Here is a 49459-nt window from a genome sequence, read left to right on the forward strand (position 1 = left end):
AATTCCAAAAGTGTCATCCTGTCTTTGGCCATTGTCGTGGTTACCTCCTGAAAGTCTTTGTTGTTATTTGCTTTCAAGAAACCACACAATGGCCTGCTTTTTCAACTCCAGGAATTTACACCACGTACGGGGATTCTACTGCGGGATGCGCGGACAGGACGTTAGATGCCAAGGGATTCCTTTGTCGCAGAAGTGATCGACAGCTCTCGCTGGGGGAGGGTTATCTCCAAAAAAAGAGGGAGCCCCGCAAGGCTCCCTCTTATAGACGGTGCTTGTAAAGCTAGTCGCCGTTTTCACCGCCGACCAGCGCGGGCCGTTCCTCCGGCGCCGGTAATTCCAACACGGGGTGCTCGACGCTGAAGGCCAGTTCGTCGCCTTCACCGGCGGAATCCACCACCACCGTATCGCCGCCGCCGTACTGGCCGCGCAGTAGGTCCTCGGACAGCCGGTCTTCCAGCAGGTTCTGAATGACGCGCCGCAACGGGCGGGCGCCGTAGACCTCGTCGTAACCCTTGCGACCCAGCACATCCTTGGCGGCCTCGGTAACCTCGATCTTGATGTTCTTTTCCTTGAGCTGTTTGGTCACTGATGCCAGTTGCAGGTCCACGATCTGTCGTATCTGTTCCCGTGTCAGCGGGTGGAAGACCACGGTGGAGTCGATGCGGTTCAGGAACTCCGGCCGGAAACTCTTCTTGACCTCGCCGAGTAGTTTGTCCTTCATCCGCTCGTAATTGACCTCGACGGCCTTGCTTTCATCGGAGGTGGTGGAGAAACCGATGCCCCCGGAGCCTTTACGGATGAGGTCGGCGCCGATATTTGAGGTCATGATGATTATGCTGTTGCGGAAATCGACGCGCCGGCCCTTGGCGTCGGTCAGGTGGCCGTCGTCGAAGATTTGGAGCAAGATATTGAACACGTCGGAATGCGCCTTCTCGATCTCGTCGAGCAGGATCAGGCAGTAACCCTTGCGCCGCACCGCCTCGGTCAGTTGTCCGCCTTCCTCGTAGCCGACATAGCCGGGAGGAGCGCCGACCAGGCGCGACACGGCGAACTTTTCCATGAACTCGCTCATGTCGATACGGACCATGTTGTCCTCGGAACCGAACATGAACTGGGCCAGGACCCGCGCCAGTTCGGTCTTGCCGACGCCGGTGGGACCCAGGAAGACAAAGTTGCCGATCGGCCGCCGCGGGTCTTTCAAGCCCGCCCGGGCGCGCCTGACCGCCTTGGCGATGGTGGTGATGGCTTCTTCCTGGCCGATGATGCGCTTATGGAGCACTTCCTCCATATTGAGCAGGCGCTCGGTCTCGTCGCCGGTCAGTTGCAGCAGCGGCACGCCGGTCCACATGCTGACCACGTCGGCGATGTCTTCCTTGGTGACCTTGGGTTTATCCTGGCCCTGCTCCTGCTGCCATTCTTCTTCCATCTTGCGCCGTTTTTCGGCGATCTGGTATTCACGCTCGCGGAGTTCCGCGGCGAAGTCATATTGCTGGGTGGCCAGCGCCGCTTCCTTGTCGCGGCGGTAGGAATCCTCGGCCTTCTTGAGGTCTTTGAGCGGCATCGGCTTGGTGCGATGGCGAATCCTTACACGAGAAGCCGCCTCGTCGATGATGTCGATGGCCTTGTCCGGCATGAAGCGGTCAGAGATATAGCGCGCAGCCATGTCCGCCGCCACCTGCAAGGCGTCATCGGTGATCTCCAGCCGGTGGTGTTCCTCGTAGCGACTCCTGATGCCGCGCAGTATCTCGATAGTATCCTCAAGTGAGGGTTCTTCCACCAGTACCGGCTGGAAGCGCCGCTCCAGGGCGGCGTCGCGCTCGACGTACTTGCGGTAATCGTCGAGGGTGGTGGCGCCGATCATCTGGATCTCGCCGCGGGCCAGGGACGGCTTCAATATATTGGCGGCATCGACGGCCCCTTCAGCGGCGCCGGCGCCGACCATGGTATGGAATTCGTCGATGAAGATGACGATATTGCCGACGCTCCGGAGCTCTTCGAGGATCTTCTTGAGGCGTTCCTCGAACTCGCCGCGGTACTTGGTGCCGGCCACCAGGGAAGCGATGTCCAGCGACACCAGCCGCTTGCCCTCCAGAGTTTCCGGCACATCGGAGGCTATGATACGATGCGCCAGCCCTTCGACGATGGCGGTCTTGCCGACGCCGGGTTCGCCGATGAGCGCGGGGTTGTTCTTGGTGCGCCGTGACAGGATCTGGATAACTCTTTCGATCTCTTTGGAGCGCCCCACCACCGGGTCCAGCTTGCCGGCCCTAGCGGCGGCGGTCAGATCCACCGATACGGCATCGAGGTTGGGTGTCTTGCCGGGAGTCTTGCCGGCTTTGAGCGGTCCGCCGCGGCTGACGGCGCCCTGCGCCAGGATGCGGGTGATCTCCGCCCGGGTCTTCTCGATGGTAATGCCGAAGCTGTCCAGTACGCCCGCCGCCACGCCTTCGCCTTCGCGCAGCAGACCCAGCAGCAGGTGTTCGGTGCCGATATAGTTGTGCCCCAGGTTGCGGGCCTCGTCGATAGCCAGTTCAATGACCTTCTTGGCGCGTGACGTCAGTCCGGTTTCGCCGGCGGAAGGCTTCTCGCCGCGGCCGATGACGAATTCCACTGCGGAGCGCAGCTTGGCCAGGTTGACGTCCAAGCCCACCAGCACGCGGGCGGCCACGCCGTCTTCCTCGCGTACCATGCCCAGCAGAATATGCTCGGTGCCGATGTAATTATGGTTTAAATTCTGAGCCTCTTCCTGCGCGTAGGTCAGGACGCGCCGGGCGCGCTCAGAAAATTTATCGAAACGACTAGCCATGATAAATTTCCTCTCCCTTGGGATACTATTCCATTATAGGTCAAAAACGGAAGGGCGTAAAGGTTCCCAGCTTTGATCACGCTTGGGTAGCGGATGATTCCACTTATTCACCTCTGCTATTTTACAACGGCTGTTGAGAGGGAAAGTTACTATTCCTAAGAGGGCGCTGCAGGCGTTACTCCCCGGTTTAACCTCGTTCTTCAGCCCGTTGTCCGGTCAGCGCCGCCACCAGCGCCTGCTGGATATCGCGCACGGGAATAAGTTGAAAATCGTTAGATGGCGATTTAGCCCGCGCCGCCGCCGGTACCACCGCTTTGGTGAAACCCAGCCGCGCCGCCTCGGCCAGGCGCCGTTCGATCTGCGGCACGTTCCTGATCTCACCGGACAACCCCACCTCCCCGATAGCCACCAGGTGCGGGTCCACGCCGATGCTCTTGTAGCTTGAGGCGATGGCGATTGCCGCCGCCAGGTCCGCCGCCGGTTCGGCCACGTTGAGGCCGCCGGTGGCGCTGGCGATGACGTCCTGTGCCCCCAGCTTGAGGTAGGCGCGGCGCGAGAGTACCGCCGTGATGATGATCAGTCTTCCGAAATCCAGGCCGTTGGCCGTCCGCCGCGGCTGGCCGAAGCTGGTGGCGTTGGTCAGCGCCTGGATCTCGACAAGGAGCGGTCTTGAGCCCTCCAGCACCGGTACCACCGCGGAGCCGATGCAGTTTTGGCGGTCCCGGGACAGGAAGACCTCGGATGGATTGGCCACTTCGGCCAGGCCGTGTTCCTTCATTTCAAATATGCCGACCTCGTTGACCGAGCCGTAGCGGTTCTTAACCGATCTCAGGATGCGATAGCTGGAGAAAGGCTCGCCTTCCAGGTAGAGCACCGTATCGACGATATGTTCCAGCAGTCTCGGCCCGGCAATGGCCCCGTCCTTGGTGACATGCCCGGCGATGAACACCGGCGTCTGTGTCGCTTTGGCCCAGGTGACCAGTCTGGCGGCGCACTCCCGCACCTGGGTGACGCCGCCGGGGGCCATGTCCAGGTCTGGCGTATAGACTGTCTGGATGGAGTCGATGATCACCAGCGACGGGCAGAGCTTGTCCATTTCCGTGGTGATGGCGTCCAGGTCGGTCTCGGTCAGGACGAACAGTCCGTCACCGTTTATCCCCAGCCGTTTAGCCCGCATCTTGATCTGAAATCTAGTCTCTTCGCCGGTGACGTACAGCACCGGTGCCTTGGAAGCCTGCGCCATCTGCGCCGCCACCTGGAGCAGCAGGGTGGACTTGCCTATGCCCGGTTCACCGCCGATGAGCGACAGCGACCCCGGCACCAGCCCCCCGCCCAGCACCCGGTTGACCTCTCCCATGGAGAGCGAAATGCGTTCATGACCGGTGATCTCCACCTTGGCCAGTGCCTGTGGCGCGTTGGTCAAAGCCCTTCGCCGCGCTGCTGGTTTGACCGCCGTCACTGCCTGCTCGAAGAGGGTGTTCCACTCGCCGCAGCCGGAACACTTGCCTTGCCACTTGGCGCTCTCCTGGCCGCATCCGGAACAGACGAAGACGATACGTTGTTTAGGCATGGGAAGACCCTACCTTGTCGAGGAAAGGTATGCAAGAAAAGTAATTCACGGCGTAACGTCCTTTGATTTATGACTCTTATTCTCGATGTCCATTTCGGTACTCTCTTATGACTCCACACTTCATGCTTTTACTGTTGGCATCGAGATCGTTTCGCCGTAGGCTCACGATGACGGTGTTTTTTTGGTTTATTTAACCTTCAGGCGGACAGCGTCGGCGACGAAGGGGGGGACCAGACCTTCGACGTCGCCGCCGAGACGGGCAACCTCTTTTAAGATGCTCGACGACAGGAACTGGTAGTCCGGGGAAGCCAGCAGGCAGACCAACTCTATCTCCGGGGCCAGACGGCGGTTGATCATGGCCATGTCGAACTCGAGCTCGAAGTCGTTGTTGACTCGCAGACCACGGACGACGGTGGCCACTCCTTCCTGGCGGGCGAACTCCACCATCAAGCCGGTGAAGGACTTGACCTCCACGCTGGGCAGATCGGCGACGGCCTGGCGGGCGAGATCGACCCGTTCCGCGGTGGTGAATAGGAGTTTCTTGTCCGGAGTGTCGTAAACGCCGACGATGATCTTGTCGAAAAGGCGGGCCGAACGCCGGATGATATCCAGGTGGCCAGCTGTGACGGGGTCGAACGAACCGGGGTATAAGGCTATTTTCATGATGCCGGTGCCTCCTTATGGTAGATGCTGATGACGGAATCTCCGTGGCGCCGTTCCTTGTGCATTTTGAGGTCGGCGTAGACCTCGTCGAGAGTGACACGTGGAGAATGGGTGATGACCAGCCAGGTACCCGCGCCGACGAGGGGTGTTCGGGCGAGCTTATCCAGAAATTTGCCGATGTCCTCACGACGGTAAGGTGGATCCATCAGGATGATGTCATAGGTGCGGTCAAGGAAGCCGAGGGCCCGCTCGACCGGGGCGCAGCGGACGGCGGCGCGATCTTCCAGGCCGCAATTTTTAAGGTTTTCCCGAATGACCTCGCAGCAGGCGCGCTCCTGCTCCACGAAGTCTACATGCCCGGCGCCCTGTGAGAGGGCTTCGATGCCGAGCGAGCCGGAGCCTGAGAAAAGGTCCAGAACGAGATCCCAATCCTCCGTGAGATTGGCCAGCATCGAAAAAATAGCGCCGCGGACCAGCTCTGTGGCCGGACGGGTAGCGCGCCGGTCCGGCACCTTGATAGGGCGGCCTTTGCACTCACCGGCGATGATCCTCATATATCCCATATGCCCATTTTGCATGATGGGCCGAGCCGCGTCAATGATGGTGGAGTTAGCAGTCATTTTTCAGTACCCAGCCAACGGCTTTCAAATTTCAATTCATGCCTCCGGAGAGGGGCGGGAGGTGGCGATGGAAATTGATGTATTTTGGTACCGCAGACCGCGGCTGGGGCTGCTGTTTACCGAAGGTAAGTTTTTCGTTATAATGGAGAATACCAATTCGGCGAGAGGTTAAAAAAACAGAAATGGCTTTCAAAATTACCGAAGAGTGCATTAGTTGCGGCGCATGTGAACCCGAGTGTCCCAATGCCGCCATCAGCGAGGGCGAGACGATCTATGTCATCGACCCGACCAAGTGCACCGAATGTGTCGGTTCCTTTTCCACAAAACAATGCGCTGAAATCTGCCCGGTTGACAGCTGCGTCCCCGATGAGGCTTACCCGGAGACTCATGACGCGCTGTTGGAGAAATGGCGCGGCTTGCATCCCGGCGAAGAACCCAAGGTAAAATAATCCCCGGACACCGTTGATAATTCAGGGCGGCTCCGCGTGCGGGGCCGCCCATTACTAGATACTCCCTTCAACGATTGTGCTATAATCATCGTCTGCATGGGGCTGTAGCTCAGTTGGGAGAGCATTGCGTTCGCATCGCAAGGGTCAGGGGTTCGAATCCCCTCAGCTCCACCATTGCAGACAGCTACCGAACCAGCGTTAGCTCGGGCTATTATGGCAAAGGGCGCGTTGTATTCGGTTTTGGTTATCCTCCCGCCCTCAACATGAAGCTTTTTCAGAACCGTCTCGCATAGCAGTCGCTTCTGGTCGAAATTGCCGTGTTCGTACAGGAAATCAAACTGAGTGGCCAGTTGCAGGGCTACTTCAAAGTCGGCCTTGACCAGATGCTGGCGCTGTCTGAGGCTACCAACGTTGGTTTTTAGTTTCGACCTTTCCGCCTCAATCTGTGATCGGTGTTCTTTGAAATCCGCGATCGAAATATCCTCTTCCATGTAAAGCTTTTGCAGATTCTTCTCCACCCGCTCCAGCTTAGCCAATCTGGCTTCCGAAGCCTTCAGATGACCATTGCCTTCCAGTTCCTCGTTAAAGAAACTGACCATCTGCTCCCTCAGCACCTTTCGGGTGCTTTCGGTGATGGTGAGGCTTTTAAAGAGCGCCGGGATTTGGCACTCAATGTCCTTGCTGTTGTAGAAGACCTGACTGCCGTTAATTTTACGGCGGCTGCGGTAATAGCTTAATTTCTTTTTATTGTTAGTTTCCGCCCAGCAAGGGCTGTCGGCATCGACTGAGTGAAGCATACCGCGCAGCAGATATTGATGGCGCTTGGTACGCTGTTTATTCTTGTCATGCTGCCTCATGACCTGCTGTACTCGAGTAAAAGTATCTGCATCCACCAGCGGTTCGTGGTTGCCTTTGATAGGGATATCGCCGGGTTTCAGCCATGTCTCACCGAGGTAGAAACGATGATGGAATACCTTGCTCCAAGCCTGTTTGCAGATGCGATTACCATTCAGGCTTCGGTGTCCCAGGGAATAGGCGTGATCGGCCCATCCTTCGAGTGTCCACTTGCCGGTGGCGAACTCATTAAATGCATGGGTAACGAAAGGGCCATTGTCGGGGTCGACCTCAATCCAAGCAGAGGTGGCGTCATGCTTGTTGAGATAGCCGAAGGGTGCCTTCTTGGGCCAACCGCCGGTCTCGACTCTTCTTTGCATACCCTTTGTGACTTCGACTGCCAGGTTCTTGGAGTACCAAGAGCTGATGACCTGCATCATGCGCCGGGAGATGTAACCGGCCGGCGTTGAGGCATCGCCGGGCTCACTGACGCTCTCCAAAACGATACCCAGTTCCTCAAGCTCTTTCTCATAAGTTACGAAGTCGAAGTCGTTGCGGGCAAACCGGTCAAGCTTGTGTACCAGGATGACATCAAACTCCTTCGCTCTAGCGGCAGTTATCATCTGCTGGAAATCCGGCCGCTTGTCGGTGCGAGCGCTTTCACCGGCATCGACGAATTCCTTCACTACCTCCCAGCCTTTACCTTGGGCATGATAGCGGCAGCGCTCCTGCTGAAAAGGAATCGACAGGTCCCTCTCTGCCTGCTCTTCAGTAGACACCCGGGCATAGATGGCTACTTTCTTAAATTCCGAACTCATCGTAAGTTCCTCCTAAGTTCCAGCTGCATTCATCGGCAATCGGGCAGCTTTTTGCCGACGGACATGAGTGCTCTTCACTAACATGTATAGGGTCGATGCCTTCTGCTTGGGAAGAGATTAGGCCAAACTCATCACCAGGTACAGCCAACAATATCACCCGGTATGGCCCCTGTGTGGCTGAGAGAAGCGGCCGCACCAGTACGAGCGGTGACTCTTCAGTACGGGCACTCCTCCAGAGCAGAGACTTGCCGCCCCTTACCGCGGCGCATACCAGTGACCCTGCGCGGGGACGGCTATTTCGTGACGGCACCGTCTGCAGCGAGCATAAAGACTTTATGCCTCTGGCTTGCGGTGTTTTAGCCACCACGGTTGCTGTGAAATCTTTGATTTCCGGACTGGCGCCGTTTTCACTCTCCGGAAGATATTCGTAGAGGGCACCGACCAGCGGCACATCTGAGAAATGCTGACCGAAGGCAATCATCAGGCATTGATGGGAAAGTTCGAGTTCTTCACCGAGCGCGACCAGATCGAAACCAGCGACACTGGCTCTATCTAAAAAGAATCGCGGCGGAATAAGCGCCGCCGCAGCGAAGCGGTCGGCATATTGGCTGAGTCGCGGCTCGCTCATTACGACGTAATCCGAGTCCAGCTCACCGATGTTTTGTTGGATGATCTCAAAAAGCTCGTGGAAGATGGTGTATTTCTGAGTGGCCGGCTTGTCACTCGCCGAATAATGGATGTACCACGATCCGTTGGCTTTCATGCTGGTGCCGCCGCTCTTCAGGTAGCCTACCGACTCGATATTGATGCCGAAAGACCGTATCAGCTCAACGGTTTCAATCAGAGTTGGTGTGCGCTCAAGCTCGGCATAATCTCTGAAGACAGCACCCAGGCGCACCGGGTCGGTGGCGTGTCGGCCTTTTTCATACTCGAGGATATGGCCGCAGAGATTGCTCAGGCTGGGTGGTACGGGCATCGCGCTCCCTATGTGTAGTTAGTTTAGACAGACAGTATCTTTTTTCCCGTCAGAGTTTCGTAGGTGATAACAACACCTTTTTTCCCCTCGACGTCAAGGCTTTCACCCCTGATCCGGGTGCCAAGCTTGTAATCGGGGTCAGCCAGGACATACTGGAAAGCCGCGTCGATTCGCTCCTCGGCGGTAGCGGTCACCTCCGGCTCGTCCATGTAGCCGGCCTCAAGCAGAAGCTCCCTGACCGTGACATTGTAAGCCCGGGCCAGCTTTTTGAGGATATCCGGCCGCGGTGGCGGGCGGTCTCCCTTCTCCAGCTGGGCAATATAAGCGTTGGAGACGCCGCATTCTTTCTCGACATCGCGCAGGGACATGCGCCTTCGGTTGCGTAAACCCTTCAGGAATTGGCCGAAATTAGATTCTTCCATATTTCACCTCCTTCCCTGTTTTTACAGTACTGTAACACAATTGCTAATGTATAGCAAGCACTTACGTGAAATATCAAGGTTTTAGTGCTTGACACACCCGAAAAACCTGGCTTATAATAAGCCCATGCAAGCCGTCGAGGCCCCCTTGGAAGATCTCTTCAAGCATAACCCTGAAATTTTAAAGGTATGCCGGGAGATTGGCTGGGGCAAAATCGAGATAGCAGTTAGAGACGGCAAACCGGTAATGGTGACGATGAAGAAAGACATCAAGCTAAACTAACAGAATAACAAGCCGAATCGAAAACGATAGGCGCTTAGGGCTGGAAATGGCCCGAAGCGCCTTTATTTTTTCCCAAAACAAGCGTCTTCAAGGGGGAAAACGAAATGGTGGTAATAACAGTCAGAATCAACAAGGCGGCTATGCTGCGGGCCATCGCCAGGCGAAACATGACGCAAAACATGTTTGCCGCTCAGGTCGGGGTCTGCAGCGGTTACCTCTCTCAGATCATATGCGGGGCCAGAAATCCGTCGCCACAGATGCGGGGGAAGATTCAGGACGCTCTCGCTCCCCTAACCTTCGACGACATATTCATCCTTGAGGAAAGCGACGATGGCGACTAAGACGGTTGAGCAGCAGGAAAGCCAGTGCTGCGAGTTACCGGCACCAGTCGAAGAAACTCTGCTGATCCGGCAGAGGCTGCGTAATCTTTGCGAGCTGGCCATTGCTATCGGGCAGCAAGAAGGCTTGCTGACCAACCACAACGATAACGAAGCAACAGATTCAGAAGGAGGAGGTTCATCATGCCGACCGAGGGAGTGATAGTAGTCATCAGGCTGGGAATCGAACAGGAAAGAGAAAGCGGCACCCCGGGCAGAGATAAGGTCCGGCTGGAAGATGGTGTCACCGAAAAAGAACTTATCGAGTTATGGGATCGGGCCAAGATGAAAGTCTGGCATCATGACATCCGAAACTACCAGGTTAAGCGTTGGTTCGAGAAAAACTGCCATATCGAAGCAGATCTCGATGACTTCAACTCACCTTTGCCGCCAGGCAAATTTTCCGCCGATGGGCTGCAACGTTTTCTCAGGGCAGTAGAGCGTGAATTAGCTTACTAAGACCGAGATTTTCAGAAACGAGGCATTGTTCTATGGCTGTTAGCAGAATGTTTCAAATAGACGGCAAGCGGATGAAGACGTGGAACGTCGTGCATGGGTGCCGTTTTAACTGTTCTTATTGCTCCGTCAAGACGCTGGTGGAAACTCGGCTCCGTAACACCCCCAGGTATGCCATTGGCATGACTCCGGGGTTTTCTGAGCGGGAAATGCGCAAGCCTTTCCATCCCGGCGAGTGGGTTTTTGTCGGTTACATGGGCGATATAGCCTGCCAGCCGGAAGCCAATATCCTTCGGGTCATCGAGCGGATCAGGACCCGGCCACAGGTTAATTTCTATATGCAATCCAAAAACCCTCGGGTGTTTGTAAATCTGATTGAAAAATATGGCCGACAGGTATTTCCGAAGAACTGCTGGCTGGGCACAACCTTAGAGACCACTTACCGGGTCCCTTACAGCAAGGCCCCGGCGCCGATTCAGCGTTTCGAGGCCATGGCAGAACTAACACTGAAATATGGCCGCAGAACAATCGTATCAATCGAACCGGTGATGGACTTCAGCCCGACGGTGTTTGCTTTCTGGCTGGCAACGATTGAGCCGGATTACATCTTCATCGGCGCCGATAATTACGGACACCGACTACCTGAGCCGCCGCGTGCCAAACTTCGGGAGTTTATCGAGCTGCTGCGGCATGACCACCCAAACGTGATTCTAAAGCCCGGGCTGGAGAGGTTGTTATGAATTACGACGAAGCCCGCCGCCGGTACAATGCCGGAGAACATGTCCCGTCATGTTTTCTATCCAAAGACGGCCGGCTCCGATCCAAGCACTGTTTTCCAAACGGCAATCCGTTCATGGGGCCGCCTATCCGGCAGGACACGCCTTATCTTTACCCGGAAGATCCAGCGCCGAAGCAAAACCCTGCCACCCCCGCACCCTCGACTTCCGATGAGATTGCCGCCCTGCGCCGGCAGATAGGCTACCTTCAGCGGCAGATTGACAAGTTGAGCGCCCAACAGAAACGTGAACAGGTAGGTGTCCAGTTATGAGCCTGCCTCAGATCACTGAAACTATAGGGGGCTATGACTACGATTGGACACAGGAGCAGGTACGGATTGAGTGCCGACGCCTGAAATTCTCCGGAGATGACCTGAAAGGGGAAGTGACGGTTTCTTCCACGTCCCCGGCCGTCAGCGCCAATCATATTCACCGCTCGACCTTCAACTTCTCGTCCGATATCGCCCGTACCAGGATGGTCAAAACGCTTTCCGAAAAGACATCCGGGCTGGATCTCAACTGGAACGGGTTACTGGAGCAGGTTTGTTATTACACGCTGGAACGTCAACGGCGCGGTGAATCCGCGGTGGAGATTGACTCATCCCAGACCGATATTGAGCCGCCCAAGTATCTGCTCAAACCATTCCTGATTAAAAATTATCCTTCCATATTTTTTGGCGACCCGTCATCCGGCAAATCATTAGTGGCGCAGCTTATAGCGGCAACGGTAACACTGCCTTGGTACCTCAACCCTATGGGATGGGATGAGCCAGCACAACCTCTAAACGTGCTATACCTCGACTGGGAGACGGACCGCAACACCATCGCTTGGACCTCCCGCTGTATCGAGAGAGGCATGGAAACCGGTCCGTTCTACTATCATTACCGACGCTGTCAGAGACCGTTACACGAGGACAAAGAGCAGATCGTCGAGTGGTGCGTCGAAACCAAAGCCGATATAACCATCATTGATTCCTTGGGCATGGCCGTCGGTGGAGATCTCAACGCCACGGAGCCGGCCCTGAACTTCTGGAATGCTTGGCGCAAACTTAAAACTACTAGCCTCATACTGGCTCACGTCAGAAAGGATCAGGGCGACGGCGCCAAACGTACTGTCTACGGCAATCAATACTACACTGCTGAAGCCCGCTGCGTATGGGAGGTCAAGAAATCCCAAGATGCTGGTGAGGACTGCCTTGAAATGGCTCTTTATAACCGCAAGCCTCCGCCATTCGCTAAAATACACAACCCACTCGGCCTGCACTTCCAGTTTGACGACATCGACGACAACGGTATCGCACACTCACTGATCGCCACTAATCAGAAGCCGGAAAACGTTGGTGATTTTATGAAATCTCAATCTACACAAACACAAATAATGAGCCTTCTAAAAGAAGGTGCTGTCACTCAAGAGGAAATCATCGAAACACTGGGCATCACCAAAAACAATGCATGGGTCACCCTTAAGAGACTTAAAGACAAAAACAAAATTATGAAACTTGGCGATGGACGCTGGGGACTTACTTATAGTGGTTAAACTTACTTACAAACTTACAACTTACAGTGTTCCCCCTAAAGGGGGGGAACTGTAAGTAAGTTGAGCAACTTACAGGGAAACTTACAGGTTTTGAACGTAAAACTTATAGAACTTACAAAACAACTTACAGGTGTAAGTAATGGCAAAACTTACAGGGGTTGTCAGGAGTTATTAGACACAAGAAAAAAGGGGGTTGAATTGATGAAAGTCGCCTTATACGCCCGAGTCAGCACCCGGGATAAAGACCAGAACCCGGAAGTGCAGCTGAGTGCCATGAGGGAATACTGCCAGCGCCAGGGGTGGGAAATTATCGGGGAGTATGTCGATAAGGCATCCGCTGCTGATTTTAACCGCCGTGATGCCTGGGCGCGGTTGATGAAACACGCAGCCTCCCGCCGATTCAATGCTTTGATAGCCTGGAAACTAGACCGACCATTCCGGGACACCATTATGGCGTTGACTGTTGTCAAAATGTTGCGGGGTTACGGACTGGATATCCATTTTATGACCCAACCCGAACTTTCTGTTGCTGGTCCGGCCGGGGATCTGATGATGACCATCTATGCAGGGTTTGCCCAGTTCGAAAGAGACCAGATCAGGGAGAGAGTCAACGCCGGATTAGCCCTTGCGCGTAAAGAGGGCAAGGTATTCGGTCGCAGACCCGCCGAAGTGGACGTTGCTAAAGTTTGTAACGCCTACCACAAGGCAGGTGAAGGGCGTGGGCGGTGGGCAAGAACTGCTGAAATTATCCGGGAGGAAACCGGGCTGAAAATGAGCCGCGGTTTCGCGCATAAAAGACTCAGCCGGGCTGCTGAGATCGAGGGGGTGACGGTTGATGAATATGTTACAAAACACATCTTTGGCAACATTCAATTTCTGGGCCCTGGTCGCGATTAAAAATAATCCATTTTGCAGGGGGTGTTTTGTAACAAAATGTTTAGATCGTCTGGGAGCCATTAAAATGACCCTCCGCTTTCAGATTTTGAAGTGCCCCCGGTGTGGCGGGAGTTTCGCTAATGACCCGGTAGTGGAGTTTTCCAGCTGCATCAATTGCGGGCACGATATCACTCCAGGCAATGAGGGAAAGATCATACGAGGTAAATGGCCGGAGGTGCTACACGACGGCCGGGCACTTGGCTTGGAAGCTACATGCCGCAAATGGCGCCTAGGAAAGACCGCCCGCAAGAGACTTAAAAAAGAGTTGAGAGAAGCATTGAAACAATAAGGGCCTGTGGTTGCCCAGAGTGTGGAGTGCTTTGTTATTATGGAGGCGATATTGAAGGCTACAGAATACACTGCTTTCAATATATGAAATGCCAAGACGATAACAAAATTCGCAAGAAAGCGGTTCAGGCAAGTCCAGTTAAAATATCATAGATATTTTAACTTAGCTTTTTAAAAAAAGAGCTTAGAGTTGTAGGAATCAATCTTGGGATATTACCTGAGTCATCATTCCCTGTTTTTAGGGTTAACAAAAAATACAGAGGACTTTTACTTTTTTCTATCTTGGATCTGATTTCTTGAAGCTTTGTTGTAAGCATCAAATGTAAATCAGACACGCTGATATGATTCTTCTTTGTTCGCTCTAAACCTGCAATCCATACAACACTAATTTGGGACGTAATTATGGCTTGTTCGTGTTCCACTTTGGCTCTGATATCTTTTGTTATCCAAACATATTGTTTGCCACCAAGGTAAGGTATCAAATATTGGTCTTGCAATCCTTGTTCCCCGACAAATTCATCATGCCAACTTATGATAGGATGTCCCACTGATTTGAGAATCGTCGCTATCTGACGGGGCAAACATTCATCAAGTAGAAATTGGACGTTGTTTTGTTGCTTTCTGGATTTGGTCTTCCCAGTCAATGGCCTCTTTAATCCTTTTCGATGAAATCACGTACATGTAAGCAAGAGAATCCACACTATCACCAGCCTCATGAAATGACCACAATACTTGTGTGGGAATACGAGTTCCGCTTATACAAGGTTCGCCAAACTGGATTTGAGGGTCTAATAATATATCTTGCTTTGGCTCCCATTTTCCTGCCAATCCACCTAAATCAAATGTAAGCCCATGCGTAGGTTTCATATATTCTGTAAAGAAATCCATGGCTGATTGTAAATATCTAGAAGCAGCTACTGGTGTGTCACCAATCTTGATAAAAATATTGGGTACAGCACTCCAAAACTCAGCCATTGCAAACGGGTATTGCCATCCAAATTGTTTCTTAAGGATTTTATCGGTTTGGACAATTTCCCGATGTTTAATTCCATGCGCTCGTAATGTCGCTATCACTCGCATCGTTATTAGGTCATAAAAATTTATAAATGAGTGCTTGGCATCATATCCACCAAGATAACCACCCGATAAACCTTGTTTAATCCACCAATGTAGATGGCGCGTATTTAAATGAAGCTTAGAACATTCGCGCATGCGTTTGGGAAACGTACCGTAGATGTACGTAGTCGCTTCAGAAACGGAATAGGCACCAGCAGGTATGATTTGGTTCATATTATTGCCCTCCTTTGTGATAGTGTGACATACCATCCGAAGGGACTGTAAAATCGAGCCAACAGTTTTATTTCAACGCCAACTTACAAAACAAATTTGGTCTCTATCCATCAGAATAATAGCAGAGGTTGCACTATCTGACAATTGTTGGTGTCCCCGAGGGAGAAAACGGATTTGGTTATCCCAGGAATGACGATTGGCAACGGGGTCCTTTTTGCCTGGTTTCCAATCCCGCTATTATTCTTCGGCATCGGACATCGCGCTCATGCGGTACTTAATATCGTAGTTGATGATAAAGTCAAGTTCTTCTTCGGTAAAACCGTAACGCTTCGCGAGGACACGGTCTATTTCATCAATGATGTGCTTTGACCCACTTGGATTAAATATCGTCTGTTCCCTGCTTCCAGTTGTTGCGTAATCTTGAACTCGCCCTTTGGCATTCTTCTGTAAATCAAGAACCAGTTGTTTACCCAAACATGAAAGCTCTCTAATTAAAGGCTCCTCTGCCTCGAAATAAAAGGGGAAACTGAAAATCATATAGTCTTTACAGTTATACATATCGAAGTGCAAGGTGTAATACCACCACCAGAGATTCGAACTCAATACAGCTAACACCGCTCTGACATCGGTTTCTTCGGACAAACAAGTAACTTTATTGCATTTACTCTCCGACTCAAATGGAACGTCCATGAAGATCTTGTAATAACGACCGCCCGCTGTCCGGTAGCAAAGTTTTTGACCTGTGGTATGTTTGTTGGGAGAAACAAGCTCTCGAAGAATATGTTCACTCAAGATTTTATTCATGATACTTGATTCGATTGACGACCTTATCTTGGGTTCAGCGAATGGGAATAGTCTCGGAAAACCGATGGTGGATACGTAGCAAAGATTCTTAAACAAAAAATCTCGATATTCCGGGTTCCATCTCAAATATGTCGTGGTGTAGACGAGATTTTGCTTTGCACCCTTGGTAACTTTGCTGATAATTATAGTTAGGTTCATGTCTACGCCAACGAATAATTTACTGGGTCTAACGGCGTATATTGAAATCCATGCGGTGCTAACCGATTGATACAAGGCTTTTACGAATCCTTCCATTCGTGGTGTAGATGTTGAACTTATTGGAACAATGATTCCGTTAAAACCTTTCTCTCTCGCCAGCTTCAGTGTGCGTTCATAGATAAAAGCATAAAGGTTGCCGGTATTTGACGTTGTCAACGAATCAAGACGAACATTATACTTAAATTTACCTTGACTGTACTCGACGTATGGCGGGTTTCCGATTATCACATCGAAACCGCCATTCTTCACCATTATCCGGTAGAACTCCACAAACCAATGGAACGGCTGATGGCTCTCACGCCAGCTATCGAATTCAGTCTTCCTATTTAGATTTACGCCGTAGTCGGTCGCCAAGTAACGGTTAAGCTCATCCCGAAGGTTAGCCAACCGCGCCTGTAGTTCGCCTTTGGCATCCGAATAATGGTTCGGCTGCATGCCATATTCGGTTTGCTGTTCGCGGAACCGAGTGAATGCCTTGTCGGCCAACTCAGCGCTTTCGTTGATGCGCGTGAGCGCGGCCAGATCGTCGGGCGATAACATGCGGAAACTGGCGCCTGCCATGGTCATGGCTTTCTTAACAGCTTCCAGCGACGTAAAACCCACCAATGTGTTGCCGGCACGGATATTGAAATCAATGTCCGGCAGTGGCTCTACATCTTCGAAGCGCTCCACCTGGGCGACTAATTTTAGGAACAACCGAAGCTTGCAGATTTCGACAGCCTCGGCCATGATATCCACGCCATACAGGTTCTTGAGAACGATGGACTTCAAGATGAAATAGCTACGGGAAGGGTGTCTAGAGCGATCATTAGCCTGATCAAGCACCTTGCGGAAGTCGGAGTACTTCTCAGGGTGGTGTATCACGCCGGACGAGTCCAGCTCCCCGACGAAGACCTCCATACGGTCGAGACAAGCCTCGTAAAGGGGCTCTAGGATATTCAGGGCTGCGAACAAGAAAGCCCCTGAACCGCAGGTGGGGTCGAGAACCGATATCTGCTCGATGCCCTGATAAAATGCGGCCAACAATTCGGTCCCTTCGAACTCCGCGATAGCATCTTGAGCGAATTGGCGCAGGTCGAGGTTATAGGTAATGAAATCGTTGATAGAATGAATTTCACCGGCTGCAAGTTTGGCACGCACCTCAAGGCAGCGCGTACGGCGCGCCACATGCTCGCGCCAGGTTTCAGTTGGAAGGGCGAACTCATCGTTCGCAGGACGATTCCAACCACTTCTTTTGGACATGTCGCCAATCCCGGCTTCGATATCTGCCGGGAGAGGTAGATCAACGCCCTTCTTCACGGCGTTGTAGATGTAGTGGTCAGGATCATCCTTGAGCAAACGCCACAAAGAGGAACCAGGCTGGAAAGCGACGGCGCATTTCTTCGCTGCTATATCGAACAGAAATGGCACGATGGTGCTTTTACTGATGTATTCGGTTATGTCCTCCTTGGTGTAATAGGCTCCCATGTCTTTTTGGTTGATGTACTTCTCGAAGATGTAGCCCAACACGTCGGGATTTATCTCGTTACCAGGACGGTTGATCCGAATATCCAAATGCCATTCCCAATCGTCGAAGAAATCGAAAAGCCGCTCGAAAGCCTCGTCCGGGATCTGGATATCGGGATTTGCGGCCTCGAGTTGGTGGGTGTCGAAAAGGCCGCCGTTGAGATATGGAACTTTCCCCAGCAACATTTTTAGTTCCATGGTGCGTTCGCTTTCGCGTTGCCCCAAACCCTCATGAAAAAGACGGCACAGGAAGGCGCGGTAGAATGAATGAAACTTGTCACTGCCCTGTGTGCCACGCACTATCTCCAGACGGTGGCGCAGGTACCCCATATCACCGTCCAGAAAACCTTTCTTCTGGATGAAGTAAATAAACATCAGGCGGTTCAACATCAAGGATGCGTACCACTGACAGTCGGCCACTGCTTCTATTCCTTGGATGAACGAGAGGAAAGCCTTATGCTCGTCCTTGAAACGCTCATAGAAGCGTTTAGTCACGCGATCAACGTCGAATGCCTGGCGGGTTTTGCTGAGTACGTCAACGATGGTCAGTTTCTCTTCTTCCTCGATGCTGATCATGAGCGTCTGCAGCTTTTGGATTAAGGAGTCGCCCGTTTGCCCACATGTGTAGGTATGTTCTCGGCGGGCACTAGGCTTGCCTTTCTCGCGCCGGACCCATTGCCAGGTTTGCGTTGTCCTATCCCGGTCAACAAAAATAACGATATGCTCATGGGCGCTCTTGGCCACCTTCCGGTCGATCTTGCCGCGGGTAACGTAGTTAGGTATCCTTCCATCAATTCCCGGCTGGCATTCATAAGCCACCATACCGTGCTTCTCAGCAACGGCGCTCAAAACATAGCTATGACCGTCCTGTTCTACAATGAGAGGCGTGGCGCGGTGGTGGTTCCAGCCGAGCTCCTCAATGAAGAGAGCCGGGAGATTGCACGTTTTCAGCTTTTGGCGCAGAGATGCAACGGCTTCAGTCATTGGTTAACCTTTCTCGGAAAATAACCCCATCGAGCAGATGATACGAGGCTCAGCCTCGACTTCTTCTTCGATTACGATGCTCAAGCGGTCTTCTGCGCGCAGGGCAATAACCAGTTCGGCCAGAGTATCGTCACCAATGCCGGACTTGAGCTGACGATTGAGCGTGTCGATGGCGGCTTGACGCAATGGATAGCGGTAAACATCATCGATAACCTTGTGCAACTCGTCGCGGTCGAACAGTGTTCCTTGAACTTGAGCGGCGTAGCGTTTAAGGCGTTCGTAGGTGCGGAAGCGGGCACCCGAGGGACGTCCCAGCTGCCCACCTACCAGTTTTTCGTCGGCGCACACCTGTTTAACAGCTTCCTCAACCAGGTGATGATGGTACCCTCGGCGGGGTATGGCCGGTGTTTTCGGCTCGCAGCAAGCCGCATCGAGAATTCGCAACTGGGACTGCGTGACGCTCTTGCCCTCTTTATCCACCCAGGCCAGAGAATCGTTGCCCTCCGCCGTTCGAACATATACCAGTACACCCTGCGGCAGTCCGGCTTTACTCTCATGCCCGCGGGTGGAATAGACGACGTCAGACAGATCAGAGATGGTTTTCAGAAGTGATGGGTCGGTATCGACGGCGTTCTTCCATATCTGATAGGCGTAGGAGGACAGGTCTACCTCTGTATCAGTTTCACCGTCAAAAATACCGGCTCTCTCGTTATATAGATCCATGATAGGTTGTTTCCCGTCATCATCCTCAAAGAAAGATTCGTCGGTACCCACCACCTCGGCGTTTTCTTGCAGACGTTGCTTCACCCGGGCGCGGAGTTTGATGATGCGTTCTATGCCATCGGCAGGCAGGAAGGAGTAACATAAAATCCTTTCTGCTTTCTGTCCGATGCGATCCACGCGCCCGGCGCGCTGTACCAGCCGGATAATGGCCCAGGGCAAGTCGAAATTGACCACGATATGCGCGTCCTGCAGGTTCTGGCCTTCGCTCAGGACATCAGTAGCTACCAATACGCGGATTTGCTGATCGGGAGGAAAGACGGCTGTCTTCTCGTTGCTCTCGGGGCTGAACCGCCAGGCATCCATGGTTGGATCTGCTGAATCCCCGGTCACGCCCTGGATTCCTTTGACCCCCAATTTTGCCATTTGCTCGGACAGGTAATTTACGGTATCTGCGAACTGGCTGAAAATCAAAACCTTGTTGTCCGGATGCTGCTCGTTGACCAACTTAATCAGTGCTTCTAGTTTTGAGTCTTTGCTGACATCCCAAATTCCGCAGAGTTTTAACACAGCGATGAGCGCCCTGGCATCGGCTTCAAGGTGAATGGCAAGGTCTTTTTTGAATATTGTGGATCGCAGCCATTTGAAGCGGTTCTTGCCTTGTCCCGCATAATATTGATAAGTTTTTGCCGCCTGGTTCAAAAAGTCCGCTTCGGTAGGAATGTGGTTGATATCCAGATTCGAGGTATAGACTTCGTTTTCATCATTATCAAACATCACAGCCGTAGATTCGTCGGGATCGGCGTCGGACGTCCGCGTGTCCAGCAGTTCCGCGGCTTGCGCACCAAGAGGGATATCAAGACCGTTCCTGATTGCGAAGAGCACCACATAATTTCGCAGGATATGGCGATGGATGGACTGTAGGAACGCCGGACCGCCACTCTCCAGCCTTTTAAATAGGTTCACGCGGCAGAAGCCCATCAATCGTTTACCGCCGCGGGATAGATCTAGCAATATCTTGTTTTCGGCGGAGGTAGGTGGCGGGACGGGTTTTGGCACTACATACTCCCCCAAGCCGTAGCGGGGTAGGTTCAAGACGTTAATGATGTCGACGATCTTGCTCTGGTACAGACGCGCGTACTGGTCATGCGGGTCATCATCTCTTATTTTGAATTTGGCGGTTTTGGGTACCCTCATCGGAAAATATGATTTCGAACCATCCTCGAAAAGCAGATACTTTCTTCCAGTCTCATCCGGCTCCGCGTAATTGTCCTGAACGAAACTCCTGGTGCGACGCACCATATAAAGGCGCATAATGTCGCGCCAGTCATCCGCCCAAACGCTATGCTCGAAAGCCGCCAGGGATCGCAAAGCACACTGGTGCTGGCGGATAAACTCGGTGTCACCTATCTCTTTTATCGCTCTCTCAGGTCTAATGCCAATATCTTTATCTTCAGCTAAAAACAGTCGCAACTGCGCGGAAAGATCCAGATAAGTCTTGTTATAGGGCGTGGCCGTAAGTAAGATGCACTTGCTTTCGTTTTCCTGCACGTATTCCGAAATGGCACGATAGCGGCGGCCTTCTTGATTACGTAGGTTATGGCTCTCGTCGATAATCACCACACGGTGCCTTCGCAATGTGGGCAGTATCTGTATCACACGGCTCAACGAAACGACTTTCCCTATGATTCGATACCGATCGACATAGTCCTGCCACATCTTTACGAGGTTCTTGGGGCAAATAATCAGTGTCTCCAGCGACTGGTCGTCCTGGAAAATGCGCGCCAGTGCGGTTGCTACCAGTGTCTTCCCCAATCCGACGACGTCTCCTATAAGAACGCCGCCCCGTTTGTTGAGATGATGGGCGGCAATTTTTACAGCGGCCGTCTGGAACTCAAACAACCGGTCGCCGAAATCGGCCGGAATCTTATACTCGGAAAGACCTGCGCGTGCCTCCCGGGAAAGATGGTAAGCCATTTTAAGATAGATGTGATAGGGGGGAGGCTGCTTTTCACGAGCCCAACTGGTATCGATAATCTCGGCGAGCTCTGCAGAGATATCGAGACACCACCGGTCATTCCAGCGTTCGTTAAACCACTTTCCGAGCTTCTCGCATGCGTCCTGGTCGAGCACATCTACGTTCAATTCACCCTGTGTCGCCAGACCAGCGAAAGTGAGGTTGCTGCTGCCAACAAAACCGGCGCATGGGTTGTTCGGATCGGTCCTGTGAAGCAGGTAGAGTTTGGCGTGAAGCGACTGCTTCAAGTAAAGCTTGACGAAGACCTTGTTAGCCTTCAACTGGGCGCTGAGACGGCGTAATCCTGCTTCATCATCGTTCGTCGGAGCCCCTATCAACAATTGGTCATGGAATTCTTGAGCCACCTGTTTTTTTAGCCTGAGTATCTCCTGCTGATCGGGCGTTCCACGCTGCGATAAGCCCATCAGCGAACGAAGCTGTTCTCGGGGCAAGGGTTGCATACCGATAAGCAGGCGGCAGCATGCCTCTTCACCGCCACACCACGGCTCGATGTATTGATCTATGTGTTTCCAACCGCGCAGATTGAAGTAACCGACGCAAAAATCTGCACGTTCGGAGACTTCAAGAGAATCGCGAAGAGCGCGGAGAAGTACTAACTCAATATTGTCGAAAATCCTTGGCATATAGCACTCTCTCCACGTAGGAATAATTTTGGAAATCCGCCACAGAAGCTAGACGTTTTTCGTTAGGGCATATTACCATCAGAATGGATTTGTATCAATGTAATCCACCAGCATTTGGGCGGTATTGAATAAGATAGGTCATAGTGTCTGTGTTCCCATGGCTTATTGGTTCGTTATATTAAAAGCACATTAATGTAACATTAGAGCCCTAATGTTACATTTGGCAATCGTGAGCAAACGTGCCGAATACGGGTGCCCGGAGGGAGCATCCCCGTTCCTGGACCAAAATTTTTTTAAATTTTGAAACAGTTGGCCTAAACCACTTAACTAATTACAGTGTATCGTGTTTGGTAGCTGATTCAGTTTTATCACCGTGCGAAGTGATCCAAAACGGAATGCCTTTACGCCGTGTGTTTACGCCCTTATAATCAACTGGATAATAAAAGGGCTGGGTTTTTGCCTACTATTTCCATGGTTATACCGTCCAATACCCCCGCACTCACTAACAGGGGGTGGCAAACACCATATAGAAACCATAAGAACAACTCGTAAAAGGAGCTCGCTGTGATAGATTCCGCAAAGAATGGGTTTGATCCAATGTGGGATATTCCGATTACAGGCGGGCTCCGTTGCGTATCAGAGCTCCGTAAACATCTCTCTATCCAAGAAAAGGAATACCTTACTTTCGATAGTCGACTATCGAATGATTGCCGAAGTTATTTTCTTTACATCGCTCTAGATGAGGTTACGAAAGCATCCACACATCTAATGCGTCTCCGGGAATTACTAGATCATGAGACTAAACCACCCCAGAAGAAATTGGTTTCTCGACTGGTGACTACTAGTGTCTTTGAAGAACAGCATATGCGTATCAGACGTCTACTTGAGCTATTAATAAATTTGGTTCTATTCTCTTCAACAAACGATCAAGCATATTATCGTCACTTATTATTACTTGAAGATTTGGCACACAACTCAGGGATGGACAAAGACCTTTATGATTTTTGGGGACAATCTAGTCTCCGTATCCAAGACTATACAAAATCCCAAATCCAATGGATTCATGATGCGGAATCTAAGGTTGACTTGGTTTCTTGTTGGTATTTGAAAAACCAACGTCCGATTTTGCGTTCAACGGTTAAACAATTGGCTGCAGAAAATATTTTGAGTTCGTTTCGATCTCGTTTTAAACAAGCCCTTCTTTCTTTGACTAATACTGAACGAATTACCTGCGGTTATTCTTACTATTGGATATTTGGAACTTCAAGCGAAAACATACATTTCAGATCCAGCCGTTTGGATAATAACTTATCACTTGATGAATGGAGAATGCATATTCAAAGAATAGGACTTCTAATCTATTTGATAATTGACCGATGTTATCAAATTATGGGTAAACCAGTCGCATCTCAATGCGAAGAGATTTCGAAAAGCTTAGAGAATGAGGCTAGGTCATCTTCGATCATTAGAGATAAGACCGTGGGAGTATATGAATTAGGAGATTTAGTTTTTGCATATGGAGAACGTTCTAAGATTATAGAAATTAAAAATTCTCCCTATGGGTATCGGACATATAAAGTAAATTATCTCGACGATAAACAAAATAAGGTGAAAGAAGATTGGTGTCCTGCACCGTATATACAACCATATCAACCCATGAAAATAATCTTTAAAAAGTAACTTCTTGATGGTTATACGGCAGTAAAGAAACGGCCCCCTCAACTAACTGATAGCTACGCCCTATCGTCCAACACCCTTCTCCGCAGGCAGGTGCGATAATAATTGATGAATTCCTAGCGATACCACGTTTACCGACTTGTGACGCTAATCTCCCTTAGTTTTGGCTCGCAGTGTCTCAGAAAGTAGAAGCCCCGGGTGTCAGCGGCAGGTTAAAACAGCGTATAGGATGTGCCGATAATGGTAGGACCAGAAACACGGAAGCTGATCATGCTCTTATTGGTCAGAGGATTGGCCGAGTTCTGGATATAGACTGGTGAGCCATCCGGAGCGGTGTAGGTTTGAGAAGGCGTGTTGATATCGACCCTGTAAGCGGTGCCATTAATTCTCCACTCCTGGACTTTCCACTGCGCCAGACCATATCCGGTACCAAGCCCTGAGACCGTGGCTATTTCGCCGGCGGTATATAGCCGGTCGTTCTGCAGTATTAGCTGCCCTTGGAGTACAGAGACTTGATCTAGGGTGATCTTATACCCTGTCCCCGGGCCTACACCTCCACCGCCCTGTGATATTGCGGACATTGACAGATTTCGCACGGCATATTGCCCTGTGGCCTGCCCGAATATCTGTGGGTATTCCCGGGCCCGTATCTTGGCAGTGATGGTATGAGTCCCGACTGGTAAAGCCCCGATGGGCACGCTTCGGTTGACTTGCTGCGTTGGGTCGTTCTCAAAACCCCAACCGACCAATGATGGAATAATAACTTCCCACCGTCTGCCGGTTTCGTCTAATAATTCGACCTCGGCATACCAGCCTTGACCGAGGAATGGCCTTCCCTGGCGTTCTATAATAAATGCCAGGTTGACGGTTATGGTTGCATAGGGGTCGCTGACGTTAATCTGAACAGCCTTTGTGGCCAGCGCAGCGTCAGCCGGGGCGATATCTCCCTCATCGACATCAGGCGGCGGATTGTTAGGTGAAGGCAAGTACTTCTTGATAACCAGATAGCCGCCGACAGCCAGCGCGCCAAGTAGCACCACAGTTATCCAGTCGGTACCACTGCCGGTATTGACGACTAAAGTCGACGGTTGAGTCTGCGCGGATGTTTTGGCTGTGGTCATTTATCCGCTCTCCTCAGAGCGTATTCCTTAACAAGTACCGGCATGACCGGCATCTCGTAATATGGTTGCCATGGCTCACCGAGATGCGCCGCGAATTTAGCTGTCCGCGCCCAGCAGTATTGGTACCGATTGACGATTCGGGGAAACCGCCCTAGCGTGACACGAGACAGTACCGCCAACGGATAATCAAGTGCGTCATAACCATCGGCGCCGTATCTTCTGATAAAACGGTCGCATTCCGCCTGCTCCACTGGACGACTGATCCAATTAATAACCCTCGGTCGCCGACCACCGCTTTTATAGATAGCCACGTCCAGCGGAATGCGCCGATCGCCGGTACAGCTGCCAAAACGAAGCCATAGCGTGCTGCCATCAGCTTTCTGCCATGTTTCATTGGTACCATCAAGCACCTCATCCATGATCCAGCCATAAAACCTATCGTGACCAACGACCTGGGCGGTGTGCCACCATCCCCACCACTCCTGCCAGTTATCACGCACCCATTCGTCTGGGTCAAAATGGCGGAAGCCTGGCGCCAAAACCCCGGCCAGCGGGCCCCGGCGCGGCCACAGCAGAATTGAGCCGAGGCGAATATTTTCCTGATTTTCAGGGCTTATTTTTGTCTGGGTAGTGTGATTCATCATCCTCTCCGAAAAATCGGCTGTTTTCTGACCCCTTCAGCGCAGATAGCCGTTTTCTTTCGCTTTCTGACAATGGAAAACCCCATTTGCCGTTTCTAAACTCCATACCCCGGTTTGTCATTTCAGAAGGTGTCATACACCCGCGAGAAAGCCAGCTTCTTTTGGCATCTTTAAATATTCGATGGGTATCGAAAGCTTTGACGCTACTGAAATCCAAACCGCATGCGATACATTTATTCATCTTCATCTCGTTAAAGACCTCCGCGTATTATCCCCACACCCAGTCATAGGCAGGGTCTAACCGCCACATTTTAAATTGTGCATCCCAAACCCAGTCGACCCATACGCCTGCCAAATCAGCGTACACAGGTGCCGGTTTCGGTGTGGTCGGGCCGGCTGGTAAATCATCAAGCTCTTCGCGCCACATGTTGGCATAATCCAAATCCCATCGGTCTCCAGTCCAGTAGAACGGAATCACATCGTATCCGTTGTTGTTGTACGACCTATACGGTTCTGGTTGAGGCGGTATTACCACTTCTTCCACCTCATACCATGCCGCGTTCCAGTTAAGTTTCCAGACTGAGCCATCCCAAGCGTAGGGCACAAACCACAAAGCACCTCCCTGCCAATAGGTATAATGTGCCGGTTGAGGCGGTCTCGGGGGCGGATTTACCGGTGGTGGAGGCTCGATCGGATTCGGCTCAATCGGTGGGGCGACACCGCCTCCACCGCCTCTGGCACTGCTGAGAAGCGGGTTGTTGGTCATCAGCCATTCGGTGTAATACTGGCCGTTCCAATAATCGGTGTATCCGCCGTCAGGAGTCCGGTAGACCGTATAATCAGGCCGGTTCAAAACCTGCCATTGATAGTAATCCATACCGCCCGGATTGGCCGACTTATAAGCGGCGTAACCGGAATCCTTGCCGGTGGCCAGCCAGTCGTAATAGTTACCAAAATTGCCGGCGCTGATCCACGCCTGGTATCCTGGGTTATCGATGGGGAAGTCATAGACGTTGGTGCCGTCAGGCATATAGTTGCCGGAATTATCGAAAGCGGCATCAGCGGTGCCGCCATAACCAAGCGCCTGCTGCCACAATCGCCAATCGGCACCGAAATAATCCTCGAAATCGCTGTCGTAAAGCTGGATAGCACCACCCTGTCCCCGGGTCCGGATTAGCTCCAGCGTGTAACCCAAATGCCAGCCTTTGGCCTTGGCGACATATTCCTCTTTCGAGATCCCGGTGGCTTGGACGTTCCTGATGTCGTACCAGGACTCCCAGGAGATGATGGGGCCAAACGGCTTTAGCGGCGACAACGGGTTGGCTGGCGAGCCGGCGGGTTGTGTCGGGTCAATTGGCCCTCCGGTAAAGTATGATAGCGGTCGCTCGCTTTCGGGCAGATTCAGGAAATATTCCTGTCTCTCCGCCCATGTCGCAAATTCTTTAGGTGTGATACTGGAGCGGGTGCCGCCTTCGGTCTCGTCCCATCCTGGCGGATTAGAGCCGTCGCTTCCACCGCCAGGTGGCAGGGTGCCGGATTTATTCAGGTACAGGTAAGCCAGACCGAGCAGTCCGACACCGAGTAATACTTGCTCTGATTTAACCATTTGATGTTGGCCTCTCTCTCTTCCGCAGGCTGACGACGGTCTCCAGTGTGCCGAGTCTGCCGGTAAGATCGTTGACCTTGGCATGAACCTCTTTGACCTCACCGTCGGTGCATTTCAGTCGCTCCCGAAGGTCGTGATAATCCTCTTTTTGCTCTTCCCGAAGGCGGGCGTTTTCGTGTTGCTGTTGTTTGAAGTTGATGGCCACGTCCCGGCGCACGACGTTAATGAGAGCACTGATTCTCCAGACAGCGATCATTAGCCCGCCGAGGATCGACAGAGTGGACAGACCGATTTCAGGTGTGACTTCAAACATCAGACGTTCCTTCTAGGCAGGATAGACAAGCTCGATGGTATAGGTAACCTTCAGCTGTCCGGTATCAGGAACAGCGACAACGGGGGAAAGAACATCACGACAAGCCATAAAGGTTTGAAGGCCGGCGCTGTTAAAATACCACTTATAAAGAATGCCCACTTCACCAATATTAATAGAGCCACCGGAGTTGTTATTGAAGAATCTGATTAAAGTGTTTGTTAGTGTTTTTGATGGAGCGTCATAGCTGAGGTCATGAAGATTTGAGGCCGTAACACTCATTTGACCCGCACTCGTACCATCATTAATTGGTGTTTCGAGATTGAATCCTTCAAAGCTTTCAGATGCGGTTCCAGCTCCAATAACAATACCTTTGTCAGTGCTTCCGCCAACACCTAAAAATCCAGCTTCAGTTCCAGTGACGTTGACGTTAACGCTCGGAGTGCTAGAAGAAGCTTTGTAGTATCCCGGGACAAAAGTGTTTCCCCATCCTGAACCATTTGGCCAGATGGTTCCGTTGGTGGATTTAAGAGAATTGACACCGGCTTCAAAAGTAGCACTAGAAGGGTTTATTCCATAGGCTGACATATTGGCAAAAAGGAAATTATAGGCGTTTCGGTTCCAACTATGGCTGCGTTGTTTCCGAGCTTTAAGAGTGTGACCGTTCCGGTCTGATACCTCTAGAGTGAGGAACGACCGGAATGTCGGGATTTTTAGTTCTTGGCCGAGGCGTTCAAGATTGCGGTACTTTCGCTCCAGCTTCGGGTCTTCCGTGTAAGGGATCAATTCACGAGTCATGGTTTCTACTTCTCCTTATTGATTTTGCTCTATACGAGTTCGGCGACCGCGCCGATAGTCGGGATTGGTACTGTTAATGGCAGGGTTTCATCCCCGCCCGTGTCAGAATCGGTCACAGCAATGACATCCATGGAAGGTACCGGGACAGTCAGGCTTGGCGTGTAATAAAATGCACCGATGGCCGCGGCTACAACCTCCTCGGATATGGTCGGTTCCGGTAAATCAAGCGTTGAAGGCTTAATAGCCCGGTTGACCGCTCCAGTGATATAAACAATGAGTTGTTCGATTTCCGGGAGCTCCGGCACCTGGCGCAAGGTCACAGCGTCACGGGGACTGATGCCATCCTCAAGGTTAGTGATACGTTTCTGATTCCAGTTTTTATTGACATCGATGGTCAGCTCGGACAGATTACTGATCCCGCCGCCGCTACCTCCGGCTCCCTGGGGCGCGTATCCCATTATTCAGCCCCTCCTATCTCATCGACAGTCAGGCTGCTGATTGTCCCGCCGGTGACCGAGTACTGCAGGTTGATGGCATCTCCGGAGTGCACAGGCGCCGAAAAGGTGTATAGGCAGTCGGCAGTTAGAGCCGTTCCACCGTTTAGTTTTTCCAGCACGTCGCCGGCGCCGACCGTTCGATGCAACGACAGCACGCCAGCCACGCTGACACAGGCACTGATGCGCCAGTACGACGGCGAGTTGGTCGATTTAACGTCGGCGGTCAATATGTCGGTATTAGCAGCAGGCAAAGCCGTATTAAATACCCGTGCCTTGCCGATGGGAATCAGCTTTTCTAAAAGAGCTTGAACTGGAGCATCGGTGACATCCGGCACCACGATCTCGCTGCGGCCGGTGAAGAGCTGAAGCGTCTTTCCGGTCTGTGCCGGCCATGTCAGGTATATACGCCAAAACGGAAACGACTTGACCGGGTTGAAGCGGTCGAGATAGATCACATCAGCCTGAGGCGAGTTAAGCCGAACGCCAACACCGGCCAAAGTACCGTCAGTCCAAGCAGCCAGCGAGCGGCCCTCGATCCGGTACTCCACGTCTGTCTGCGCCGCGGTCATGTCAACGGTCTGCGTCTGATACGGGAAGAAGCTGCCTTCCTCCATGCGCTGCCGGAGCTCTACCAAAGACGAGACGTCAATACCGTAAAGGTACTCCAGCATATTCTGTCCGCTCTGCCCGTTACCAGGGCCCGGGGCAGAACCGTTAACGGCTGCCAGAATCTGTTTTAATATCAGTCGCTGCTCCAGTAGCAGGTTATCAACACGCGAGACCCAGTCCAGAGGCCCGGAGGCGGGCGGTGTATATGTTTCTATTTGCACGAATCTCCTCCTATTTAAAGCGGGGCGGGAGGCTCTCCTGCCTTTCCCGCCCCGGTGCTTTAAGACTGCAGCGTATTAACGTCCTACATAGGACGGATTGATAGCCTGCAGCTGATCCCAGTAGATGATGGTGTCGTCGCCAGCGGCGTAATTCTCGATGGTCAGACCGAGTTTCACGCGGCCCTGCTGGGTCTGGCGAAGGTCCATGCCATAGACCGGATGGAAGCCGCGGCCGCGGAATTTCCGCAGGTCAATGACAGCGAGGCCGTCGGGCAGGTTCATATGGCCGGTGATGGTATCGGCTACCTGGAACGGATAGCCGGCAATCTTGCCCTGGAAGGAGGAAACTTTAAGACCTTCCCAGGTCTGCTCAAAGATAGTCTGGCCGGTGCCGGGGATGCTTAACTTGATACCGGTGACCTCGTCATTCTTGCGGACGGGCCGAGTAGCGGTTTCATCTTGCACCAGCATAAAGATGCGGCGCAGCCAGTTGCCAGTGGGCACATCGATCTCTTCTGAGAAGTCGCTCTTATTGGCGGTGTGCGTCTTAGTCATGGACGAACCGATGGGAGTCATCAGGTCGCCGGTAATCGGTACGCCAAGAATGTGGTTGACCTCGTACCGGAAGGAGCCGGAGTCAAGTGTGATGGTGTCGTCGACCACAGAGTTGGCCGTGGTGGTCAGCTTCACCAAGAATTCGGACAGGGCTCGGGCCGGAATAACCGCGCTCATGTCGAACGGGTCGGCCGGGTTGCTGCCCGGGTGGAACACGAAGGTGACAATGCCGTTCGTGCCGGACTGCAGGTTGATCATCGGGGTGCCGAAGTCATACAGCGTCCACAGCGCCAGCAGGCGACCCATCTGTTCGCCACTCATGCCGAGGTAGGCGCGACCGCCGTCACCCTCGATCTTGAGGTTCTGAATTACCCTGAATAGGCCATCTGGCTGCACGGCGGTCAGAGCTGCTGACATGGTCAGGTTAGCCTGAATTTTGATCTCAGTGATCAAACCCTCACGAGGAAGGGACAGAGCTGAGAGATCTGAAGACGCCGCCCATGTGGAGACGTCGGTTACGCGTTTAATCTGTGTTTGCACTTTTCATGCCCTCCTAAAAGGCGCTCGCGGCGGTATTGGTGGTGGTAGCTGCCTGAGTGACCGTGGTGGCCACCCCGACCCGAGGCAGTGGCAGTTTAGACAGAATGCCGCTGGTAAAAGTGCGGACGTTGCCGCGGATATTGACGACTTCCTGAACGCCGTCGTAGGTCAGGAACATGGCGCCGAGATTGGCGGCATCGCGGCCGATGACACTGGGGCCGAATTTATAGGTGGCATAAGCCAGACCGAGTTTCACGGCCCAAGCCGGAGCCTGCGGGATGACACCCTGGGCGGCGCCGGCAACAGCATCGCCGACACCACCAACCACCGCACCGACGCCGACTGCGCCGACCGGTAGGTCAAAAACTTTAAAATCTGAGATGGCTTTCATTTGGATCATGGTCGATTACCCCTTCACGAACCGGACTTTACCGCCACGCATGCAGTATTTCCGGCCTTTTCTTGTTCGTTTGCATTCACCGTTTTTCATTTTTGCCATAATGTTTTGTTTGCGATCCTCTCTTTCGTGCGATTATTCAGGGAACTGGTTACCGCTTTTTGGCGAATTTACGGCAGACTTTCTTGCCGGTTTTCGAGCGTCCCATTTGCACGCATCGAGCGCCTTTCTTAGCCATCGCATTGACCTCCTGTTTTAATAAAGTGAATAACTACTCCTAATATCCACGCTAAAAGAGGTCATCTAGGACGTCAATAGGCGATTGTCAAAAATTCCGGCCGCTGTGTGCCAAAAACAGGGGGAGGTTGAACGTAAGACGACCCATTGGAGGTCTGTTTTTGGGAAATTTTGAGCATATAAAAAAGCAGTGTCTTTGGTAGACACTGCGGTCGGTTTGCGGATGCCTGAAGTGCATCAGACAAGTTTCACTAGCTGTTGTGGCTACAGGAGTGGCGCAGCCCGTTTGAGTTGAAGGTTTATGGGGATGGATTCCCGACTATTGCAGCAACTATGTAGCGTTTTCCGAATTCAACAGCAGTTTTGCTCAACCCATTCGTACACTGCGTATGTCGCCAATAAATCTTCAGCGTTATACAATTTGATCTCCTCTAATATCCTACCCGATTCTTCCTTCGATTCAGCCTTAAGATAGCTATTGTAACGCACGAGGGACCATGATCCTCCGTATTCTTTTTGGGAACGTACGAATCCAACGAATTTTTCAATACTTTTCAGACCGTACGATGGAACTGGCAAGACCACCGACTGAGTGATTGTGGTGTAAAGATCCCAAAGGTTATGAAGAACACGCTGAGCCACCAAATTCGGGTCTCCGAAGGCTCCGATATATTTCGTTACCTTGGTTCTTTCGTGTTTTGAGAAATGAATTATTGGCAGGTCACCGTATTCTTGGAATATTTCTGACATGACTTTTAAGAATTGTTCCCACCCCTTCGCATCTCCATCCTCATTCCTAGGTGCCACGATAAGAAATTGCTTGGAACCTTCGTCAGTAATGAGTAAAAGACCCCATAAATAGACGTCGACCTCGAGCCCGAGTTCTTCAAAAGCCGGCATGTTGTTTTCTACATCGAATATGACAATCGGCCGTTTACCGGGTAAATAACCTTGAGGTAGTTGTACACAAGCGATGTTCTCGTGTTTACCCGCTGATAAGCAGCAGGCTTGACGGATTATTTTACCACCTCTAGTTGATCCGATCCGCTGAATTTGAGAACCTCTTTGGAAACGAACATCATAGATCCGATCACCTATGGATACTACCTTCTCCCAAGTCTCTATGCCCTGCTGGTTTAGTGCCAACGACATGCTTTGTTCAATTCCAGAGATGGTGCAAATATTGTGTTTTTCCCAAGCTTCCCCCCAACAGTGGCTGAAAAATTCACAGGAGCTACATTTTGACCACCCCACTGGCTCGAAAGGTTCCTCAGCCACTTCCTGGATTGAAGTTATGAGTTTAACTGCCTGAAAAACGACGTCTTCAGGGGGGCATTCATAGGGTGAATTTATCACCCCGTCACCTGTAACAATTTCGATAACTGGCTCATAACCTAATACGCTACGGGCTACTATCTTTGATAAGCCGACACCTAATTGTATTTCTTGATGGGAGTCAAGATTTGTAGCTAATTTGATTTCGCGTAAAATATAGCGTTGTGTAGCATTATCAAATAGGAGTAAATCGGGAATTGTAATCAATTGTTCTTCGTTATTAATCAAAACCCCTTGATAGATTATAGGTTCTCGAGATTGGATCAGCCGCAGGGTATCTTCAAATCCTTTCTCAAAATCATATTCACCATACTCTGGTTCTTCGATTGGTCCTAGTGACTGGACATGAGCCTCTTCAACCTCGAGCCCCTTTTCTTTCACCAGTTGAGCGAAGTCTTCATCAGGAACAGCAAGTTCAGGTGAATTTGCATTCAGCCAAACTCGGCGAAGGCAGTAACTTGGTCGAAATAAGGGCCAAAAATCACTAGGGCTAAACATTCTGTTCTCCTTATTGTTGTTGGATGTTTTCAGGGTTGAACTCTAACCGGAAAAGATAGTCTTGTTTTGGTTTGAATGCATGTACCTTATTCTATCTTAAAATTATATTCCAAAATAGAGCCCGGAACTTGCCTGAGCATACTCCTTCGGTGTCTGACCTTTCAATGAAGTGTGCGGTCTGACTTAGTTGTTATCAATCCTCCAATTATCGATGATTTCACGGGCTTGTTTCAAGATCATGAACCATTTTCTACACCCCGCCGATAAGCCCATTCATCAAGCGCCCGGTCGGAAAACTCAGATCACTATGGTTTCAGGTAACGGTAAACTGTCCGGGATGACACTCCGAGTTCGGCGGCTATCTGCTCCGGGGTGTGGCCGTTTCTAGCCAGCGCCTTTGCCCGGCGCTTGGGGCTGGATCGGGGAGCGCGTCTGCCTTCATAACAGGTCGGGAATGGGCAGTTGTCACAGTCGGTGTGATGTTCACACCCGTTTTTCGGTCCGTTACCGATCCGCGCCTCGGCCATTGTCAGGCTTGCTCCTGGTAGAACTGAGACAGGTCAGGATCACGCCTTTCAGGTTCAAATAACTTCATTACCGCATTGGCGGCGTTGCCGTAAAGAATGGCCAGTCCGATCTGCCCGGAGGCAAAATACAGGCCTGTCATGTATAGCAGCTCTTCATATGGCGAGAGATCATGAATGCTACCGCTTTTGGCTCGGGTAGTGTCAATGTTGCCTTTGTCTTTCTTGATCTTGACCGCTTCGTCGTATAAATCTTTGGCGAGACTCAACTGGTTCCAATGCTTCTGGCGCTGTCCGAATCGGGTTTTATAACCCTCTTTCGGCGACGGGGCAGGCGGACGGTGTTGAACGGAGACCTGATCACCGATACGAGTCACGCTGTTGATTTTGATTTGTGGGTATCGGAGCGCGGTGTACTTTTCGATCACCAGTTTACTCGGAGCCATAAATTTCATGATGGCTCCTGTGTTTTTGGTCTCGGTGTTGTCATAATTGATCTCGAAGTTATACATAGCGAGCTTTGACCACTTCACAGCTTCCTGCAGTCTCGAGGCAAAGTCAGCGGCAGTTTCAACGTCGATTGCACCGATCGCGCTCCAGTTGATTTCGGTCACGAGGTCTTTCGATCCCCACTTCCTTCCCCAATTAAGCCGAACCACATCGTTATGACGACCGAGAGACCAAGACGCTGCCACAGAATTGTCTGACAAGCTCCAGTTTGGTTGATCCTGCCCTTCCGGTGCCGGCGCAGGTGCTTCCGGAACGTTACGACTGCATTTCTCAAATTCCATGATTGATTCAACTCCTTTGGCAGTCACATCCAATGACGCGCTGTGCATTTTGATATATTCCAACCCACCGGCGATGCCAGTCGTGATTGCCTGTCTTAGGATGCTCCGGGACACCCAAGAAATGTTTGTGATTAAGCTCACCCTCTTTCATGTCAGCGCAAGCCTGAGCTTTGTTTGCCGGAGACGGGGCCGGGAAATCTGGATCGCCGGCCTTCCAATGACTGGGGTCGGTCAGCGTCAGATCATAAAGTGCTGAAGCGAAATTATAGGCTTTGACATACCGGGGAGCCATCCTATGAACGAGGACGGATTCATCCGGCGTCAGCCGGTCAAGCTTGGCTTTCCCTTCAACCACTTTTTCCATGTAGTCAATTCTGTCGTCGTCATACGGCAGACGCTCGACTACCGCGGTAAACCGGTCTTTATCCCACTTAGCCTCTTTGAAAGCCTGCATGAACCGGCGCTGGGCCAAGTTAAGCTCATGGGAGAAAGTCCCATCATCAGGTTCTCCGGAGTATTTGGGATAAATAGCCAGCAGCAGGTCTTTGGCAGTCCATAGCGGGGCAGGCGCTGGTGCGATAATTTCCACCTGGATACCAAGCTCGGGCTCCGGCGGTGCAATAGTGACCTCATACTCGGAAACCGGGACTGGTGCGATAACTTCAACGATTGGCGACGGTGCCGGGGCTTTGTGATCCTTCAGACTGCAGGCTAGTGAATACCCCTCGTAAACCTTCCGGGTCATTCGTGCCCATTCGGCCAGACTATCGTGAAGCTGAAGCGCCTTTCCGGTCATTTCATCGCCGCACAGGTACTTCTCCTCGTTCAGTCGGAGAGAACGGGTCTGCTCATAATGTTCGTTGAGGGTTCCGATCATGATTTCTGATTTTTCCATCGCAGCAGTTTCGCTCAAGAGCGCCTCGACAGTCAACAAATGCTTGCGAATACACATTTCTCCCTCTGACTTGCAGGGGCAAGTCGGATCAGCGGCATGTCCCTGTAGGAGCAAAAGCTCTTTAATGAGCTGATCGTATTGCCACTTCATAATCGGGCGGTTGATATCAGCCCTGATTTTCGGAATGGAAGCGGCTTTCGATGCGGGTGCTTTGCGGGTTTTAGTTGTGGTTGCCATCGTAAAATCCTTCGTAATTGCGTATGATTAAGTTCGGCACTGTTTTAGAGCCCCTTCCGGTCGAATATACTGCTGTTACGACCTCGATACGCCGGCTTTTGAAGGCCTTGCGTACTACCGGATGGTCATTCAAGGTCACCAGCCAGCGGCATTTCAGCCCGGATAGAAAATCTGCCATCTCCTGCGGATTGATTTCACAGGAGTAGTAATTACAGTCGGTTTCCAAGTACGGAGGGTCGCAGAATATAAATCCGTCCTTGCAGTCAAATTCCGACACCACCTTGCGCCAGTCACTGTTCAAGATCTTCGTCCGGGCCAGCCGTGACTTATAATCAGGGAAACGAGCGGCGACCTCTGAGACCTGGCAAAGCTTCGGATTTTCGGACATGGCACACATTTCGGCCTCCCCAGGCGAATATGATTTGCCGCCGTCACAGCGAAAGGCATACTTGATTTGAAACAGAAAGTCACAGGCCGGGACAACGTCACCAGACTGCCGGCGCGCTTTGATTTTGTCCCATCGCTCGCGTGATGGCGCCATATCGCAATCAAACCGGCGCTTCTCGGCAAACTCCCGGTAAAAGGCCATGAGCTGCGGGTCGATATCGTTAATCACTTCGATCTCCGCAGGGTCTTTGGCCCAGAACATGTGCCCGGCTCCAAAAAACGGCTCGATATAAACGCGATGGGGTGGACATCGCCGCAGGAGCTCTTTAACCAGCGATCGTTTGCCGCCTTGCCAGCAGAGTATTGCCTTCATGTTTCACCTATGACGTTTTATGGTTCTTTAAAAATCGTATGAACTGAAGCGCCCCGAAGGCAATAGCTGCGTGTCGTAACTCTAGCTTTGGAGTTTGGCTATTTTGCGATTGCACCGGACTCGCCGATTCCCCGGCTTTTTCCAATATCCCGTCAAGCTCTCCCCGGAGCTTCTCGTTCATCTCCGGCACCGCTGCACCTCTTGGACGACTTTAATGATTTGCATCGGTGACATCTTGAAGGCGCGGGCATAGGCAGACATTTCCGCAAGCGACAGCGTTTTAAACTGCCGTGAAATCTCAGTAACGGTGGAGTCCAGGAACTCCGGGGTGATTTCAACTTCCCGCCCGTCCGGAGCTGTAACTCGCACCCACGCCATTACTCGGCTCCGGCAGAGGCCGCTTTGTTATCGGCCTCCATCTGCATCATGGCTAGATAATTAGCAGCCTCCGATTTGCGCCCGATCCAGTATGACTTGGTGGACCCGTCAATGCCTGGCATTTTTAAGATGTCCTCGGACATCGTCAGGGCTACGCGGGCAGCACTGATCGGGTCAACCCGCTTGTTTTTAAGCATGCTGATCATGTGGGCAGCGCCGCGGGACATCATTGAGGCATTCAAAGGCTCTGACTTTTTCTGGCTCTGCTGGCTCTTTTTGAGCACCGCGGCAATTATTGATGCCGGATCATTCGGGTCAGCGCCCAGGAATTCAGCAGCCAGCCTGATCCAGTCCACACCGCTAAACGCATTACCGAAGGCTTTCTGGCCATTTGCCGGAGGCCTCACAGTTGCCGGCGCATCGCTGTCTTGATCAATAACAACCTGATCCTGACTTCCGAGCATAGTCTGCACCTGTTTCTCGACGAGTCCGGGTAGTTTTTCGCAGGTTTGCTCGATCATGCCGATAGATTGACTCATCATCGTAGACAGCCGCTCCTCGGCCTGTGACATCATCGACCGGACCTTGGCATCAACCAGCGCCTGGATCTGGCGCTCTAACTCGTCCGGATTAACACCGGGCGGTGAAGCGAAGGTTTCGGGTTCATCAGCCGGAAGTGTTTGCGAGTCTTGGCCCGGTTGCGGAAGCTCAACTGACTGCTGATCTTCTTCAGTAGTTGCCGAATAATCTGTGATTTCTGGGACTCCGCTGGCCGGCATCCGCTGACAACGGCGGAAGTGAGACCGCAGGCTGCCCTTGTTGGCATACGGGCCCTTGCCGCAATATGGGCAGTATATTTCCCTCTTTGCCATTAACCCATCACCCTGTTCCAGACAGGTTCGTCGTCAACAGGTTCCGGGACAATGGGTTCATTGACCGGTTCTGGTTCCGTGGTTTGCTCGATAGCAGTTTCAGTATTGTCCGATGGTTCTTCGGGTTCGGCAACCGATTCCTTCGCTTTAGAGCGTTCGGCCAAACGCTTAGCCAAATCATCGGCCTTGGTTTTACAGCCGGGGCAGTTTAACCAGTGGTCGAACAACTCTTCAGTGGGCGCATAGTGGGAGTGTTCGATAACCTCAGCTTGCTCAGTCTGACGTGCTTTTATATCGGCAACGTCAGCTTTGATACCGGTCATGTTCTGACAAAGCTCCGGGAACTTAGTGCAAAAATCATCGGGAAGAGCCTGTGTTTTAGACTCAATTTTGGCCAATCGCTCGGCGATGCCGTCCCCCAACTTTTGATCTGACGCAGCGGTATTGGTGTCAGGGACTTTCACCGAAAGTTTGCTTTTGCAGCTTGGGCAGTCAACATCGATGTTTTGATTTGCCATTTTTCTTCTCCTCGATAACTCCAATTTCGGGGTGAGCGAACGCTACGTGGCCACGAAAACCGCTGCTGTACTTGCACTCTGCGCCGCAAACTGGGCAGACAAAGATTGGGATAGTGATGGTTTTCTTGCGGTACCGCGCAGGCTCAGATAGAACCTTACTGATGTTGATGAATTGTATCCCCATAATTTCAGGCTATCAGAGTTTGATAGCCTGTCAATGGTTTTGAACGTAAAAAGCGGGTTTTTGGTGGACGGTTTCGGATAGTCTGATCACTAATTCCGGGGCACCGAGTTTTTGAACGGAAACTGCGGGATTTAGGAGGGAGTTTCAAGTGTGATATGATAGCAGGAATTGTTGGAGCATAGGAATCAGCCCCTTCTTCTCAAATAAGAGTTCGGGGACTGTCCCCCAAAGCCCACCAATGAAGTCTGTCTTTTCTACACCAATAACGTGGTGTTTTTCAAAACGATACCGAAGCCCGCGCCATGCCTTGATGGTAGTAAACCACCAAACCTAAAGCACGTATTGTTACGAGCACTGCGATTATCAAGTCGCTATTCTCGGGTTTAAGACATCTTCTTTACAGTTTTCTTGACTGTCTTTTCTACCTTATCGGCAGTCTTCACAGCACTGCGTTCGACCTTAGCGGCAGTCTTTTTGATAGTTTTTGGCATCTTCCGAACCGTCTTCTGCGCGTCACCGACTGCTCCCTGCATTTTTCCGACAGTTTCCTGCCCTTTACCAATAACTTGTTCGGCCTTACCTTCGTATTCCAAAGGCTTACTGCCGATGACTTTTCCGGCCTGTTCTTTGACCTTGCCGGTGGCTTGCTTGACTTTACCCTTGACCTCATTCTTTTCCATGCTGGTCTCCTTTTAATATAATATCCTAATTACTTATACAACGGGTTTTAAGTTAACGCAAATCGAGGTTTGAGGGGGAATTGTTCGCCCCAAAACAGGAACCCCGTCGTTGGTCAACCGGCGACGGGGTTCACTCGTTGAATTCTGATTATTATCGGTGAGTGGAAACTTAGTTTTGCGACCTACCAGTTTTCAGCCAGCAATTCGTAGTAGGACTTTGGGTGTTTGCAGGCGGGGCAGGACTCGGGCGCCTCGGGTCCTTCGTGGACGTAACCGCAGTTAAGACAGTGCCATTTCACGGTTGCCGGGCGTTTGAAGACTTCACCTTTGTCAATATTCGCGGCTAAGGCGCGGTAGCGCCTTTCATGGAACTCTTCAACCTCGGCAATCTCACGGAATGATATGGCGATAGAGGTACAACCTTCTTGTTCCGCAATGGTGGCAAAATTGGAATATATAACAGACCATTCCATCTTTTCACCGTTGGCCGCTTCTTCCAGATTGGCACGAGTAGTACCGATTATTCCAGCAGGATAGCTGGCTTTGATCTCAACTTCACCGCCTTCCAGGTATTTGAAGAAAATCTTGGCGTGTTCCTTTTCGTTTTCCGCAGTTTCGATGAAGATATGGGCGATCTGCTCGTAGCCCTCTTTCTTGGCGACGCTGGCGAAGTAGGTGTAACGGTTCCGGGCCTGGGATTCTCCCGCGAAAGCGGTCAGGAGGTTGATCTCGGTTTGGGTCCCTTTAATGGATTTCATGGATACCTCTTCTTGTTCGTTTTCTACCATCATACCAATCAGGGCTCCGGTAATACAAGAGAGAATTTATCACATGACTGAACAAAGGGAAATGCAAAGGTAAAGCACTAAAAATACGTATGGCTGGTTACCGGGTGACAGGTTGGACTGAAATATGTGGTAAGGAGAGGTATGAATCTGAAGAATCTGTGGTCGTGATCGATATTCTGGACGATTACCGAAGGAGTCGCTCGCGAAGGCAGATATGCACCTTCTTGGATCTCGGTTCCTAGCAATACATCCTCAAGCTCCCTTTCCCTTTGGCGAACCAATATCCCTTAGTTGAGCGTTTCTGGCATGAATGGATTAGAGTCAAGAATTGTGGAGAATAAGACAGGGTAGCTCTTTTTCATATACACCATGTGTTCCAGCCAGAGTTTGATAGCCGGCTGATACACCTTTTTGATATCGTTGGATATGTGGTCCAGCTTGGCTTTGGGAATTTGAGAGAAATCCCGGTGAGCCGTAAGTTCGTCCCGGAGATGGAAAGTTGCCCGGAGCAGACCGTTGAACAACACGTGGTCGAAAATATGCGGGTTCTCTAAAAACGTCAGCAAGAGGTGCGTGGATAGTAACGTTCTCACGGCTTCGATGTCTAGCAATCTTGGGTCGATTTCCAGAGGGTGATGCCTCAATGTTTTTATCAGGTGAGTAAAATCAGCATCTGTCCATGATTGGGCACTGGTCATCGCGGTCCGAATCTGGTCGATATTAAGGTCGCAGGGTGTGATGAATTTGATCAATTTGTCACCGATCTCACTAAAGAATAGAGTGGTGAGGGTGCTGAGTTGCTGTGTACGACGTTTCTCCTCGCGCCGCTCGAAGACTACTTGGACGCTGGTGACCACAACTGCGGTGAAGAAGGTGAACCCAGTTACTACCAGAGCCATCGCTAAAAGGCGGCCGATAGAAGTGATGGGAACGATGTCACCGTAGCCGACAGTGGTGATCGTGAGGACAGTCAGGTAAAAAGCGTCGAAGGGTGACATCCCTTCAATCGTCACGAAACCGATTGTTCCCAGGGCGACAACCGAAAGTAAAATTGTCAATGCCAACGACAGTCGTTTCAATGTAGTCACAATCACCGCTCCCCTTGAGTGCAATTCGCCTTGCTAATAATAACCGTAAAGCTCTGGCGCTGCCAAATTGCTTCTAACATTGGATTTTAAATTCTGAACCGGGATCAGAATTCTGGTCGTTGTTCGTATGTGTGGATGTCACCAACTGGTGATATATGCTCTAGAAGGTTTGTTCGGATCGCCGTTTCTCTAATCGCTCGTTGTTGTTTTGTGGCTATTCGAGCGGGTTCATTACCCGGCCGATGAAGAGCACCGCGCCAGTGGCCACGTCCCGGATAAGGAAAATGAACGGACGGTCGATGGTCACGGTGGCCGGGTCAACGGGTGCCGAAGTGATGCCGACCACCACGCCGGTGGCCGCGGCGGCCTCGGTACCGGCCTCATCAACGGAAACGAAGGCCTTGTGGACCACGTCGGAGATGAGCAGGTCCCGCTGGCCGTTCATGCCGGAGAAATCGGCGTCGTCAGTGAAGGCTATGGGCATGCCGAGGGCGGACAGGGATTCTTTCAGGCCGAACTCCGAGTCGAACTCGAATTTGGGCATTGTCAGGTTGACCGTGGCCGCGTTCAAGTCGTCCATTATCCACTCGAGCGCTTCTACGCTCAGGCTGTTCTCGAAGGCGTTGAATCCGCCTTCCTCGGGAAGGAGCACAACCATGGAAAGCTCACCGCCGTCGTACATAAGCTCAACCGCCTGGTAGCCTGATGGGAAGAACGAACTGAACGGGATGATTCCCTCGGCGTAGCTCGCAGTCGAGGACTGGAACATCATAGGCACGGTGATCTTGTTTCCATTGATCAGGGTGAAGGTGTCGTCGCGGGTGGCGTCCTTCGGGAAGGGGTTCAGCCAGGCGCCGGAGAAGTAGATGGCGTTGGTCAGTACCAAGCGGGTCAGCTCGTCGATCGAACCCTGGGGCAGCAGGTCCTTTATGCGTTCCCCAGTTTCTTTGGCCACCCAGTCGTTGATCGCCTTACGGGCGCCTTCCGGGTCGTTGATGTAATCGACGATGCGCAGCCCGGCGCCATAGCTCTCCGCCAGCAGGTCGAGGTAGGCAGTGAGGAACTGGTAGTCCTGCTGGCCCCAGATGGCGTTGACCTCCTTCAGGGAGAAGGGTTCGCCGTTTTTGCCTTTGGCGTCCTGCCCTCGGGAGGCAAGGGCGGCGTCGAGGGCGTTCAGCGCGTCATGCAGCCGCTGCTGTTCCAAAGTGAAGCGCAGTGCTTCAGCCATCTGGCGCTCCGTCTCGCCGCGGGCGCCGCCCCAGGTCATGGTCAGGGCAGTGGAGATGCTGTGAGGGGAATAAAAGAAGTTGCCGTCATTCTCCTTGAGGAGATGATACAGCGCCATGGCAAATTCTGTGTTGCCTCGAACAAGCTCCGCCATGTCGGCGGCGGGAACGTTCGGTGAGAGGCGCGGTTTATCCGATCTCAGTTCCTCGCCGTATGACGGCCGCGCGCAGGCGGAGACCACCATGAGCGCCGATAGCAAAAGGGGTACGATGATTTTTTTCATTTTGGGTTCCTCGTTTTGATTATATGCCGGTTTGATGTCTCAACCAATAGTTATAACGAACTGGGAGGGGTTGGGTTAGGGTGGTAATGAATACATTGGCACGAGGTGATGTACCATGTTATCGTACGTCGCATAATCTTAACCAGATTGTAACCAAATATAAGTATGATGGCGGATATGCAATGTTGATTATCAGTAGTAGTATTTGTTGATTGGCAAACCAAAGTAATTATTATTTATTGAGGAGGCATCATGAGCAAGTTCCACAGTACGATGAGTCGCCGCGATTTCATGAAAGTGATCGGTGTGACTGGAGCGGGCATCGGCGCCACGGCTGCCATTACCCCGGCATTCAACGATTTTGACGAAATGATCTCGCAAGGGGTAGGTGTTAAGCGGCCATGGTGGGCAAAAACCGTGGAAACCCCCACGACTGAAATTGACTGGCAGAACATGAAAAAGTTCAGCGAAGGCAACACCATGCGTGGCAAGGGTACGGAGTACATGGCAACCTATATCGACAAGGCGGAACAGGATCGTCGCGCCGCTCTGAAAGCGGAGGCGACCAAAATTCACAAAGAAGCTAAGGATCCCGGCTATACCGCCAGAGATTACGCCTTTAGCGGAAACGCTGGTCGAGGCTTGACCAGCAACGGTTTCGAAAACTGGAAGACCGCTTCAACTCCAGAGAAACTCGGTCTCCCCAAATGGGAGGGCACACCTGAAGAGAATGCCGCTATGGTTCGCACCTTCCTGCGCTTTCACGGTATGCTCAGTGTAGGCTTCACAAAACTCGAGACCGATACCACCATGAAACTCATGTATGAATATGGCCCGAGCAACAAAGAAAAATACACGTTCGCGGATGTCGATGAGCCATCATATGTGAAAGGTGTGGAACAGGTCTATCCAAACAAGTGCAAATGGGTTATTACCGTTGCCAATCAGGAAAGCCAAGAACTGTGGAAACGTAATCCTTATCCTCTCCAGGTGCAGATTAGATACCCCCGCGCGCAGTGGATACAGGAGCAATTTCAGGGCTTCATGACCTCATTGGGATATTATGCGCTGTCTGAAGGTGGCAACGGGACAGGTATCGCTCCAGCCTTCGGCGTTATGTCCGGCATGGGCGAAATGGGCCGTATGAACCGTATGATCACCCCTGAATGGGGACCCACCGTGGGTATCTTCCGTTATGTTACTGATCTGCCTTTACCCGATGATAAACCTATTGACGCGGGATTCTTGAACTTCTGTAAGTCTTGTAAGAAGTGTGCCGAGGCTTGTTTGGAAGGCGCCCATTCAACAGAGACCGAACCAACATGGGAAGTCACCGGTCCATGGAATAACCCGGGGCACAAGGCTTGGTTCGAGGATTCTCGAAAATGCCGTGCATATCAGTCTCTGCCTGACTCTTGTAATGCCGGTACATGTCTGGCTGTTTGCACATTTACCAAGTATGAGAAAGCAGGCATTCACGAGGTCATTAAAAGCGTGGTCAGCACCACCTCCATGTTCAATGGATTCTTCCGCCAGATGGACGACATCTTCTACCATGATGGTCTGAAGGACCCGGCCAGCTTCTGGGATGTGCGCCCGCCAATCTATGGCGTTGATAATGTGGGATACGAGTACTAATTCTTAGTCGCAACTTACGATAAAAAACAGGAGGCCCATGGGCCTCCTGTTTTTTTTGAGTGATTGTTTCCTGCTTTTTAATTTGCCTGGCGAAGACACCTAATAATAGTGGCGGTTTTTAACTGGTATTTCCACTTGACTGGATTCCAATCATAACGATGTCTCCTTTGCCAGATAATAGCCAATTCCAAACCGGGTTAGGATGACCTTTGGATTGCCCGGATCATCCTCGATTTTTTCTCTTAAGTGTCGGATATAGACCTTGATGGCGCCGGATGAGTCAGCATAGTCAGTCCCCCAGATTTTTTCAGCGATTGACTCACGGGTTGCCACCAGTCCTTCTTTCTCGATGAGTTGTTTTAGAACGGTGCATTCCGTACCGGTCAACATTTCCTCTTTGAGATTATACCGGACGGTGCGTTTGGCGAGGTCGAGACTTAATTTCCCGAAAGACAGCAGTTGTTCCGGGTTCCTGCTCTGATGTCGCCGCAAGAGCACTCTGATTCTGGCGATAAGTTCCATTTGTCCGAAGGGTTTGATTACGTATTCATCCGCTCCAAACTCCAACGCCTTCACGATATCCTTTTCCTCACCCCGGGCGGTCAGGACGATTACCGGCACCTCCGAAAAGCTTCTAATCTCTTTGATCACCTCATACCCGCTAATATCAGGCAATCCCAGGTCAACGGTCACAATGTCTGGATGCAGGGCTTTTACAAGGGCGATTCCTGTTTCGCCGGAGCTGGATTTATGGATTTTCAATTCCGGCCAACCGATCTCCAATGCCAATGTGATGAAATCACACACATTCTGGTTATCTTCGATTAACAGGATTTTCATTGGCGGGAGCCTTTTTTATGTTTCATATACACGAAATAGTGATTCGATGCGGCTCCAAAATCAGTCGATTTTCGGTCTATACACTGAAATCGCGAACCGGAGAGGGGGCGTATAAGGATATTCGTGTTCATCAATACTCAGGTATATTGGCTGCCACCTGGTACCCCTGGCGCGATTCGAACGCGCGACACGCGGTTTAGGAAACCGCTGCTCTATCCTCTGAGCTACAGGGGCGTATTGGAATTATAGCAATAAACAGGACTCCTGTGAATGGGTGTTGCTGGCTTGATCGAAATACCAAAGAGGTCGGCTGTGCCGACCTCTTTGGTTAACCTGCCCAGTTAGATCATTTGTGACAGATTGAGCAATTCTGATATTCTGGCAGACTCTTATGGGTTTTTAGGAGACTGCCGGTTGGATACGGTGGAACCGTCGGAGTCGGCGTCGGAGTAGGAGTCGGAGTAGGAGTAGGAGTCGGAGTAGGAGTAGGAGTCGGAGTAGGAGTCGGAGTGGGAGTAGGAGTAGGAGTCGGCGTCGGCGTCGGAGTAGGCGTCGGTGTTGGCGTCGGAGTGGGAGTAGGCGTCGGCGTCGGAGTAGGCGTCGGTGTTGGCGTCGGAGTGGGAGTAGGAGTAGAAGTCGGCGTCGGAGTAGGCGTCGGAGTAGGCGTCGGTGTTGGCGTCGGCTCGGTGCCAGGGTTGGCTACGATTAGTTCAGGACTGGGAACCAAAGCTGTGTTTGGGCCTCCAATAACATAAACCTGGGATGTCCCACCGAGGTTGCTGCCGGCTAAGACAACTAATGTCGATGATACCCCCACCCAAATGATTGCTATCATCATTGTTATAGCAATTAAACGGTTCTTGTTCAAAGTTATTATCCTCCTTGTTTGTTATTTGAGACCTGCGCGTTTTTGTCTCACCAACCAGTTTAACATCGCAACATGAACCCTGAATGAACTGGGGATTAATTTTTGTTCATAATCCCTAGATTTGGGATTTTAGGTTTACGGGGGTTTTATCCCGGTTCGTAAATCCTGGTGTATAATCAAATAATAATGGTTTCGGAGCTATGCGAATGCGAATTCTAGTGATCGAGGATGAAAAAAAGCTCTGCCAGATAATGAAACGAGGACTCGTCGAAGAAGGGTACGCCGTTGATACTGCTTTTGACGGCGAGGATGGCAGGTTTATGGCTGAGTTTACCCCTTATGACCTCATCATTCTTGATGTCATGCTGCCGAAAGAAAATGGGATTGAAGTCGTCCAAAAATTACGCCTCAAAGGCGTTAAGACTCCGGTGTTGATGCTGACAGCTAAAGACACTGTTGAGGACAGGGTCAAAGGGTTGGATGCCGGGGCTGACGATTACCTTGTCAAACCGTTTGCATTCAGTGAATTGATGGCTCGGATCAGGGCTCTTCTAAGGCGTGACAGTTCATCCAAATCTTCCCGGCTGGTTGTGGGTGATCTGATTCTCGATACCCAAACCCGTGAGGTGTCCAGAGGGAATAGAGAAATAGAACTGACCAACAAAGAGTACGCCATCCTTGAATACCTCATGCGGCATTCAAATATGGTAATTACGCGGACCATGCTTGAGGAAAATGCTTGGGATTATCAGAGTGAAACAATGTCTAATCTTATTGACGTATATATAAAGAAATTACGGCATAAAATTGATGCTGACAGTGAGGTAAGCCTCATCCAGACCGTGAGAGGTGCGGGTTACCGGTTGAGAGCGGCATGAATATCTTCAGAAGCATCAAGTCTCTCCTCACAGTGTGGTATCTTTCTGTTTTAGCGGCTTTGCTATTATTCTTTGCTACATTGGGGTACTTTTTGCTTTCGAACGATCTGAACCGGTCGTTGGATAGTTCCCTTAAGCATGAGGCGACTCATTTAGGGAACCTTGTTACATTGGCGAACGGCGTGATTAGCCCTCCGGATGAAAACCTATTTGATTTTGCCGCCTGGTCCCTTGACATTGCCCTTTTATTCGATAAAAACGGTAACCTGGTACGCGGTTGGGGGCAGACCGTGAAGTTTTCAGATATTGAAGACCCATATAACCATGCGTCGTCCGGCTCAGGGGTGTTTGCTACAGTTTCACAACCTGACGGTGATAGGCTGCGCTTGTATGCCGTCCCATTGAGAGAAGGGCCGGTGATAATTGGTGTTATCTTTGTGGGGCGCTCAACACAGGAGGTTTCCCAGGTTCTAAGCACACTTACAACCATTCAAACTATTGGCGGTTTTGCAGCGCTAGTGTTGGCTGGAGTCGGTGGGTTGTTCTTAGCCAACCGGGCTCTTAAACCTATCGATGACATAACTTATGCTGCGCAGGAAATTAGTGAGACTGACCTTAGCAGGCGATTAGATATTCATGTTGACGATGAATTGGGAGGATTAGCTAGAACTCTCAACCAGATGATAGCTAGATTGGAACGGGCTTTTATTCGTCAGCGGCAGTTTACTGGGGATGCTTCTCATGAACTGCGTACCCCGCTTTCCATAATTCAGGCTGAATCTTCACTTGCATTGAATAAGCCACGCACCGTTGATGACTATCGAAAATCTCTGGAATTAGTTAAAAGAGAATCGGTGCATATGTCCATTCTGATAGACAGGCTGCTCTTCCTCGCTCGGAGTGACGCGGGTCAGCAAAAGTTTGATTGTGAATTGATAGATTTAACCGGTTTAGTTGTTGGTATCGTCTCCGAAATTGAGCCTGTTTGTGCAGAAAAAGGTTTAACTTGTTCGATGAAACACGCAGAGAACACTTCGGTTCTGGGAGAGGTTTTAAGCCTGCGCCAACTCTTCTTCAACTTACTTGATAACGCTATCAGATACACTCCGGCAGGCGGCAGAGTTTCGGTTTCAGTCAAACAGGAGGATCGATTCGGAATAGTTACTATTAATGATACCGGCGTTGGGATACCACCTGAACATCTTGCTCACATATTTGAAAGGTTTTATCGTGTAGACCAATCTCGTTCAAAATCAGACGGTGGTTCAGGGTTGGGGCTGTCGATATCCGAAGAGATAACCGGGTTCTTTGGTGGAAAGATTGAAGTAAAGAGTCAGATTGGTATTGGGAGCACCTTTACTGTCTATCTCCCGCTGACTGAGTAATACTCGTTTAAATCATGAATGGTTGGCTCATACAATTCCAACAACTCAATGTGGTTAGTGGTTTGATTCTTCCGGCTCTAGCTTGCAGGTAGGCGCGGGCAGGCGCCACAGGTAGAACACCCCTATTAGCCCGGCCATCAATGATGTCAGGACGATGGCCAGCTTGGCGGAGTCGATCAACTTGAAATCGGTGAAGGCCAGGCCGGTGATGAAGATGGACATAGTAAAGCCAACCCCGCCCAGCAACCCCGCCCCGATTATGTGATTCCACTGGCATGAGGCCGGTTTGCTGATCCATCCTAACTTGCTGATCAACCAGGTGAGACCGATGATGCCTAACGGTTTGCCGATGAGGAGACCGGCGATGATGCCCATGGTTACCGGCTGGATCATATCGATGTCGCCACCGAGAGATACCCCGGCGTTAGCCAGTGCGAAGACGGGCATGATGAAGAAGGCGCTGATCGGGTGCAACGTGTGCTCAAGCCGCAGCAGGGGGTTTTGGACGTGTTCGTAGGCCTCGCCAATCTTTTCCACTGCGTCTTGCTGGTCGGATGTCAGCAGGACATTTTTACGTTTGGCTTCGGCGCCGTTGAAGGTGTCTAATTCCAGCTTGCAGGTATCCACAAATTCTTTGCTGGAGATTCTTTGCCGTACCGGTATCGTCAGTGCCAGTACCACTCCGGCGATAGTAGCATGGATGCCGGACTGGAATACGAAATACCACAAGAACAAACCGAGCAGCAAATAGGGGGATATTTTTTTTACACCGCCGGCGTTCAACATTATCAAGCCGGCGACCACGATGGCCGCCAAGCCCAATGACGCCCAGTCAAGATTGCTCGAATAGGCTACGGCTATGATCAGGATCGCGCCGAGGTCGTCGATGACAGCCAAAGACACCAGAAAAACCTTAAGCGCCAGAGGTACCCGTTTGCCGAGAAGCATCAGGAAACCTAGTGCGAATGCGATATCAGTTGCCATTGGAATACCGAAACCATTGACGTTGCCGCCTTCAGACTGGTTGAGGAATACGTAGATCAGCGCCGGGGTAATCATACCGCCCAGAGCTGCTATCGCGGGAAACGCCGCTTTAGCCGGCGATGACAATTCACCTACCATTAACTCACGTTTGATCTCCAATCCTATAAGAAGGAAGAACAGCGCCATCAAGCCGTCGTTGATCCAGTGCGCCAGCGACAGCTCCAGATGGAAGTCACCGACGTTGATGCCGGCTTCAATATGCAGGAAGTCGAAGTATTGCGTAGCCCAGGGTGAGTTGGCGATGATCATAGCAGCCACCGCCGCACCAAAGAGCAGCAGACCGCCGGTGGACTCCTGATGTAAAAAGCGCTCGATGGCGCTGATGATACGGAAATTGCCGAGTTGCAGACGCATTGTTCAAACCTTTGGGGTAGTGTCCCGTCAAGTGGTGTAAATTCATGATTGGTGGTTTCCCGAATCATTAAGGTTGTAAAGCCATGATAAGGGGTTCCTCCTGCGCCCCTTCCAGCGTTTTCTTCATCGAATCCACAGAAAAGTAGCGACGTCC

Annotated in this window: 50 protein-coding genes, 2 tRNA genes and 1 pseudogene; 17 read left to right on the forward strand and 36 right to left on the reverse strand. The window is 51.5% G+C overall.

What is annotated here, in order from left to right; all coding sequences use genetic code 11:
- Nucleotides 1-280 precede the first annotated feature (280 nt).
- From ABFB09_RS07880 to rsmD, 4 genes are all read right to left on the reverse strand, one after another.
- The gene (locus tag ABFB09_RS07880) at nucleotides 281-2806 is read right to left on the reverse strand and encodes an ATP-dependent Clp protease ATP-binding subunit (protein ID WP_347000958.1); all 2526 of its coding nucleotides are present in this window, start codon (nucleotides 2804-2806) and stop codon (nucleotides 281-283) included.
- 187 nt (nucleotides 2807-2993) lie between these two features.
- Nucleotides 2994-4376, reverse strand: coding sequence for a DNA repair protein RadA (gene radA, locus ABFB09_RS07885; protein WP_347000959.1), 1383 nt, complete (start codon nucleotides 4374-4376; stop codon nucleotides 2994-2996).
- Nucleotides 4377-4562: 186 nt separating this feature from the next.
- Complete coding sequence (coaD, locus tag ABFB09_RS07890) at nucleotides 4563-5039, reverse strand: pantetheine-phosphate adenylyltransferase (RefSeq protein WP_347000960.1); 477 nt, start codon at nucleotides 5037-5039, stop codon at nucleotides 4563-4565.
- Entirely contained in the window at nucleotides 5036-5659 is a 624-nt protein-coding gene (gene rsmD / locus ABFB09_RS07895; protein ID WP_347000961.1) for a 16S rRNA (guanine(966)-N(2))-methyltransferase RsmD, read from the reverse strand. Before rsmD ends, coaD begins: the two co-directional genes overlap by 4 nt.
- Nucleotides 5660-5841: 182 nt before the next feature.
- On the opposite strand from rsmD, the gene ABFB09_RS07900 reads away from it, so the two are divergent.
- From ABFB09_RS07900 to ABFB09_RS07915, 4 genes are all read left to right on the forward strand, one after another.
- A complete protein-coding gene (locus ABFB09_RS07900; protein WP_347000962.1) occupies nucleotides 5842-6108 on the forward strand; it encodes a YfhL family 4Fe-4S dicluster ferredoxin in 267 nt (88 codons plus the stop codon).
- 98 nt (nucleotides 6109-6206) lie between these two features.
- Nucleotides 6207-6282, forward strand: a tRNA-Ala gene (locus ABFB09_RS07905).
- A gap of 383 nt (nucleotides 6283-6665) precedes the next feature.
- The gene (locus ABFB09_RS07910) at nucleotides 6666-6845 is read left to right on the forward strand and encodes a hypothetical protein (protein ID WP_347000963.1); all 180 of its coding nucleotides are present in this window, start codon (nucleotides 6666-6668) and stop codon (nucleotides 6843-6845) included.
- Between the two features lie 51 nt (nucleotides 6846-6896).
- Nucleotides 6897-7412 (forward strand): hypothetical protein, encoded by a 516-nt coding sequence (locus ABFB09_RS07915; protein WP_347000964.1) that lies wholly within the window; start codon nucleotides 6897-6899, stop codon nucleotides 7410-7412.
- Nucleotides 7413-7743: 331 nt separating this feature from the next.
- Here ABFB09_RS07915 and ABFB09_RS07920 read toward each other — a convergent pair whose 3' ends face one another.
- Both ABFB09_RS07920 and ABFB09_RS07925 read right to left on the reverse strand, forming a co-directional pair.
- Nucleotides 7744-8736 carry an ImmA/IrrE family metallo-endopeptidase gene (locus ABFB09_RS07920; RefSeq protein WP_347000965.1) on the reverse strand — a complete coding sequence of 331 codons (993 nt, stop codon included), beginning with the start codon at nucleotides 8734-8736 and terminating at the stop codon, nucleotides 7744-7746.
- Between the two features lie 23 nt (nucleotides 8737-8759).
- Nucleotides 8760-9158 (reverse strand): helix-turn-helix transcriptional regulator, encoded by a 399-nt coding sequence (locus tag ABFB09_RS07925; protein WP_347000966.1) that lies wholly within the window; start codon nucleotides 9156-9158, stop codon nucleotides 8760-8762.
- Nucleotides 9159-9282: 124 nt separating this feature from the next.
- Between ABFB09_RS07925 and ABFB09_RS07930 the strand changes: the two genes are divergently transcribed.
- The 8 genes from ABFB09_RS07930 to ABFB09_RS07965 all read left to right on the forward strand — a co-directional run bounded on the left by ABFB09_RS07930 (nucleotide 9283) and on the right by ABFB09_RS07965 (nucleotide 13481).
- A complete protein-coding gene (locus tag ABFB09_RS07930; protein ID WP_347000967.1) occupies nucleotides 9283-9438 on the forward strand; it encodes a hypothetical protein in 156 nt (51 codons plus the stop codon).
- A 104-nt stretch (nucleotides 9439-9542) separates the two neighbouring features.
- Entirely contained in the window at nucleotides 9543-9779 is a 237-nt protein-coding gene (locus ABFB09_RS07935; RefSeq protein WP_347000968.1) for an XRE family transcriptional regulator, read from the forward strand.
- Entirely contained in the window at nucleotides 9769-9978 is a 210-nt protein-coding gene (locus ABFB09_RS07940; RefSeq protein WP_347000969.1) for a hypothetical protein, read from the forward strand. The genes ABFB09_RS07935 and ABFB09_RS07940 overlap by 11 nt, the downstream gene beginning before the upstream one ends.
- Nucleotides 9960-10274, forward strand: coding sequence for a hypothetical protein (locus ABFB09_RS07945; protein ID WP_347000970.1), 315 nt, complete (start codon nucleotides 9960-9962; stop codon nucleotides 10272-10274). Before ABFB09_RS07940 ends, ABFB09_RS07945 begins: the two co-directional genes overlap by 19 nt.
- A gap of 32 nt (nucleotides 10275-10306) precedes the next feature.
- Nucleotides 10307-11011, forward strand: coding sequence for a DUF5131 family protein (locus ABFB09_RS07950; RefSeq protein ID WP_347000971.1), 705 nt, complete (start codon nucleotides 10307-10309; stop codon nucleotides 11009-11011).
- Nucleotides 11008-11319 (forward strand): hypothetical protein, encoded by a 312-nt coding sequence (locus ABFB09_RS07955; RefSeq protein ID WP_347000972.1) that lies wholly within the window; start codon nucleotides 11008-11010, stop codon nucleotides 11317-11319. The genes ABFB09_RS07950 and ABFB09_RS07955 overlap by 4 nt, the downstream gene beginning before the upstream one ends.
- Nucleotides 11316-12584: an AAA family ATPase gene (locus tag ABFB09_RS07960; RefSeq protein ID WP_347000973.1), complete on the forward strand. Its 1269-nt coding sequence runs from the start codon at nucleotides 11316-11318 to the stop codon at nucleotides 12582-12584. The genes ABFB09_RS07955 and ABFB09_RS07960 overlap by 4 nt, the downstream gene beginning before the upstream one ends.
- Nucleotides 12585-12785: 201 nt before the next feature.
- Entirely contained in the window at nucleotides 12786-13481 is a 696-nt protein-coding gene (locus ABFB09_RS07965; RefSeq protein ID WP_347000974.1) for a recombinase family protein, read from the forward strand.
- Between the two features lie 485 nt (nucleotides 13482-13966).
- On the opposite strand, the gene ABFB09_RS07970 is transcribed toward ABFB09_RS07965, so the two are convergent.
- The 4 genes from ABFB09_RS07970 to ABFB09_RS07985 form a co-directional block, all read right to left on the reverse strand.
- Nucleotides 13967-14356, reverse strand: a complete 390-nt coding sequence (locus tag ABFB09_RS07970) for a hypothetical protein (protein WP_347000975.1) — start codon at nucleotides 14354-14356, stop codon at nucleotides 13967-13969.
- A gap of 40 nt (nucleotides 14357-14396) precedes the next feature.
- Nucleotides 14397-15098, reverse strand: coding sequence for a DUF433 domain-containing protein (locus tag ABFB09_RS07975; RefSeq protein ID WP_347000976.1), 702 nt, complete (start codon nucleotides 15096-15098; stop codon nucleotides 14397-14399).
- Between the two features lie 237 nt (nucleotides 15099-15335).
- Nucleotides 15336-18650, reverse strand: coding sequence for a DNA methyltransferase (locus tag ABFB09_RS07980; RefSeq protein WP_347000977.1), 3315 nt, complete (start codon nucleotides 18648-18650; stop codon nucleotides 15336-15338).
- 3 nt (nucleotides 18651-18653) lie between these two features.
- Nucleotides 18654-22031 carry a helicase-related protein gene (locus tag ABFB09_RS07985; RefSeq protein WP_347000978.1) on the reverse strand — a complete coding sequence of 1126 codons (3378 nt, stop codon included), beginning with the start codon at nucleotides 22029-22031 and terminating at the stop codon, nucleotides 18654-18656.
- A gap of 864 nt (nucleotides 22032-22895) precedes the next feature.
- Here ABFB09_RS07985 and ABFB09_RS07990 point away from each other — a divergent pair.
- A complete protein-coding gene (locus ABFB09_RS07990; RefSeq protein ID WP_347000979.1) occupies nucleotides 22896-23711 on the forward strand; it encodes a hypothetical protein in 816 nt (271 codons plus the stop codon).
- A gap of 209 nt (nucleotides 23712-23920) precedes the next feature.
- Here the strand turns inward: ABFB09_RS07990 and ABFB09_RS07995 are convergent, their stop codons facing one another.
- The 23 genes and pseudogenes from ABFB09_RS07995 to ABFB09_RS08105 all read right to left on the reverse strand — a co-directional run bounded on the left by ABFB09_RS07995 (nucleotide 23921) and on the right by ABFB09_RS08105 (nucleotide 42298).
- Nucleotides 23921-24829, reverse strand: a complete 909-nt coding sequence (locus ABFB09_RS07995) for a hypothetical protein (RefSeq protein WP_347000980.1) — start codon at nucleotides 24827-24829, stop codon at nucleotides 23921-23923.
- Nucleotides 24826-25329 carry a hypothetical protein gene (locus tag ABFB09_RS08000; RefSeq protein ID WP_347000981.1) on the reverse strand — a complete coding sequence of 168 codons (504 nt, stop codon included), beginning with the start codon at nucleotides 25327-25329 and terminating at the stop codon, nucleotides 24826-24828. The genes ABFB09_RS07995 and ABFB09_RS08000 overlap by 4 nt, the downstream gene beginning before the upstream one ends.
- Nucleotides 25330-25435: 106 nt before the next feature.
- Nucleotides 25436-25717 (reverse strand): hypothetical protein, encoded by a 282-nt coding sequence (locus ABFB09_RS08005; protein ID WP_347000982.1) that lies wholly within the window; start codon nucleotides 25715-25717, stop codon nucleotides 25436-25438.
- A 21-nt stretch (nucleotides 25718-25738) separates the two neighbouring features.
- Nucleotides 25739-27076 (reverse strand): hypothetical protein, encoded by a 1338-nt coding sequence (locus ABFB09_RS08010; protein WP_347000983.1) that lies wholly within the window; start codon nucleotides 27074-27076, stop codon nucleotides 25739-25741.
- On the reverse strand, nucleotides 27069-27389 hold the full coding sequence (locus ABFB09_RS08015) for a hypothetical protein (RefSeq protein WP_347000984.1): 321 nt from the start codon (nucleotides 27387-27389) through the stop codon (nucleotides 27069-27071). The genes ABFB09_RS08010 and ABFB09_RS08015 overlap by 8 nt, the downstream gene beginning before the upstream one ends.
- A 12-nt stretch (nucleotides 27390-27401) precedes the next feature.
- Complete coding sequence (locus ABFB09_RS08020; protein ID WP_347000985.1) at nucleotides 27402-28184, reverse strand: hypothetical protein; 783 nt, start codon at nucleotides 28182-28184, stop codon at nucleotides 27402-27404.
- 29 nt (nucleotides 28185-28213) lie between these two features.
- Nucleotides 28214-28642, reverse strand: a complete 429-nt coding sequence (locus ABFB09_RS08025) for a hypothetical protein (RefSeq protein ID WP_347000986.1) — start codon at nucleotides 28640-28642, stop codon at nucleotides 28214-28216.
- Nucleotides 28642-29511, reverse strand: coding sequence for a hypothetical protein (locus tag ABFB09_RS08030; RefSeq protein WP_347000987.1), 870 nt, complete (start codon nucleotides 29509-29511; stop codon nucleotides 28642-28644). The genes ABFB09_RS08025 and ABFB09_RS08030 overlap by 1 nt, the downstream gene beginning before the upstream one ends.
- Before the next feature lie 75 nt (nucleotides 29512-29586).
- Complete coding sequence (locus tag ABFB09_RS08035) at nucleotides 29587-30606, reverse strand: hypothetical protein (RefSeq protein WP_347000988.1); 1020 nt, start codon at nucleotides 30604-30606, stop codon at nucleotides 29587-29589.
- 13 nt (nucleotides 30607-30619) lie between these two features.
- Nucleotides 30620-31006 carry a hypothetical protein gene (locus ABFB09_RS08040; RefSeq protein WP_347000989.1) on the reverse strand — a complete coding sequence of 129 codons (387 nt, stop codon included), beginning with the start codon at nucleotides 31004-31006 and terminating at the stop codon, nucleotides 30620-30622.
- 585 nt (nucleotides 31007-31591) lie between these two features.
- Nucleotides 31592-33073 (reverse strand): TM0106 family RecB-like putative nuclease, encoded by a 1482-nt coding sequence (locus ABFB09_RS08045; protein ID WP_347000990.1) that lies wholly within the window; start codon nucleotides 33071-33073, stop codon nucleotides 31592-31594.
- A gap of 102 nt (nucleotides 33074-33175) precedes the next feature.
- Nucleotides 33176-33372 (reverse strand): annotated as a pseudogene (locus ABFB09_RS08050) (integrase core domain-containing protein); the annotation flags it as partial.
- 6 nt (nucleotides 33373-33378) lie between these two features.
- Nucleotides 33379-33600, reverse strand: coding sequence for a helix-turn-helix domain-containing protein (locus ABFB09_RS08055; protein WP_347000991.1), 222 nt, complete (start codon nucleotides 33598-33600; stop codon nucleotides 33379-33381).
- A gap of 2 nt (nucleotides 33601-33602) precedes the next feature.
- Nucleotides 33603-34388 carry a hypothetical protein gene (locus tag ABFB09_RS08060; protein WP_347000992.1) on the reverse strand — a complete coding sequence of 262 codons (786 nt, stop codon included), beginning with the start codon at nucleotides 34386-34388 and terminating at the stop codon, nucleotides 33603-33605.
- Nucleotides 34389-34395: 7 nt separating this feature from the next.
- Entirely contained in the window at nucleotides 34396-35520 is a 1125-nt protein-coding gene (locus ABFB09_RS08065; protein WP_347000993.1) for a hypothetical protein, read from the reverse strand.
- On the reverse strand, nucleotides 35504-36280 hold the full coding sequence (locus ABFB09_RS08070) for a DNA adenine methylase (protein WP_347000994.1): 777 nt from the start codon (nucleotides 36278-36280) through the stop codon (nucleotides 35504-35506). The genes ABFB09_RS08065 and ABFB09_RS08070 overlap by 17 nt, the downstream gene beginning before the upstream one ends.
- 177 nt (nucleotides 36281-36457) lie before the next feature.
- Nucleotides 36458-36658, reverse strand: a complete 201-nt coding sequence (locus ABFB09_RS08075; RefSeq protein WP_347000995.1) for a hypothetical protein — start codon at nucleotides 36656-36658, stop codon at nucleotides 36458-36460.
- Nucleotides 36658-37530: a hypothetical protein gene (locus ABFB09_RS08080; protein ID WP_347000996.1), complete on the reverse strand. Its 873-nt coding sequence runs from the start codon at nucleotides 37528-37530 to the stop codon at nucleotides 36658-36660. Before ABFB09_RS08080 ends, ABFB09_RS08075 begins: the two co-directional genes overlap by 1 nt.
- On the reverse strand, nucleotides 37530-38048 hold the full coding sequence (locus ABFB09_RS08085; RefSeq protein ID WP_347000997.1) for a hypothetical protein: 519 nt from the start codon (nucleotides 38046-38048) through the stop codon (nucleotides 37530-37532). The genes ABFB09_RS08080 and ABFB09_RS08085 overlap by 1 nt, the downstream gene beginning before the upstream one ends.
- 567 nt (nucleotides 38049-38615) lie before the next feature.
- Complete coding sequence (locus ABFB09_RS08090; protein ID WP_347000998.1) at nucleotides 38616-38912, reverse strand: CsbD family protein; 297 nt, start codon at nucleotides 38910-38912, stop codon at nucleotides 38616-38618.
- A gap of 182 nt (nucleotides 38913-39094) precedes the next feature.
- Nucleotides 39095-39670, reverse strand: coding sequence for a rubrerythrin (rbr, locus tag ABFB09_RS08095; RefSeq protein WP_347000999.1), 576 nt, complete (start codon nucleotides 39668-39670; stop codon nucleotides 39095-39097).
- 317 nt (nucleotides 39671-39987) lie between these two features.
- Entirely contained in the window at nucleotides 39988-40788 is an 801-nt protein-coding gene (locus ABFB09_RS08100; protein WP_347001000.1) for a potassium channel family protein, read from the reverse strand.
- Between the two features lie 214 nt (nucleotides 40789-41002).
- Nucleotides 41003-42298, reverse strand: a complete 1296-nt coding sequence (locus ABFB09_RS08105; RefSeq protein WP_347001001.1) for a serpin family protein — start codon at nucleotides 42296-42298, stop codon at nucleotides 41003-41005.
- 252 nt (nucleotides 42299-42550) lie between these two features.
- Between ABFB09_RS08105 and ABFB09_RS08110 the strand changes: the two genes are divergently transcribed.
- Entirely contained in the window at nucleotides 42551-43936 is a 1386-nt protein-coding gene (locus ABFB09_RS08110) for a reductive dehalogenase (protein ID WP_347001002.1), read from the forward strand.
- Between the two features lie 150 nt (nucleotides 43937-44086).
- On the opposite strand, the gene ABFB09_RS08115 is transcribed toward ABFB09_RS08110, so the two are convergent.
- Both ABFB09_RS08115 and ABFB09_RS08120 read right to left on the reverse strand, forming a co-directional pair.
- Complete coding sequence (locus tag ABFB09_RS08115) at nucleotides 44087-44776, reverse strand: response regulator transcription factor (RefSeq protein WP_347001003.1); 690 nt, start codon at nucleotides 44774-44776, stop codon at nucleotides 44087-44089.
- Nucleotides 44777-44934: 158 nt separating this feature from the next.
- Nucleotides 44935-45010, reverse strand: a tRNA-Arg gene (locus ABFB09_RS08120).
- Between the two features lie 275 nt (nucleotides 45011-45285).
- On the opposite strand from ABFB09_RS08120, the gene ABFB09_RS08125 reads away from it, so the two are divergent.
- The 3 genes from ABFB09_RS08125 (at nucleotide 45286) to ABFB09_RS08135 (ending at nucleotide 47907) form a co-directional block, all read left to right on the forward strand.
- Nucleotides 45286-45531 carry a hypothetical protein gene (locus ABFB09_RS08125; protein ID WP_347001004.1) on the forward strand — a complete coding sequence of 82 codons (246 nt, stop codon included), beginning with the start codon at nucleotides 45286-45288 and terminating at the stop codon, nucleotides 45529-45531.
- Between the two features lie 319 nt (nucleotides 45532-45850).
- Complete coding sequence (locus tag ABFB09_RS08130; protein WP_347001005.1) at nucleotides 45851-46522, forward strand: response regulator transcription factor; 672 nt, start codon at nucleotides 45851-45853, stop codon at nucleotides 46520-46522.
- Nucleotides 46519-47907 carry a HAMP domain-containing sensor histidine kinase gene (locus ABFB09_RS08135; protein WP_347001006.1) on the forward strand — a complete coding sequence of 463 codons (1389 nt, stop codon included), beginning with the start codon at nucleotides 46519-46521 and terminating at the stop codon, nucleotides 47905-47907. Before ABFB09_RS08130 ends, ABFB09_RS08135 begins: the two co-directional genes overlap by 4 nt.
- A gap of 54 nt (nucleotides 47908-47961) precedes the next feature.
- On the opposite strand, the gene nhaA is transcribed toward ABFB09_RS08135, so the two are convergent.
- Nucleotides 47962-49305, reverse strand: a complete 1344-nt coding sequence (gene nhaA, locus ABFB09_RS08140) for a Na+/H+ antiporter NhaA (RefSeq protein WP_347001007.1) — start codon at nucleotides 49303-49305, stop codon at nucleotides 47962-47964.
- Nucleotides 49306-49459 lie beyond the last annotated feature (154 nt).

The sequence above is a fragment of the Dehalogenimonas sp. THU2 genome, assembly GCF_039749495.1.
In the GTDB taxonomy this organism is placed as follows: Bacteria; Chloroflexota; Dehalococcoidia; order Dehalococcoidales; family Dehalococcoidaceae; genus Dehalogenimonas.

Bases quoted from the DNA above. Each gene is read 5' to 3' on its own strand.
- ABFB09_RS07880 (WP_347000958.1), bottom strand. From the start codon at position 2,806: ATGGCTAGTCGTTTCGATAAATTTTCTGAGCGCGCCCGGCGCGTCCTG.
- radA (WP_347000959.1), bottom strand. From the start codon at position 4,376: ATGCCTAAACAACGTATCGTCTTCGTCTGTTCCGGATGCGGCCAGGAG.
- coaD (WP_347000960.1), bottom strand. From the start codon at position 5,039: ATGAAAATAGCCTTATACCCCGGTTCGTTCGACCCCGTCACAGCTGGC.
- rsmD (WP_347000961.1), bottom strand. From the start codon at position 5,659: ATGACTGCTAACTCCACCATCATTGACGCGGCTCGGCCCATCATGCAA.
- ABFB09_RS07900 (WP_347000962.1), top strand. From the start codon at position 5,842: ATGGCTTTCAAAATTACCGAAGAGTGCATTAGTTGCGGCGCATGTGAA.
- ABFB09_RS07910 (WP_347000963.1), top strand. From the start codon at position 6,666: ATGACCATTGCCTTCCAGTTCCTCGTTAAAGAAACTGACCATCTGCTC.
- ABFB09_RS07920 (WP_347000965.1), bottom strand. From the start codon at position 8,736: ATGCCCGTACCACCCAGCCTGAGCAATCTCTGCGGCCATATCCTCGAG.
- ABFB09_RS07925 (WP_347000966.1), bottom strand. From the start codon at position 9,158: ATGGAAGAATCTAATTTCGGCCAATTCCTGAAGGGTTTACGCAACCGA.
- ABFB09_RS07930 (WP_347000967.1), top strand. From the start codon at position 9,283: ATGCAAGCCGTCGAGGCCCCCTTGGAAGATCTCTTCAAGCATAACCCT.
- ABFB09_RS07935 (WP_347000968.1), top strand. From the start codon at position 9,543: ATGGTGGTAATAACAGTCAGAATCAACAAGGCGGCTATGCTGCGGGCC.
- ABFB09_RS07940 (WP_347000969.1), top strand. From the start codon at position 9,769: ATGGCGACTAAGACGGTTGAGCAGCAGGAAAGCCAGTGCTGCGAGTTA.
- ABFB09_RS07945 (WP_347000970.1), top strand. From the start codon at position 9,960: ATGCCGACCGAGGGAGTGATAGTAGTCATCAGGCTGGGAATCGAACAG.
- ABFB09_RS07950 (WP_347000971.1), top strand. From the start codon at position 10,307: ATGGCTGTTAGCAGAATGTTTCAAATAGACGGCAAGCGGATGAAGACG.
- ABFB09_RS07955 (WP_347000972.1), top strand. From the start codon at position 11,008: ATGAATTACGACGAAGCCCGCCGCCGGTACAATGCCGGAGAACATGTC.
- ABFB09_RS07960 (WP_347000973.1), top strand. From the start codon at position 11,316: ATGAGCCTGCCTCAGATCACTGAAACTATAGGGGGCTATGACTACGAT.
- ABFB09_RS07965 (WP_347000974.1), top strand. From the start codon at position 12,786: ATGAAAGTCGCCTTATACGCCCGAGTCAGCACCCGGGATAAAGACCAG.
- ABFB09_RS07975 (WP_347000976.1), bottom strand. From the start codon at position 15,098: ATGAACCAAATCATACCTGCTGGTGCCTATTCCGTTTCTGAAGCGACT.
- ABFB09_RS07980 (WP_347000977.1), bottom strand. From the start codon at position 18,650: ATGACTGAAGCCGTTGCATCTCTGCGCCAAAAGCTGAAAACGTGCAAT.
- ABFB09_RS07985 (WP_347000978.1), bottom strand. From the start codon at position 22,031: ATGCCAAGGATTTTCGACAATATTGAGTTAGTACTTCTCCGCGCTCTT.
- ABFB09_RS07990 (WP_347000979.1), top strand. From the start codon at position 22,896: ATGCGTATCAGACGTCTACTTGAGCTATTAATAAATTTGGTTCTATTC.
- ABFB09_RS07995 (WP_347000980.1), bottom strand. From the start codon at position 24,829: ATGACCACAGCCAAAACATCCGCGCAGACTCAACCGTCGACTTTAGTC.
- ABFB09_RS08005 (WP_347000982.1), bottom strand. From the start codon at position 25,717: ATGAAGATGAATAAATGTATCGCATGCGGTTTGGATTTCAGTAGCGTC.
- ABFB09_RS08010 (WP_347000983.1), bottom strand. From the start codon at position 27,076: ATGGTTAAATCAGAGCAAGTATTACTCGGTGTCGGACTGCTCGGTCTG.
- ABFB09_RS08015 (WP_347000984.1), bottom strand. From the start codon at position 27,389: ATGTTTGAAGTCACACCTGAAATCGGTCTGTCCACTCTGTCGATCCTC.
- ABFB09_RS08020 (WP_347000985.1), bottom strand. From the start codon at position 28,184: ATGACTCGTGAATTGATCCCTTACACGGAAGACCCGAAGCTGGAGCGA.
- ABFB09_RS08025 (WP_347000986.1), bottom strand. From the start codon at position 28,642: ATGGGATACGCGCCCCAGGGAGCCGGAGGTAGCGGCGGCGGGATCAGT.
- ABFB09_RS08040 (WP_347000989.1), bottom strand. From the start codon at position 31,006: ATGATCCAAATGAAAGCCATCTCAGATTTTAAAGTTTTTGACCTACCG.
- ABFB09_RS08045 (WP_347000990.1), bottom strand. From the start codon at position 33,073: ATGTTTAGCCCTAGTGATTTTTGGCCCTTATTTCGACCAAGTTACTGC.
- ABFB09_RS08055 (WP_347000991.1), bottom strand. From the start codon at position 33,600: ATGGCCGAGGCGCGGATCGGTAACGGACCGAAAAACGGGTGTGAACAT.
- ABFB09_RS08060 (WP_347000992.1), bottom strand. From the start codon at position 34,388: ATGGAATTTGAGAAATGCAGTCGTAACGTTCCGGAAGCACCTGCGCCG.
- ABFB09_RS08065 (WP_347000993.1), bottom strand. From the start codon at position 35,520: ATGGCAACCACAACTAAAACCCGCAAAGCACCCGCATCGAAAGCCGCT.
- ABFB09_RS08070 (WP_347000994.1), bottom strand. From the start codon at position 36,280: ATGAAGGCAATACTCTGCTGGCAAGGCGGCAAACGATCGCTGGTTAAA.
- ABFB09_RS08075 (WP_347000995.1), bottom strand. From the start codon at position 36,658: ATGGCGTGGGTGCGAGTTACAGCTCCGGACGGGCGGGAAGTTGAAATC.
- ABFB09_RS08080 (WP_347000996.1), bottom strand. From the start codon at position 37,530: ATGGCAAAGAGGGAAATATACTGCCCATATTGCGGCAAGGGCCCGTAT.
- ABFB09_RS08085 (WP_347000997.1), bottom strand. From the start codon at position 38,048: ATGGCAAATCAAAACATCGATGTTGACTGCCCAAGCTGCAAAAGCAAA.
- ABFB09_RS08090 (WP_347000998.1), bottom strand. From the start codon at position 38,912: ATGGAAAAGAATGAGGTCAAGGGTAAAGTCAAGCAAGCCACCGGCAAG.
- rbr (WP_347000999.1), bottom strand. From the start codon at position 39,670: ATGAAATCCATTAAAGGGACCCAAACCGAGATCAACCTCCTGACCGCT.
- ABFB09_RS08105 (WP_347001001.1), bottom strand. From the start codon at position 42,298: ATGAAAAAAATCATCGTACCCCTTTTGCTATCGGCGCTCATGGTGGTC.
- ABFB09_RS08110 (WP_347001002.1), top strand. From the start codon at position 42,551: ATGAGCAAGTTCCACAGTACGATGAGTCGCCGCGATTTCATGAAAGTG.
- ABFB09_RS08115 (WP_347001003.1), bottom strand. From the start codon at position 44,776: ATGAAAATCCTGTTAATCGAAGATAACCAGAATGTGTGTGATTTCATC.
- ABFB09_RS08130 (WP_347001005.1), top strand. From the start codon at position 45,851: ATGCGAATTCTAGTGATCGAGGATGAAAAAAAGCTCTGCCAGATAATG.
- ABFB09_RS08135 (WP_347001006.1), top strand. From the start codon at position 46,519: ATGAATATCTTCAGAAGCATCAAGTCTCTCCTCACAGTGTGGTATCTT.
- nhaA (WP_347001007.1), bottom strand. From the start codon at position 49,305: ATGCGTCTGCAACTCGGCAATTTCCGTATCATCAGCGCCATCGAGCGC.